Annotated in this window: 57 protein-coding genes, 1 riboswitch and 1 other annotated feature (2 of these 59 cut by a window edge); of the genes, 34 read left to right on the top strand and 23 right to left on the bottom strand. The window is 45.0% G+C overall.

Features of this window, described 5'->3' with window-relative positions; genetic code table 11:
- The 7 genes in view from ACF8OV_RS06985 to ACF8OV_RS06955 are tightly spaced (at most 11 nt apart) and all read left to right on the top strand, a layout consistent with a single transcriptional unit that may run on beyond the window.
- On the top strand, positions 1-322 hold the final stretch of the coding sequence (locus tag ACF8OV_RS06985; protein ID WP_020840375.1) for an SDR family oxidoreductase. It extends 404 nt beyond the left edge of the window; 322 of the gene's 726 nt are visible here — the last part of the coding sequence; the start codon falls outside the window, past its left edge; its stop codon occupies positions 320-322.
- 11 nt (positions 323-333) lie between these two features.
- Positions 334-1,626: an NAD(P)/FAD-dependent oxidoreductase gene (locus ACF8OV_RS06980; RefSeq protein ID WP_025791991.1), complete on the top strand. Its 1,293-nt coding sequence runs from the start codon at positions 334-336 to the stop codon at positions 1,624-1,626.
- Between the two features lies 1 nt (position 1,627).
- Positions 1,628-2,446 (top strand): DUF1365 domain-containing protein, encoded by an 819-nt coding sequence (locus tag ACF8OV_RS06975; RefSeq protein WP_180761222.1) that lies wholly within the window; start codon positions 1,628-1,630, stop codon positions 2,444-2,446.
- A complete protein-coding gene (locus tag ACF8OV_RS06970) occupies positions 2,440-3,696 on the top strand; it encodes a cyclopropane-fatty-acyl-phospholipid synthase family protein (RefSeq protein WP_203502828.1) in 1,257 nt (418 codons plus the stop codon). The genes ACF8OV_RS06975 and ACF8OV_RS06970 overlap by 7 nt, the downstream gene beginning before the upstream one ends.
- Positions 3,697-3,701: 5 nt before the next feature.
- Positions 3,702-4,214 (top strand): DUF2878 domain-containing protein, encoded by a 513-nt coding sequence (locus ACF8OV_RS06965; protein ID WP_101946043.1) that lies wholly within the window; start codon positions 3,702-3,704, stop codon positions 4,212-4,214.
- The gene (locus tag ACF8OV_RS06960; RefSeq protein WP_392404338.1) at positions 4,174-4,767 is read left to right on the top strand and encodes a chalcone isomerase family protein; all 594 of its coding nucleotides are present in this window, start codon (positions 4,174-4,176) and stop codon (positions 4,765-4,767) included. Before ACF8OV_RS06965 ends, ACF8OV_RS06960 begins: the two co-directional genes overlap by 41 nt.
- Positions 4,764-5,303, top strand: a complete 540-nt coding sequence (locus ACF8OV_RS06955; RefSeq protein ID WP_203502826.1) for a DUF3833 domain-containing protein — start codon at positions 4,764-4,766, stop codon at positions 5,301-5,303. Before ACF8OV_RS06960 ends, ACF8OV_RS06955 begins: the two co-directional genes overlap by 4 nt.
- A 127-nt stretch (positions 5,304-5,430) precedes the next feature.
- On the opposite strand, the gene purB is transcribed toward ACF8OV_RS06955, so the two are convergent.
- From purB to mnmA, 3 genes are all read right to left on the bottom strand, one after another.
- Positions 5,431-6,801 (bottom strand): adenylosuccinate lyase, encoded by a 1,371-nt coding sequence (gene purB / locus ACF8OV_RS06950; RefSeq protein ID WP_005460028.1) that lies wholly within the window; start codon positions 6,799-6,801, stop codon positions 5,431-5,433.
- A 141-nt stretch (positions 6,802-6,942) separates the two neighbouring features.
- A complete protein-coding gene (gene hflD / locus ACF8OV_RS06945) occupies positions 6,943-7,560 on the bottom strand; it encodes a high frequency lysogenization protein HflD (RefSeq protein ID WP_005459996.1) in 618 nt (205 codons plus the stop codon).
- 10 nt (positions 7,561-7,570) lie between these two features.
- Entirely contained in the window at positions 7,571-8,695 is a 1,125-nt protein-coding gene (gene mnmA, locus ACF8OV_RS06940; protein ID WP_005459992.1) for a tRNA 2-thiouridine(34) synthase MnmA, read from the bottom strand.
- 189 nt (positions 8,696-8,884) lie between these two features.
- On the opposite strand from mnmA, the gene ACF8OV_RS06935 reads away from it, so the two are divergent.
- Together ACF8OV_RS06935 and ACF8OV_RS06930 are read left to right on the top strand one after the other, a co-directional pair.
- Positions 8,885-9,154 carry a hypothetical protein gene (locus tag ACF8OV_RS06935; protein WP_005459999.1) on the top strand — a complete coding sequence of 90 codons (270 nt, stop codon included), beginning with the start codon at positions 8,885-8,887 and terminating at the stop codon, positions 9,152-9,154.
- 117 nt (positions 9,155-9,271) lie between these two features.
- Entirely contained in the window at positions 9,272-10,576 is a 1,305-nt protein-coding gene (locus tag ACF8OV_RS06930; protein WP_005459989.1) for an inosine/guanosine kinase, read from the top strand.
- A gap of 125 nt (positions 10,577-10,701) precedes the next feature.
- Here ACF8OV_RS06930 and ACF8OV_RS06925 read toward each other — a convergent pair whose 3' ends face one another.
- The gene (locus tag ACF8OV_RS06925; RefSeq protein WP_005460020.1) at positions 10,702-11,109 is read right to left on the bottom strand and encodes a DNA-binding protein H-NS; all 408 of its coding nucleotides are present in this window, start codon (positions 11,107-11,109) and stop codon (positions 10,702-10,704) included.
- A gap of 597 nt (positions 11,110-11,706) precedes the next feature.
- Positions 11,707-11,887: riboswitch (Lysine riboswitch) on the top strand.
- Between the two features lie 113 nt (positions 11,888-12,000).
- Between ACF8OV_RS06925 and tet(35) the strand changes: the two genes are divergently transcribed.
- Positions 12,001-13,602 (top strand): tetracycline efflux Na+/H+ antiporter family transporter Tet(35), encoded by a 1,602-nt coding sequence (gene tet(35), locus ACF8OV_RS06920; protein ID WP_005495724.1) that lies wholly within the window; start codon positions 12,001-12,003, stop codon positions 13,600-13,602.
- Positions 13,603-13,707: 105 nt separating this feature from the next.
- Here tet(35) and ACF8OV_RS06915 read toward each other — a convergent pair whose 3' ends face one another.
- Together ACF8OV_RS06915 and ACF8OV_RS06910 are read right to left on the bottom strand one after the other, a co-directional pair.
- Complete coding sequence (locus ACF8OV_RS06915; protein WP_203502824.1) at positions 13,708-16,080, bottom strand: hypothetical protein; 2,373 nt, start codon at positions 16,078-16,080, stop codon at positions 13,708-13,710.
- Between the two features lie 176 nt (positions 16,081-16,256).
- Positions 16,257-17,210, bottom strand: a complete 954-nt coding sequence (locus tag ACF8OV_RS06910; protein ID WP_021449282.1) for a sigma-54-dependent Fis family transcriptional regulator — start codon at positions 17,208-17,210, stop codon at positions 16,257-16,259.
- 364 nt (positions 17,211-17,574) lie between these two features.
- Positions 17,575-17,712, top strand: a sequence feature (His leader region).
- Between the two features lie 54 nt (positions 17,713-17,766).
- Between ACF8OV_RS06910 and hisG the strand changes: the two genes are divergently transcribed.
- The 8 genes from hisG (at position 17,767) to hisIE (ending at position 24,937) form a co-directional block, all read left to right on the top strand.
- On the top strand, positions 17,767-18,663 hold the full coding sequence (hisG, locus tag ACF8OV_RS06905) for an ATP phosphoribosyltransferase (protein ID WP_005480403.1): 897 nt from the start codon (positions 17,767-17,769) through the stop codon (positions 18,661-18,663).
- Positions 18,664-18,668: 5 nt separating this feature from the next.
- Complete coding sequence (gene hisD / locus ACF8OV_RS06900) at positions 18,669-19,964, top strand: histidinol dehydrogenase (protein WP_203502822.1); 1,296 nt, start codon at positions 18,669-18,671, stop codon at positions 19,962-19,964.
- A 15-nt stretch (positions 19,965-19,979) separates the two neighbouring features.
- Positions 19,980-21,020: a histidinol-phosphate transaminase gene (gene hisC, locus ACF8OV_RS06895; RefSeq protein WP_005480420.1), complete on the top strand. Its 1,041-nt coding sequence runs from the start codon at positions 19,980-19,982 to the stop codon at positions 21,018-21,020.
- Between the two features lie 65 nt (positions 21,021-21,085).
- Positions 21,086-22,159 (top strand): bifunctional histidinol-phosphatase/imidazoleglycerol-phosphate dehydratase HisB, encoded by a 1,074-nt coding sequence (gene hisB, locus ACF8OV_RS06890; protein ID WP_005460048.1) that lies wholly within the window; start codon positions 21,086-21,088, stop codon positions 22,157-22,159.
- Between the two features lie 26 nt (positions 22,160-22,185).
- Positions 22,186-22,800: an imidazole glycerol phosphate synthase subunit HisH gene (hisH, locus tag ACF8OV_RS06885; RefSeq protein WP_203502820.1), complete on the top strand. Its 615-nt coding sequence runs from the start codon at positions 22,186-22,188 to the stop codon at positions 22,798-22,800.
- 12 nt (positions 22,801-22,812) lie between these two features.
- Positions 22,813-23,550 carry a 1-(5-phosphoribosyl)-5-[(5-phosphoribosylamino)methylideneamino]imidazole-4-carboxamide isomerase gene (hisA, locus tag ACF8OV_RS06880; protein ID WP_005495717.1) on the top strand — a complete coding sequence of 246 codons (738 nt, stop codon included), beginning with the start codon at positions 22,813-22,815 and terminating at the stop codon, positions 23,548-23,550.
- Positions 23,532-24,305 (top strand): imidazole glycerol phosphate synthase subunit HisF, encoded by a 774-nt coding sequence (gene hisF, locus ACF8OV_RS06875; protein ID WP_020840389.1) that lies wholly within the window; start codon positions 23,532-23,534, stop codon positions 24,303-24,305. Before hisA ends, hisF begins: the two co-directional genes overlap by 19 nt.
- A complete protein-coding gene (gene hisIE, locus ACF8OV_RS06870; protein ID WP_203502819.1) occupies positions 24,302-24,937 on the top strand; it encodes a bifunctional phosphoribosyl-AMP cyclohydrolase/phosphoribosyl-ATP diphosphatase HisIE in 636 nt (211 codons plus the stop codon). Before hisF ends, hisIE begins: the two co-directional genes overlap by 4 nt.
- A 67-nt stretch (positions 24,938-25,004) precedes the next feature.
- On the opposite strand, the gene ACF8OV_RS06865 is transcribed toward hisIE, so the two are convergent.
- The 4 genes from ACF8OV_RS06865 to ACF8OV_RS06850 form a co-directional block, all read right to left on the bottom strand.
- Positions 25,005-25,508, bottom strand: coding sequence for a YchJ family protein (locus ACF8OV_RS06865; protein ID WP_015296531.1), 504 nt, complete (start codon positions 25,506-25,508; stop codon positions 25,005-25,007).
- A gap of 73 nt (positions 25,509-25,581) precedes the next feature.
- Positions 25,582-26,796, bottom strand: a complete 1,215-nt coding sequence (locus tag ACF8OV_RS06860) for an EAL and HDOD domain-containing protein (RefSeq protein ID WP_005459985.1) — start codon at positions 26,794-26,796, stop codon at positions 25,582-25,584.
- Positions 26,797-26,904: 108 nt separating this feature from the next.
- Positions 26,905-27,633 (bottom strand): UDP-2,3-diacylglucosamine diphosphatase, encoded by a 729-nt coding sequence (lpxH, locus tag ACF8OV_RS06855; RefSeq protein ID WP_025623064.1) that lies wholly within the window; start codon positions 27,631-27,633, stop codon positions 26,905-26,907.
- A 60-nt stretch (positions 27,634-27,693) separates the two neighbouring features.
- Positions 27,694-28,188 carry a peptidylprolyl isomerase gene (locus tag ACF8OV_RS06850; RefSeq protein ID WP_005487618.1) on the bottom strand — a complete coding sequence of 165 codons (495 nt, stop codon included), beginning with the start codon at positions 28,186-28,188 and terminating at the stop codon, positions 27,694-27,696.
- A gap of 203 nt (positions 28,189-28,391) precedes the next feature.
- Here ACF8OV_RS06850 and cysS point away from each other — a divergent pair, with 203 nt between their 5' ends.
- Positions 28,392-29,774, top strand: coding sequence for a cysteine--tRNA ligase (cysS, locus tag ACF8OV_RS06845; RefSeq protein ID WP_005478905.1), 1,383 nt, complete (start codon positions 28,392-28,394; stop codon positions 29,772-29,774).
- A gap of 82 nt (positions 29,775-29,856) precedes the next feature.
- Positions 29,857-30,435: a thymidine kinase gene (locus ACF8OV_RS06840; RefSeq protein WP_005450744.1), complete on the top strand. Its 579-nt coding sequence runs from the start codon at positions 29,857-29,859 to the stop codon at positions 30,433-30,435.
- A 72-nt stretch (positions 30,436-30,507) separates the two neighbouring features.
- Here ACF8OV_RS06840 and ACF8OV_RS06835 read toward each other — a convergent pair whose 3' ends face one another.
- From ACF8OV_RS06835 to ACF8OV_RS06825, 3 genes are read right to left on the bottom strand one after another with little or no spacing between them, the layout of a single operon-like run.
- Complete coding sequence (locus tag ACF8OV_RS06835; protein WP_025623063.1) at positions 30,508-31,146, bottom strand: YdcF family protein; 639 nt, start codon at positions 31,144-31,146, stop codon at positions 30,508-30,510.
- Positions 31,143-31,970 (bottom strand): NAD(P)H-binding protein, encoded by an 828-nt coding sequence (locus tag ACF8OV_RS06830; RefSeq protein ID WP_017448338.1) that lies wholly within the window; start codon positions 31,968-31,970, stop codon positions 31,143-31,145. Before ACF8OV_RS06830 ends, ACF8OV_RS06835 begins: the two co-directional genes overlap by 4 nt.
- 8 nt (positions 31,971-31,978) lie before the next feature.
- Positions 31,979-32,863 carry a LysR family transcriptional regulator gene (locus ACF8OV_RS06825; protein ID WP_025623061.1) on the bottom strand — a complete coding sequence of 295 codons (885 nt, stop codon included), beginning with the start codon at positions 32,861-32,863 and terminating at the stop codon, positions 31,979-31,981.
- Positions 32,864-32,951: 88 nt separating this feature from the next.
- Here ACF8OV_RS06825 and ACF8OV_RS06820 point away from each other — a divergent pair, with 88 nt between their 5' ends.
- Positions 32,952-33,374: a PACE efflux transporter gene (locus ACF8OV_RS06820; protein ID WP_025623059.1), complete on the top strand. Its 423-nt coding sequence runs from the start codon at positions 32,952-32,954 to the stop codon at positions 33,372-33,374.
- A gap of 84 nt (positions 33,375-33,458) precedes the next feature.
- On the opposite strand, the gene ACF8OV_RS06815 is transcribed toward ACF8OV_RS06820, so the two are convergent.
- Positions 33,459-33,695: a TIGR02647 family protein gene (locus ACF8OV_RS06815; protein WP_005462432.1), complete on the bottom strand. Its 237-nt coding sequence runs from the start codon at positions 33,693-33,695 to the stop codon at positions 33,459-33,461.
- Positions 33,696-33,994: 299 nt separating this feature from the next.
- Between ACF8OV_RS06815 and focA the strand changes: the two genes are divergently transcribed.
- Complete coding sequence (gene focA / locus ACF8OV_RS06810; protein WP_005462425.1) at positions 33,995-34,855, top strand: formate transporter FocA; 861 nt, start codon at positions 33,995-33,997, stop codon at positions 34,853-34,855.
- 72 nt (positions 34,856-34,927) lie between these two features.
- Here focA and ACF8OV_RS06805 read toward each other — a convergent pair whose 3' ends face one another.
- Positions 34,928-35,065, bottom strand: a complete 138-nt coding sequence (locus ACF8OV_RS06805; protein WP_080255859.1) for a hypothetical protein — start codon at positions 35,063-35,065, stop codon at positions 34,928-34,930.
- Positions 35,066-35,302: 237 nt separating this feature from the next.
- On the bottom strand, positions 35,303-36,115 hold the full coding sequence (locus tag ACF8OV_RS06800; protein WP_025509919.1) for an ABC transporter permease: 813 nt from the start codon (positions 36,113-36,115) through the stop codon (positions 35,303-35,305).
- Between the two features lie 461 nt (positions 36,116-36,576).
- Between ACF8OV_RS06800 and torE the strand changes: the two genes are divergently transcribed.
- From torE to ACF8OV_RS06780, 4 genes are all read left to right on the top strand, one after another.
- The gene (gene torE / locus ACF8OV_RS06795; RefSeq protein ID WP_005450728.1) at positions 36,577-36,756 is read left to right on the top strand and encodes a trimethylamine N-oxide reductase system protein TorE; all 180 of its coding nucleotides are present in this window, start codon (positions 36,577-36,579) and stop codon (positions 36,754-36,756) included.
- A gap of 50 nt (positions 36,757-36,806) precedes the next feature.
- Positions 36,807-37,991 carry a pentaheme c-type cytochrome TorC gene (gene torC / locus ACF8OV_RS06790; RefSeq protein WP_005462368.1) on the top strand — a complete coding sequence of 395 codons (1,185 nt, stop codon included), beginning with the start codon at positions 36,807-36,809 and terminating at the stop codon, positions 37,989-37,991.
- Between the two features lie 24 nt (positions 37,992-38,015).
- Positions 38,016-40,478 (top strand): trimethylamine-N-oxide reductase TorA, encoded by a 2,463-nt coding sequence (gene torA / locus ACF8OV_RS06785; RefSeq protein WP_005462326.1) that lies wholly within the window; start codon positions 38,016-38,018, stop codon positions 40,476-40,478.
- A gap of 244 nt (positions 40,479-40,722) precedes the next feature.
- Positions 40,723-42,462, top strand: a complete 1,740-nt coding sequence (locus ACF8OV_RS06780; protein WP_203502817.1) for a glycoside hydrolase family 36 protein — start codon at positions 40,723-40,725, stop codon at positions 42,460-42,462.
- A gap of 86 nt (positions 42,463-42,548) precedes the next feature.
- Here ACF8OV_RS06780 and ACF8OV_RS06775 read toward each other — a convergent pair whose 3' ends face one another.
- Positions 42,549-43,763, bottom strand: coding sequence for a putative manganese transporter (locus ACF8OV_RS06775; RefSeq protein ID WP_029835857.1), 1,215 nt, complete (start codon positions 43,761-43,763; stop codon positions 42,549-42,551).
- Positions 43,764-43,957: 194 nt separating this feature from the next.
- Here ACF8OV_RS06775 and ACF8OV_RS06770 point away from each other — a divergent pair, with 194 nt between their 5' ends.
- Together ACF8OV_RS06770 and ACF8OV_RS06765 are read left to right on the top strand one after the other, a co-directional pair.
- Positions 43,958-44,863, top strand: a complete 906-nt coding sequence (locus ACF8OV_RS06770; protein WP_005462364.1) for a manganese-dependent inorganic pyrophosphatase — start codon at positions 43,958-43,960, stop codon at positions 44,861-44,863.
- A 75-nt stretch (positions 44,864-44,938) separates the two neighbouring features.
- Complete coding sequence (locus ACF8OV_RS06765; protein ID WP_005478908.1) at positions 44,939-45,328, top strand: DUF2750 domain-containing protein; 390 nt, start codon at positions 44,939-44,941, stop codon at positions 45,326-45,328.
- 75 nt (positions 45,329-45,403) lie between these two features.
- Here ACF8OV_RS06765 and ACF8OV_RS06760 read toward each other — a convergent pair whose 3' ends face one another.
- The 6 genes from ACF8OV_RS06760 to pspF form a co-directional block, all read right to left on the bottom strand.
- Positions 45,404-46,186: an ATP-binding cassette domain-containing protein gene (locus ACF8OV_RS06760; RefSeq protein ID WP_005462331.1), complete on the bottom strand. Its 783-nt coding sequence runs from the start codon at positions 46,184-46,186 to the stop codon at positions 45,404-45,406.
- Positions 46,183-47,178, bottom strand: a complete 996-nt coding sequence (locus tag ACF8OV_RS06755) for an oligopeptide/dipeptide ABC transporter ATP-binding protein (protein WP_005462378.1) — start codon at positions 47,176-47,178, stop codon at positions 46,183-46,185. The genes ACF8OV_RS06760 and ACF8OV_RS06755 overlap by 4 nt, the downstream gene beginning before the upstream one ends.
- Positions 47,178-48,065 carry an ABC transporter permease subunit gene (locus tag ACF8OV_RS06750; RefSeq protein WP_005462338.1) on the bottom strand — a complete coding sequence of 296 codons (888 nt, stop codon included), beginning with the start codon at positions 48,063-48,065 and terminating at the stop codon, positions 47,178-47,180. The genes ACF8OV_RS06755 and ACF8OV_RS06750 overlap by 1 nt, the downstream gene beginning before the upstream one ends.
- Complete coding sequence (locus ACF8OV_RS06745) at positions 48,052-49,014, bottom strand: ABC transporter permease subunit (protein WP_005478933.1); 963 nt, start codon at positions 49,012-49,014, stop codon at positions 48,052-48,054. The genes ACF8OV_RS06750 and ACF8OV_RS06745 overlap by 14 nt, the downstream gene beginning before the upstream one ends.
- Entirely contained in the window at positions 49,014-50,633 is a 1,620-nt protein-coding gene (gene sapA / locus ACF8OV_RS06740) for an ABC transporter substrate-binding protein SapA (RefSeq protein ID WP_005462340.1), read from the bottom strand. The genes ACF8OV_RS06745 and sapA overlap by 1 nt, the downstream gene beginning before the upstream one ends.
- Positions 50,634-50,859: 226 nt before the next feature.
- Positions 50,860-51,870 (bottom strand): phage shock protein operon transcriptional activator, encoded by a 1,011-nt coding sequence (pspF, locus tag ACF8OV_RS06735; RefSeq protein ID WP_005495684.1) that lies wholly within the window; start codon positions 51,868-51,870, stop codon positions 50,860-50,862.
- A gap of 232 nt (positions 51,871-52,102) precedes the next feature.
- Here pspF and pspA point away from each other — a divergent pair, with 232 nt between their 5' ends.
- From pspA to vmeI, 6 genes are all read left to right on the top strand, one after another.
- Entirely contained in the window at positions 52,103-52,774 is a 672-nt protein-coding gene (gene pspA / locus ACF8OV_RS06730; RefSeq protein ID WP_005462360.1) for a phage shock protein PspA, read from the top strand.
- Positions 52,775-52,788: 14 nt separating this feature from the next.
- Complete coding sequence (gene pspB / locus ACF8OV_RS06725; RefSeq protein WP_015296543.1) at positions 52,789-53,022, top strand: envelope stress response membrane protein PspB; 234 nt, start codon at positions 52,789-52,791, stop codon at positions 53,020-53,022.
- Positions 53,015-53,404 (top strand): envelope stress response membrane protein PspC, encoded by a 390-nt coding sequence (gene pspC, locus ACF8OV_RS06720; protein ID WP_025498752.1) that lies wholly within the window; start codon positions 53,015-53,017, stop codon positions 53,402-53,404. Before pspB ends, pspC begins: the two co-directional genes overlap by 8 nt.
- Positions 53,405-53,565: 161 nt before the next feature.
- Positions 53,566-54,597 carry an efflux RND transporter periplasmic adaptor subunit VmeG gene (vmeG, locus tag ACF8OV_RS06715; protein WP_005462329.1) on the top strand — a complete coding sequence of 344 codons (1,032 nt, stop codon included), beginning with the start codon at positions 53,566-53,568 and terminating at the stop codon, positions 54,595-54,597.
- Between the two features lies 1 nt (position 54,598).
- Positions 54,599-55,684 (top strand): efflux RND transporter periplasmic adaptor subunit VmeH, encoded by a 1,086-nt coding sequence (gene vmeH / locus ACF8OV_RS06710; protein WP_065870529.1) that lies wholly within the window; start codon positions 54,599-54,601, stop codon positions 55,682-55,684.
- Positions 55,681-56,978 carry the 5' end (the start) of an efflux RND transporter permease subunit VmeI gene (gene vmeI / locus ACF8OV_RS06705; protein WP_140313091.1) on the top strand. Its footprint extends 1,804 nt past the window's final position, so 1,298 of the gene's 3,102 nt are visible here — the first part of the coding sequence; the start codon lies at positions 55,681-55,683; the stop codon falls past the right edge of the window. Before vmeH ends, vmeI begins: the two co-directional genes overlap by 4 nt.

Raw genomic sequence — 56,978 nt, 5'->3', positions numbered from 1 at the left:
GCTGCCAAGAGCGGAAGCGTACGGCGCGTCAAAAGCGGCAGTGAGCTACTTTGCGCGCACGCTCGCTGTGGATCTTAAGAAGAAAGGCATCAAAGTGATTACTGTGTTTCCTGGGTTTGTTGAAACGCCCCTAACGGATAAAAACACCTTTGAGATGCCTATGATCATTTCAACCAAGCAAGCGTCTCAATTATTGAGAAAGCAGCTAGCGGCGAATAAAAGCCACATTTATTTTCCGGCGAGATTTACAGGCATTCTCCGCTTTATCTCGTTGCTTCCATACAGTTGGCAAGCAAGGCTGACGGCTAAACTCGTATCTTAAAAGGAAGAAGCATGAAAATCGCTATTGTAGGCACTGGAATTTCTGGACTGACATGTGGGTACTATCTGCACCAACAACACGATATCACTTTGTTCGAAGCCAACGATTATATTGGTGGCCATACGGCGACGGTTGATGTACGTGTCGGGAATGAGGATTATGCGATTGATACAGGGTTCATTGTATACAACGACCGTACATATCCAAATTTTATCAAAATGATGAATGAAATTGGCGTGGAAGGTATTCCGACGCAAATGAGTTTCAGCGTGAGAAACGATGGCAATGGTTTGGAATATAATGGCCACACATTAACAACATTGTTCGCACAAAAGCGAAATTGGCTTAATCCAAAATTCTATCGCTTTATTCTTGAGATTTTACGCTTCAATAAACTAGCAAAAGCGTCTGCTACTGAGCAAATATCGAGTTCTCAAACGCTGGGTGCATTTTTGGATGAGCACCAGTTTAGTGATTTCTTTTCTGACAACTATATTCTGCCAATGGGCGCGGCGATTTGGTCATCTTCCCTCGCTGATATGCGTGCATTTCCATTGATGTTCTTCTTACGTTTTTTCCTCAATCACGGTTTGTTAGACGTGATGAATCGTCCGCAATGGTATGTTATCAAGGGTGGTTCACGTGCTTATATTCCACCTTTAACACAAGGGTTTGCAGATAAGATTCGACTGAATAGTCCGGTTGAAAAAGTCGTTCGCAGTGAACAAGGCGTAGCGATTTATGCAAATGGACAGTGTGAGTGGTTTGATGAAGTCATTTTTGCTTGTCATAGCGACCAAGCTTTAGCGATGCTCAGTGATGCCTCGTCATGTGAAAACGACATTTTGTCTAATATGGCTTACCAAGCAAATGATGTGGTTCTTCACACTGACACGAGTGTATTACCGAAACGAAAATCTGCATGGGCATCGTGGAACTATTTGCTGGAAGGAGGCGAAGAGGAGCAGCAACGATTGCCGTCCCTAACGTACAACATGAATATTTTGCAGCATATCGACTCTTCACACACATTCTGCGTCACCTTAAACCGTACTGAAGATATCGACGAGAACAAGATTCTGCGTCAGTTCACCTACCATCACCCTGTCTTTACGATGGAGTCTATCGCTGCCCAGCAACGCAAAGAAGAAATACAAGGAACTCAACATACGTGGTTTTGTGGCGCTTATTGGTACAACGGATTCCATGAAGATGGCGTGCGCAGTGCTTTGGATGTTGTGAAAGGAATTGCCGCTAAACATAACGAGAAAAACGACACTCTTTATGAACAAGGTGCTGCGTAATATGAGTATCCCTTCTCACAGTCAGTTATTTATAGGCAATGTAAGGCATCGTCGTTTTACACCCGTTAAGCATGAGCTGAATTACTCAATGTTTATGCCAGCGATTGATTTGGATGAAATTGGTGTACTTGAGAAAAAAGTTTGGGGCTTTGGGACTCGCTGGTGGCATTGGGCTCGATTCAAACGCGATGATTACCTCGGTGAAGGGAGTTTGAAAAAAGCGGTGCAAGATAAAGTCGCAGAACTTACGGGCGTACGTTGCAGCGGCAAAGTACTGGCTGTCTGTCATTTGCGTTATCTCGGGCTCTATTTTAGTCCAGTGAATTTTTACTACCTGTATGACCAAAAAGGTGAATGGCAATATCTTCTCGCTGAAGTCAGCAATACACCTTGGAATGAGCGCCATTATTACGCGATAGCGGCTGACCCAAAGGATGAAGATTTTGGTTGGGAGCAAGACAAAGCATTCCACGTGTCACCGTTCAACCCGATAGACCAATCGTACCGCTGGAAAATAAAACCGCTTACAGACAAGTTAAATATCCATCTTGAATGCCATAAAGGTGAAAAACACTTCGACGCCACAATGGCAATGAAAGCACAGCCATTTTCCAGCGGTTCTTTATTGAAGTGCTTGATCGGAACACCAATTCAAACAGTAAAAGTGATGGTTGGAATCTACTGGCATGCGTTGAAGTTATGGATTAAAGGTGCGCCGTTTTATTCCCACCCTAAATATTTGGCGTCCAATGAACGTAAAGCCTCTAGCGACAAATCAGATAAGAAAAATAATAAGCACAAGGAGAATTCTGCATGTTAAATACGACTTCTATAACATTGCCGCGCAAACTGACGACGACTCAGAAAGCGGCTCGCGGAGTTATTTTTCAATGTCTGCAAAAGATGGAAATGGGTTGCTTAACCATTATCGAATCGTTTCATACCGAGACAAAGGAGCGCAGTGAACGTTTTACTGCGCCAAATGGAGAATACAGTGGCCAACCTGTCGTTGCGACCATTGAGGTTAAGCACCCAGGTTTTTACTCCAGAATATTACAAGGCGGTAGCATCGCTGCCGGTGAGGCGTACATGGATGGCTGGTGGGACAGTCCAGATTTAACGGCATTGATGAAGCTGATGGCGCTAAATATGCGGGCCCTTGATAAGCTTGAGGAGCAGGGTAGTTGGCTTACCAAGTTGCTTTACAAGTTTAGCCATTGGACGAATCGAAACTCGCAAGAAAACTCTCGGAAGAACATCCATGCTCATTACGATTTAGGCAATGATTTGTATGAAGCTTTTTTAGATACCAACATGCTGTACTCATCAGCGCTTTACCGCACAAGTGCCGACTCCTTAGAGCAAGCTCAAATCAATAAAATGGAACGCTTGTGCCAGCAGTTGGATCTTCAATCTACCGACCATGTGATTGAGATTGGCACAGGGTGGGGGGCGATGGCGATATACATGGCTGAGCAATACGGTTGCCGAGTGACAACAACGACCATTTCGGAAGAGCAGCATGAATATGCTCGACAGCAAATCGTACAACGAGGTTTAGCCGATCGAATTACTTTACTTAAAGAAGACTATCGTAACCTTACTGGGACGTACGATAAATTGGTTTCTATCGAGATGATTGAAGCCGTGGGGAAACAGTTCTTAGCTTCCTACATCAAAAAATGCGAGTCATTATTAAAGCCTAGCGGCCTGATGGCTATCCAAGCGATTACGATTGCGGACCAGCGCTACGACTATTACAGCAACAATGTCGATTTTATTCAGAAATACATTTTCCCTGGTGGTTTCTTGCCGTCGGTGACGTCTTTGACACAAGCGACCACTAAGCACAGTGATTTGGTAGTTCGTGATTTGTTTGACATAGGCCTAGACTACGCAAAAACACTGAATGAGTGGCATCGCCGTTTTAACCGCGCAGAGGATGCTGTGCGAGGGTTTGGGTACGATGACCGGTTTGTCCGCATGTGGCGTTATTACCTTAGTTATTGTGAAGGCGGTTTTATTGCTCGTACGATCAGCGCCGTTCACATGACTTTCCAGCGCCCATAAGAATTATGAGAGTGTTGATTGCGTCCACTTGGTTTCAACTGTGCTGGTTTATTGCTGTGCTTGGTACGTTTGAGTGGCAATGGTTGATGATGATACTGGCGTTGGCGACTTTGGTGTATACCATTCTGACGGCGTTTCACTCGGTGAAAGCGATCGCCTTTGTCACCATTTTCGGGCTAGTTCTCGATACGCTAAATCAAAACTTCTCGCTTTTGGTTTTCCCTACCCCTTGGCTCCCTGTGTGGTTGATTGGTCTATGGGTATTGTTTGCATGGTATGCCTACCAACTGAAAGTGCTTTTGCACCGCTTCGCCAAAATCTGCGTATCAATATTAGGTGGGCTTGGAGGAATGCTCAGCTACTTCGCTGGCTACAAGCTTCAAGCGGTAGAGTTTGGATTCGATACAAGTATTACGTTACTGGCCTTGTTTGTGGAATGGTTGGTGTTAATGCTGGTGATTCTCAAGGTGTATAACAATGGCAAACTTAAAGAGAAAACTCGTAAGGGGTATGGGTAGCGGTATCTTGTTTGTTTTTGTAGTGGGCGCAATACCGTCGCAGGCACAAGATATAGGAAGCACTGACAGACTGAATGTAGAAAACTGGCAGGAATGGGAAACAGTAGGCGAAGCGCAGCTAACTTGGTTTGTGTTTGATATTTATCGATCTCGCCTAAAAGCACCCAATGGACAATACCTTGTTTCTACGGATGTTTCTCCGCATCCATTTGCTTTAGAGATCAACTATCAACGAGACATAAGCAAGCAGCAGTTGCTTGAGGTGACGGAGGAACAGTGGCAAAAACTGGGCTTCCCTAAGTCGAGCCGCCAACAATGGATTACCCAATTGAGCTTTATCTTCCCAAGTATCAAAAATGGCGATGAACTTACCTACGTCACTGATGGAGATAAGGGACAGATAATCTATCGCCAAGCAGGAACTAAAACGCAAAAAATGGTTGGCGAAATAACGGACGAACGTATGAATGATGCATTCCTGTCCATTTGGTTGTCACCAAAAACGGAATTTCCAAAGCTGCGTAAACAACTTATAGGACAAGTCAGACCGTGAACATCTTTAAAACATTATTGCGATACTTTGCTGTGTGCGTTGCTATTACGTTGAATGCTTGCTCGGCGGATATAGACAATTACCAAGCATCTACGCCGCCATTTAATTTATTTGAATATTTTGATGGCAATGTGAAGGCATGGGGAATGGTGCAAGATTATTCCGAGAAACAAACACGCCGCTTTGAGGTTGATATTGTCGGTACGATAACGGGTGATGAATTGGTTCTTGTTGAGGACTTTGTTTTTGACGATGGTGAAACCGACCAGCGTGTTTGGACTATTTCTCGTGCAGAGGATGGCAGGTATACAGGCAAAGCAGATGACATTATGGGTTTCGCAAACGGAAAAGAGCAGGGTAACGCTCTGCAATGGCAATATGACTTTGAGTTAAAAATGGACGACTCGACAGTGACTGTTGCCTTTGATGATTGGCTTTACCGACAAGATGACAAACACGTATTCAACCTGACCAAAATTAAAAAGTTTGGCGTGGAGGTGGGGACAATAACCTTGTTCTTTCAAAAACAACCCTAAATCCGCGATGCTCAACACGTATTGGGCGAAAATACTCTATTGGAATGCCTCGGTTGGTAAGCTTCCAAACAAAAAAGGTTGACGCTTTCACGTCAACCTTTTTAGTTTTTCGCTCATTATTGAGAGATTATAGCTTGTCAGTTAGCTCGATTGCTTGACCGATATAGTTCGCTGGCGTCATCTCTTTTAGACGTGCTTTTTCGTGTTCAGGAAGCTCAAGGCCGTCAATGAAGTTACGCATTGCTTCACCGTCTACGCGCTTGCCGCGAGTTAGCTCTTTCAACTTCTCGTATGGCTTCTCGATACCGTAGCGACGCATGACTGTCTGTACTGGCTCTGCTAGAACTTCCCAGTTTTTGTCTAGTTCAGCAAGAAGCGCGTCACGGTTCACTTCCAGTTTGCTGATGCCTTTTAGCGTAGAAGTGTAGGCGATGATTGCGTAGCCAACACCAACACCTAGGTTACGTAGAACCGTTGAGTCAGTTAGGTCACGTTGCCAACGAGAGATAGGCAGTTTCTGTGCTAGGTGACCGAACACGGCGTTCGCAAGACCTAGGTTACCTTCAGAGTTTTCAAAGTCGATTGGGTTAACTTTGTGTGGCATTGTCGAAGAACCGATCTCGCCAGCAATGGTTTTTTGCTTGAAGTGGCCTAGTGCAATGTAACCCCAAACGTCACGGTCGAAATCGATCAGAATAGTGTTGAAACGTGCCACAGCATCGAACAGCTCAGCGATGTAATCGTGTGGTTCGATTTGTGTTGTGTAAGGGTTCCAAGTTACGCCTAGAGATTCAGTGATGAACTCTTCAGAGAACTTGTGCCAATCTAGTTCCGGGTAAGCAGATAGGTGCGCGTTGTAGTTACCTACCGCGCCGTTGATTTTCGCTAGGATTTCAACGTTTTCGATTTGCTTGTATTGACGCTCCATGCGGTACGCCACGTTTGCCATTTCTTTACCCATTGTTGATGGAGAAGCTGGCTGACCGTGTGTACGAGATAGAAGAGGGATGTCGCGGTACTCAACAGCAAGTGCTTTGATAGCGTCAATAAGGTTGCGGATTTCTGGAAGAATCACGGTTTCACGCGCTTCTTTTAGCATTAGAGCGTGTGAGGTGTTGTTGATGTCTTCAGAAGTACATGCAAAGTGGAAGAACTCGTTTACTGCGTGCAGTTCAGGAACGTCTGCGACTTTCTCTTTTAGGAAGTACTCAACCGCTTTTACGTCGTGGTTAGTTGTGCGCTCGATCTCTTTGATACGTAGTGCGTCTGCTTCAGAGAAGTTTGCAGCAAGGTCGTCTAGGAATTGGTTTGCTTCTGCGCTAAACGCTGGCACTTCTGCAATTTCAGCAGTAGCAGCAAGCTTTTGTAGCCAGCGGATTTCAACGATAGTACGGTATTTTAAAAGACCGTATTCACTGAAGATTTCGCGTAACGCAATTGTCTTGCTTCCGTAGCGGCCGTCTACTGGTGAAACAGCAGTCAATGCTGACAGTTCCATGATGTTCTCCTGAATTGGGTTTCTAAATTTCGTGAGCTTTATACCAATAACTGTGGCAATTGTCACGAATATTGCGCAAACGTTTGCGCGAGATTTGTTTTAGTCAAAAAAATTAGCTCGCGATGAACGCGAGCTATGGAATTACATTCTGGCTAACAGGATTTGAGCCTGTTCAACCATCTTCTTGCGTCCGAAGATTAAGTGGCGACGTTTGCCACCCACTTGACGCCAGAGTACTGCGCTACGGATGCCTGATAACAACAAAGCGCGAACTTTGTGTTGGTTGGCGGTTTGCTGCAATACCGATGGGGTGCCAGTTACTTGAATACGAGGGCCGATTGGGCTAACTACATCAAGATAAATGCTTGCTAGGTTGCTGATCATTTGATCTTCTAGCAATTCAAAGTGTTCTGTTTGGCGTTTCGCCATTTGGATGCGATCACCAAGCTGAGACATGGCATCAGTGCGTGCGGTTAGTTTACGCTCTAATGCCATTAGGCTAATGATGTATCGGGTGATTTCACTGCCAGATGGGGTGCTATCAATCCCTTTCACCAAACACTCAAGGCCAAGTTTTAGGTCGGCTTCGCGACCGAATACGCCAATAGTATTGGCTGGGTTTGTGTTCAAAATGGCGTTCATGGATGTTTCAAAAGCATCTTGATCACAATGTCCGTTTCTCGCAACTTGTTGAACCAAAGCAACAGCTTGGCAAATACCAGCGAAAGCGATAGTACGGTCATAAAGTGTATTCGCCACGTAACAACTCCTAAGCTTGAGAATATTTAATGCGTTGCTCGATGATACCACCACCTAAGCAAACGTCATCTTTGTAGAACACGGCGGATTGACCTGGAGTCACGGCAATTTGTGGCTCATCAAAGATCACTTTAATGTTCTCGTCGTCGATAGGAATGATTGTACAAGGAATATCTTGCTGACGGTAACGAGTTTTCACTGTGCACTTCATAACATCGCGAATTGGTTCACGATCTACCCAGTGAAGTTGTGATGCAAGTAGACCTTCTGATTTTAGCATCGGGTGGTCTTTACCTTGAACGGCGATAAGCACGTTGCGGTCGAGATCTTTCTCACCTACGAACCATGGGTCTTCGTTACCGCCGCCGCCTTTACGACCACCGATATGAAGGCCTTTACGTTGGCCTAGTGTGTGGTACATCAAGCCTTGGTGCTGACCGATAACTTCGCCTTCTGGCGTTTCGATGTTGCCTGGTTGAGCAGGAAGGTAACGGCCTAGGAACTCAGTAAATTTACGTTCACCGATGAAACAGATGCCTGTTGAATCTTTCTTCTTCGCTGTGATTAGACCTTGTTCTTCCGCGATACGGCGAACTTCTGGTTTTTCCAAATCACCCACAGGGAATAGGCTACGAGCAACTTGTTCGTGGCTTAGTGTGTACAAGAAGTAGCTTTGGTCTTTGTTGCTATCTAGGCCACGCAGCATTTGTGGCTTTTCGCCGTTTTCAGGGAAAGAACGACGCACATAATGACCCATGGCAATGTAGTCTGCCTCAAGCACTTCATCAGCGAATTCAAGGAATGCTTTGAACTTGATTTCTTTGTTACAAAGGATGTCTGGGTTTGGAGTACGGCCTGCTTTGTATTCTGCAAGGAAGTATTCGAATACGTTATCCCAGTATTCTGCTGCAAAGTTGATGGTGTGAAGGTGGATGCCTAGCTTGTCACATACTGCTTGAGCATCGGCTAAATCTTCTGCTGCTGTGCAATATTCTTCGTTGTCATCTTCTTCCCAGTTCTTCATGAACAGGCCTTCTACTTGGTAGCCTTGTTGCTTTAGAAGATACGCAGAAACAGATGAATCAACGCCGCCGGACATACCGACGATGACTTTCTTTTGGCTGTTATCAGACATTACTAAACACCACTAAAATAAACGGGACGCAGATTCTAACAGAATCCACAGACCGGTGACAGATCCGAGATCGAAATCACAATTCGTTTTTGCTGCCTTTTTCCGCAACAGCATCACTAAATAGTAATTTCATAAGTATAGAAAGGATATATATGGCATAGTTGGCAAAAATCCAAGAGGACAATATAAATGAGTGACGAAAACCAATTTATGCAAGAAGCTGAGTTGATTGAAATTGTTGAGAATCAGCTTGAAGATGGGAACCCTATCAAAGTTAAAGAAACATTGATGCGTTTGATGATGACTGGTACACCAAGAGAAGAAGCGGTAGCTATGATGGCATGTGCTATGTCGATTGAAATCTTTGATGTAATGAAAAACGAAGGGGAGTTCAATTTAAAGCGTTACACTGAACACCTAAATCAGCTGCCTGATTTGAGCTTCATGGAAGGCGAATAAGTAACCCGGAAGAAAAAAGCACCCAGCAAACGTTTGCTATAATTGCTTTTATTGCCGCTTTATTATTAGCGGTATAGAATCCGTTCTCCTTTTCATCCCCTTACTCAGACTAACAATATGAAATTTCCTGGACAACGCAAATCGAAGCACTATTTTCCTGTTCATGCTCGTGATCCTTTGGTGAGCCAAGCACAAGAAAGCAAGAAGATGACGCGCACTCACATCATCGGTATTGACCAAACTTTGGTGGATATCGAGGCAAAAGTAACGTCAGATGTGATTGAAAAGTACGGTTTGAGTAAAGGTCACTCGCTGGTTATTGATGATGTAAAAGCAGAAGAGCTATACCAGCAACTAAAAGAAGAGAATCTGATCACTAACGAATACGCTGGTGGTACGATTGGCAATACACTTCATAACTACTCGGTTCTTGCAGACGATCGTTCTACGCTGCTTGGTGTGATGAGCCAGGATATCAAAATCGGCAGCTACGGCTATCGTTACCTTTGTAATACATCGAGCCGCATGGATCTGAATTACCTGCAAGGTGTTGATGGTGCTATCGGTCGTTGTTTTGCTTTGATCACTGAAGACGGTGAACGTACTTTTGCGATCAGCGAAGGTCAAATGAACCAGCTTCATCCAGACAGCATTCCTGAGAAAATTTTCAAAAATGCTTCTGCACTAGTACTGACATCTTACTTAGTTCGTTGTAAAGAAGGCGATCCAATGCCTGAAGCAACAATGAAAGCCATTGAGTTTGCGAAGAAGAACGACGTTCCTGTTGTATTAACGCTAGGTACTAAGTTTGTTATTCAAGACGATCCTAAATACTGGCAAGACTTTATTCGTGAACACGTTTCTGTTGTCGCAATGAACGAAGACGAAGCAGAAGCGCTAACAGGCGAAACTGATCCGCTAGCCGCTTCTGATAAGACGCTAGAGTGGGCTGATATGGTGTTATGTACCGCAGGTCCTGTTGGTCTGTTTATGGCGGGTTACACTGAAGACAGTGCGAAGCGTGAAACCACGTTGCCATTACTTCCTGGCTCGATTGCTGAATTTAATCGTTACGAGTTCAGCCGTCCGGCTAAAAAAGATGCTTGTCAGAATCCAATTCGAGTTTATTCGCATATTTCTCCTTACATGGGTGGTCCAGAGAAAATTAAGAACACAAACGGTGCGGGTGATGCTGCGTTGTCTGCTGTTCTTCATGACATGGCGGCGAATAAATACCATAAAGAAAATGTGCCTAACTCTAGCAAGCACAGCAATGAGTATTTAACTTACTCATCTTTTTCTCAGGTTTGTAAATATGCGAACCGTGCGAGCTACGAAGTTCTCGTGCAACATTCTCCTCGTCTGTCTCGTGGCTTACCAGAGCGAGAAGACAGTTTGGAAGAAGCATACTGGGAACGTTAATTCATATCGAATTAACCACTTTATAACTAATGTTAAAATGGCGTGTTTGAAAAAATACGCCATTTTTTATTTGCGCAAGACAAATAAAAAAGGCTCCCAACGGGAGCCTTTTTAAACAAGAACGATTAGATTAGGAAATCGTCTAGTGATTTACCTGCGTCAAGTTGCTCTTGAATTGCAGAAGGTGTACGACCTTGGCCTGTCCAAGTTTTTTCTTGGCCATTTGTGTCGATGTACTTGTACTTAGCTGGGCGAGGAGCGCGCTTAGATTTTGCTTTAGTCTTAGTTTCGCCAGATAGTGCGCTAATTAGTGCTTCAACGTCGATACCGTCTTGAGCAATTTTTTCTGCAATCTCTGCTAGCTTAGCTTCTTGTTGTGCTAGTGCTTCACGCTCTGCTTCTTCAGCTTCACGACGCTCTTCAACAACAGTAGTTAGTTTATCTAGAGCTTCTTCCAATTGTTCTAGAGTCAGCTCACGAGAAAATGCACGAAGGCTACGGATATTTAGAAGTGTTTTAGTCAGCTCTGACATAACGATTCCTATTAATAGGTTAACGTGTTTGGCATTTTTAATCGTTACGATTAAATAATACCAATCTACAAATAAAGATAAGTCCTTATATTTAACTTTATCTTTTCCTTATGTGCAAATGCTAAATCATGATTTTGTTTAAATTGAGCTATTTTTTGACTGAAAACTAATATTAATTAACTCGAAATAAATCTTAATAGATAGTGAATTCAAGTTTTACGTGATTATTCTAATCAAGCGAGTTATTGAATGGTGTTTTTTATAAAAGGCACGCTTTGTATTTGCGCAACAGAAAACGAAAGCTGTAATGTGTACGGTATTTGTTATTCATATTTCTTTAAATTATCGATATTAGATAATCCATGATATTTTTATGGTAGTAATAAAGTTTCATAAACAACCAAATTAACGTGATTTCAGTTGCACAATACTCAATTCGTTTGTTCGACGTTTATAAATTGGGTTGGCGATTATTTATTAGTTTAATTTAGTTTGATGTGTTGCATTGGTTCTCATCATAAGTACAATGGCTGCTACCTGATGCAATATTGCAGATAATTTGTTGTTAATTTGTACAATTAACGGTTAATTGTTTGTTGTTGCCGTAGAGGCGCAGTCTCGAAGAGTAGCTATTATTGGGGTGATGCCAATGAATAATAGTGGAAGGCGAAGATTGCCGAAGTAAGTCGTATATCAAAACGCCTTGCTGGGGTTGTATCTGAAAGGAACAACACTGCCATAGTATATTTACATTAAACTATGGAGCGCTACTGTAGGGTTGGGTGGAGTGTTCGCTTCCCTGTCGCTAAGTTCAACATGAGCACGTTTCTTATAAAGAAGGCGTGACTTGTCTGCAGTAGATCTCTAGCCAAACTTTGGTTTTTGAAGATCATGAATTTAATAGATTTTTCTCATTCTCCTGTTTCATTATTGCCTCCTATTGTTGCTCTGACATTGGCGATTCTGACTCGACGTGTATTAGTTTCTCTTGGTGTAGGTATCGCGCTTGGTGCGGTTCTACTTAACAGCTGGTCAATTGGTGGTACTGCAAGCTATGTAGGTACTCAAGTGTCTTCTGTCTTCATTGAAGATGGTGGAATTAACACTTGGAACATGAGCATTGTTGGTTTCCTAATTCTATTAGGCATGACAACGGCTCTATTGACACTTTCTGGCGGTACTCGCGCATTCGCTGAATGGGCACAGTCTCGTGTGAAAAGTAAACGCGGCTCTAAACTTCTTGCAGCCTTTTTAGGCGTATTCATTTTTGTCGACGATTACTTTAATAGTCTTGCTGTAGGTGCGATTTCACGCCCAGTAACGGATCGCTTCTATGTATCTCGTGCGAAACTGGCTTACATCCTAGATTCAACCGCTGCACCTATGTGTGTCATCATGCCAGCTTCTAGTTGGGGTGCTTACATCATTACTATCATCGGCGGTATTTTAGTATCACATGGTATTACTGAGTATTCAGCGCTTGGGGCGTATGTGCGTCTTATACCAATGAACTTCTACGCTGTATTTGCGCTGTTAATGGTGTTTGCAGTAGCGTGGTTTGGTCTAGATATCGGTAAGATGCGCGAGCATGAAATTGCAGCGTCTCAAGGTCGTGGTTTTGACAAAGACAAAGAGAACGACACTCAAGAAGCGCATGAGCTTAACGAAGAGTTGGACATTCGTGAGAGTGAAAAAGGTAAAGTCTCTGACTTAATCCTACCGATTGTTACGCTTATCATCGCGACAATTGCTTCGATGATGTACACCGGTGGTCAAGCGTTGGCTGCTGACGGTAAAGAGTTTGCATTGTTAGGTGCATTCGAGAATACCGATGTGGGTACGTCTCTGATTTACGGTAGCTTGCTTGGTTTGGCCGTTGCTCTGTTTACTGTTCTAAAACAAGGACTACCACTGACTGAGATTACTCGCACACTGTGGATTGGTGCTAAATCGATGTTTGGTGCGATTCTTATCCTTGTGTTTGCGTGGACAATCGGCTCTGTTATCGGTGACATGAAGACGGGTTCGTACCTATCGACTATGGCTCAAGGTAACATTAATCCGCATTGGTTACCTGTAATCCTGTTCTTGTTGTCGGGTCTAATGGCGTTCTCAACCGGTACTTCATGGGGTACATTCGGTATCATGTTACCAATCGCTGGTGATATGGCGGGTGCAACTGACATCGCACTAATGCTTCCTATGCTAAGTGCAGTTTTGGCCGGTGCAGTATTCGGTGACCACTGTTCACCAATTTCGGACACGACTATTTTGTCTTCGACAGGTGCGCGTTGTAATCACATCGACCACGTATCGACTCAGTTGCCTTATGCGCTGTCTGTTGCGTTGGTTTCTTGTGTCGGCTTTATTGCACTTGGTATGACAACGTCAATCGCGTTCTCTTTCATTGCAGCATCGATTACATTTGTTATCGTCTGTGCTGTTCTATCATGGTTGTCGAAATCGAAAATAGCATCATGTCAGAGTGCTTAATGGCAATATGATTTGTTGAAAAGAGGAAGCTCCGCTAGTAACTAGCGGAGCTTTTTTTTAACGCGATTTAGGTGAGGGGGGCAATCGCGTTTTTGGGGATAACCTTTAAGATTCTGGCTGTGTGAAGTCAGGTGTTGGACAGTCTTCATACGACGATGGCAGAATTGGAACATCATCGTTGTTATTCAAACCATCCAAAACCGTCTTGATCTGATCAATTTGATTGATGTCTGAACCTTCCCAAGCACTGACCGCGTTACTAATGATATCTCCAATAGACATCCACTGATCGCCAAACCAAATAACGGTAGTTTGGGTTAAACCTTCAGAGGTTGGACGATGTCGAGTGTTAAAGATAAATGCGAGTAGTTGCTGAGCTAGCTGCTCTTTATGCTCGTTAAGGTCCGCGTTGCCATTGCTATCGACCAAGAATTGTGACACTTCGGATTGCCAAGTCCCGGCCATCCAAGTAGCAGAATCGCCGCTAAATGCTGCTTCAACTGGCTCTCCACCAGTAAATTTACCGTCAAATGGCTCGTCACCAGCTCCAAAGTAGCTACTTGGAGAGGCGTAAGGGGCTAATCCATTCACATATACTCTGTCGGCTTCAGTTAGTTCACTTAAGCCATTTTTGTTGTGCCAGTAACCTTTGGTGTCAAAGTCTGCAGTGATTTCACAAATGTTATTGAAGTGCACTTCATTACCATCAAGTGAGTCACTGCGGTTGTGTACTTCACCGATAATGAGAGGGACGCCATTTTCCATTTTCATGACAGATTTTACGTCGAACGAAATGGTGTGATCACTGGTATTGTTCCATGCAGCAGAAAGGCTTTCGCTCACTTCATAAGGCGCGGGATCTTCACCGCGAACATTTGGAACGAGAACGAAGAATGTGGCACAGCCATCCTCTCCTGTCATCCGCTGTACGTAACCATTGGCATCAACTTCCGCTAAATTCTCGCCTTCTGGAAGAACACCGGCATCAAGAAGAAGTTGTTCTATCACTAAGAATTCACCATTTTCTGGATACTCAGGGTTGAATGGTTTAGGAACGGGTACACTGTCAGGTATGTAAAGGTTGACCGGCCAATTCGGAATCAAGCTTTCGCCTTCATCATGAATACCGTTACCGTTCATATCGAACGACTTACACACTTTAAGATTGGCAATACCGATAGAACCAAAACGGATGGTTAACACGGGATCATCATCATAGGTTGGTTGAGCCCAAGCACTAGGCATGAAACCAACGTCATTCTCCTCATTACCGCTGGCTTCATCTGTGTCCTCACCAGCAGAACGTTTGATGGTTTCGTCGAAGTTGGTTTGACATGCTAGAGCGTTTGCAAAGCCTATATGCAGATCGCCATCTTCGAATGTCGGTGCAAAGTCTCTTAAATCTGCGAAGGTTGTGAAGTGAGTGAATGGGGTGTTCATTGCGGTAAAGCCAACTTTTTTCGCCCACCACATGAATTGGTCTAAGCTCCATTGATGGTCTTCAACCCCAAAAACACTAAACGTGATTGGCTCGTCAGGAGAATCATTGGAAAGTTTAGTATTACGCATACCGCCCATCTCCATCGCTAAGTCACGAATACCAAACTCCCAATTAGGAATAACTTCATCGATGATAGGATCATATTGACAGTTCAGGTTTCTGTCGTGGAACGCACGAAAAGCAATATCAAAGTTTGGCGGTTCTGGCTCTGCAGTCTTCGCTTTGAAGTTATCTGTTTTCGAGAATCGAGGGATAAATCCAAAGAACCCGGCACAGTTTTCACCAGTTTCTTCGCCATACAGGTCAGTACCTTCACAAGCGGCTTCTACGCTCGCTGCTGTGGATACCCAAGCTTTGTAAACCCCACCGGAGTTAGGTGTGTTGGCAAATGGAAATAGCTGTATGGTTTCTCCATCAGGCAGAGAAGTTGGGTCGACATCTAAATACTCACTTCCCAATTGATGTCGACATTCTATGTCTATCGATTGGGTGACCATTTTGCCGCGAACTTTAACTTCTTGAGTGATGGTGACGACGTCATTCATATATGTCACACCACCTTCACCGTCGAAATAGAAAAGACGACAGGCTAATGGTTCTGCGTAAAACTCTTCGGCGTTTCTAGCGTTCTTGCCTTTGATTTTTACATCTTGATAGCAGGTACCACCGTTGGTGTCTGCGCTATCTAAAGTACTTGATAACAAACATTTACCTGATGGATCGGTAACTTGAAAATAATACAAACCAGCAGGCAGTGCTGCGGCTGTCCTTGGTGCGTTAGGCCCAGGGCCTCCATCTAAAAATACTTCTTGTTTAGACTCGTAGCGGACATTTTCATTGACGATATCACCAGCAGGTGTCGTCGTGAATATTGCGCCATCTAATCTAGCGAAAGCTGGTACAGCAAACATGATAGCTAACGAAGATATCGCAAGAGTTGTTGTCCTTAATTTGGATAAAAACCTGTTGATATTCATTTTTTGCTCCTGTGTCATCATGAGTGACGACATAGGATACAAAGGCAAAGAGTATGCCTATTTTAACTTATTGATTTATAAGAGCCTTACATGACGTGTTTTATATGAAAAAGCTAAGTAAATGATATGCCGTGATTTCGTTGTTACACTGTGTTGCGTTACACATGTACACATTGTCAGATGTTGATATTGTACTTCTTAATCAGCCGATAAAGTGTTGTTCTAGAAATACCTAGATGGCGTGCGGCTGCGCTCATATTGTGTTTATTTTCTTCGATGGCCTGTAACAAATAGTCGAGGTCAATTTGATCAACAGAAGGGAGTAATTGCCTTTCACTGTTCTCAAGCCCTAAATCAGCAACGAGTAGGGTATTGTCTTCACACATGACAATTGCTCGCTGAATCACATTACGCAGCTCACGTACATTTCCAGGCCAACGATGTTTAAGCAGTTTTGCTTTCACTTCTTCGGACATGTTGTGTACTTGACCATGAGATAAATCGGTTAAAAAGTGCTCAGACAGCATCAAAATGTCTTTGCCTCTTTTTCGAAGTGGAGGAATGGTCAGCGGTAATATATTGAGTCGATAAAATAGATCCTCCCTAAATTCTCCTTGTACGACTTCGCTTTTTAAATCCACGTGGCTGGCGGCAATCACACGACAATCAACATCGATAAATTTATCCGCACCTACTTTGTGTATTTGTTTGCTTTCTAAAAAGTGAAGGAGATGTATTTGAAGATCCGAAGGCATATCTCCAATCTCATCGAGAAATAAAGTACCTTTGTGTGCTTTTTGAATAAAACCAATCCGGTCAGAAATGGCACCTGTAAATGCACCTTTTTCGTGGCCAAAAAGTTCGGAAGCAATCAAGCCACTTGGAATCGCACCGCAGTTAACCTCTACAAAGGGTGATGAGCGTCGACTAGATAACTGATGGATCAGTCGAGCACATAACCCTTTACCCACACCAGTTTCACCTTGTATGAGTACTTCCGCGTCACATTGCGCGTACTTTTTAATGGCATTTCGAAGCTCGTGGATACAAGCGCTATTCCCAATCAGAGGATATAGCTCCGCCTCGCTGAATTGCACCGTTGGTTTGGTACTACCTTTTCGCAGTTTCATCATTAATCACTATTTTTGCCCCACTGAAATAATAGTTTTGAATTAGCTGTCTCAATCGTGAGTGAATGTCTCTTTATTGAGAAGTTTGTTAATTACTGTGGGTGGTAAAGTCTAAATGTTTGTTTCGGGGAAAATTTATACTAGGGACTTTTTTTGCTAGGAAAATCGTTGTATAGCAACTTCATTTCTTGCACTCTATCGCAATGAAACTAAAAATAAACACTTAAAAAACATAGACTTGAAAAAATAGTTAAGAAAAGTTCAATTTCGGTATTGAAAAATTAAGAATCCTTGGTTAGTGTGGTTACTAACGAAGCAACTAACTAAAGTCTTAAATAAGTATGCGTAATTTTGTAATGAACATTCATCACCATCATCACCCAGCCTAGTCTTTCGGGAGATGTACGCATACCCGGGAGGCAGGAAACTCCCGGAGGTGAAAATCAAAGTAAGAACAGATTTTAAACCCTCGGGAGACGCCAATCTCTCGAGGGTTTTTTAGTTTTACTGGTTTAAAAATTACTTAGATATCAAAATCTTGCACAGGGATAAAGCAATGCAAACACAACGCTTAAGAATCGCAATTCAGAAAAAAGGTCGTCTTAGCAAAGAGAGCCAAGCTCTACTAAAGCAATGCGGCGTGAAATTTAACGTAATGGGTGAGCGTCTTGTTGTTCACTCAGAGAACATGCCAATTGACTTGCTTTTGGTTCGTGACGACGACATCCCTGGCTTGATCATGGATGGCGTGGTTGACCTTGGTTTCATCGGAGAAAACGAACTAGAAGAAGTTCGTCTTGATCGCAAAGCTTTGGGTGAGCCATGTGAGTTTGTTCAACTTCGTCGACTGGATTTTGGTGGCTGCCGTTTGTCCATTGCCATCGATAAAGATGAAGAATACAACGGTCCACAAGATCTCGCAGGCAAACGCATCGCAACGACTTACCCTCAACTTCTTAAAGCGTACATGGATGAAGCCGGCGTGCCATTCTCAACTTGTATGCTCACTGGTTCTGTGGAAGTTGCGCCACGAGCGGGCTTAGCGGATGCGATTGCAGATTTGGTTTCTACAGGTGCAACATTAGAAGCAAACGGCCTGAAAGAAGCCGAAGTCATCTTCAGATCCAAAGCGACGCTTATCCAACGCATTGGTGAGTTCGACGCAGACAAAGCAGAGTTGATCAATAAGTTGCTAACTCGTATGCAAGGCGTTCAACAGGCAAAAGAATCAAAATACATCATGCTGCACGCACCAGCTGGAAAGTTGGAGCAAATTAAAGCATTACTGCCGGGCGCAGAAGATCCAACCGTTTTACCACTATCAGCAGACAAACAGAAAGTTGCCGTTCATTTGGTGAGTACAGAGAATTTGTTCTGGGAAACCATGGAACAGCTAAAAGAACTGGGTGCGAGCTCAATTCTAGTGCTACCAATTGAAAAAATGATGGAGTAACGGCAATGAGAACTGTTGTATGGCAATCACTGAGTGAAGAGCAACAAGATGCAATTTTAGAGCGTCCTGCCATTGCGGAAGGCGCGAATATTACCGCTGCAGTTGCGGATGTGATCGCAAAGGTGCGTACTCAAGGTGACGCAGCGCTATTAGAACTTACAGAGAAGTTTGACCGTGTAAAACCGGAATCAATCCGAGTTCCATCCAAAGAAATTGATGCGGCTTCAGAGCGTCTTTCTGCGGAAATGAAACAAGCACTAGAGCAGGCTTACAGCAACATTGCTAAATTTCATAAAGCACAAAAGCCACAACCAATTAAAGTGGAGACACAACCTGGTGTGATGTGTGAGCAAGTGACACGTCCCATTCAAAAAGTAGGGTTGTATATTCCTGGTGGTAGCGCGCCATTGCCATCGACAGTATTGATGCTGGGCGTGCCTGCAAAAATCGCTGGTTGTCGTAAAGTGGTGCTTTGTTCTCCTCCACCGATTGCAGATGAAATTTTGTACGTTGCCAAGTTGTGCGGCATTGATGAAGTTTACAATGTCGGTGGTGGACAGGCGGTCGCTGCTATGGCTTACGGTACGAAAAGCGTCTCCAAAGTGGATAAAATTTTTGGCCCGGGTAACGCCTATGTGACGGAAGCAAAACGTCAAGTAAGCAATGACTTCCGTGGTGCTGCGATTGACATGCCGGCTGGCCCTTCTGAAGTTCTTGTGATTGCAGACGAAACCGCAGATCCAGATTTCATCGCAGCAGACTTGTTAAGCCAAGCTGAGCACGGCCCTGATTCACAGGTAGTTCTTGTGACACCATCACCAATTGTCGCGGATCAAGTAACGGATGCCGTTCAGCGTCAACTAAAAGCCTTGTCTCGAGCAGACATCGCGCAGAAGGCGTTGGCTTCGAGTCTGATTATTATTTCTGAGTCAATCACACAAGCGGTTTCTATCTCTAACTACTACGGCCCTGAGCACTTAATTGTGCAAACGAAGAACCCGCGTGAGCTACTTCCACTACTAGATAATGCGGGCTCTATCTTTCTTGGCGATTGGTCTCCTGAATCTGCAGGTGATTATGCGTCGGGAACTAACCACGTGCTTCCAACTTACGGGTATACTCGTACTTACTCAAGCCTTGGCCTTGCCGACTTTTCTAAACGAATGACCGTGCAAGAGTTATCGGCTGAAGGTTTACAGAATCTCGCTCCGACTGTGGTTACGATGGCGGAGGCGGAAGGTCTCGACGCTCACAAACGTGCAGTCACCATCCGAGTAGAAAAGCTGACCAAAAATAGATAATAAGAGAGTAAAGAGATGGAAAAGCTAGCACGCAAACAAGTTCAAGAATTAACCCCGTATTTATCTGCTCGCCGAATTGGCGGCACGGGTGACGTTTGGCTCAACGCCAATGAATCTCCATTTAATAATGAGTACAAAACGGATTTTGCTCGCCTAAACCGCTACAGCGAATGCCAGCCAAAAGCGCTTATTTCTGCTTACGCTGCCTACGCGGGTGTAAAGCCAGAACAGACGCTTACTTCTCGTGGCGCTGACGAAGGTATCGAGCTGTTAGTTCGCGCTTTCTGTGAGCCAGGACAAGACGCGATTTTGTACTGCCCTCCGACTTACGGTATGTACGCAATCAGTGCTGAAACCATTGGTGTTGAACGTAAGACTGTACCGCTAACATCGGATTGGCAGCTTGACCTTGCTGGCATCGAATCCAATCTCGATAACGTCAAGCTGGTTTTTGTTTGTTCGCCAAACAACCCAACCGGTAACCTCGTTAAGCGTGAAGATATTGTCTCTCTGCTTGAGATGACAAAAGACCGAGCAATCGTGGTCATGGACGAAGCGTACATCGATTTTTGCCCTGAGGCGTCAACGGTGGATTTGTTAGCTCAGTATCCAAATCTTGCGATTCTACGTACGTTATCAAAAGCGTTTGCGCTTGCAGGCTTACGTTGTGGTTTCACGCTTGCAAACGAGGAGCTAATCAACGTCCTACTTAAAGTCATCGCGCCGTACCCAGTACCAGTGCCTGTTGCTGAAATTGCGGTTCAAGCCTTGTCAGAAGCAGGTTTGGCTCGAGCGAAATTCCAAGTCCTCGACCTTAATGCAAACCGCGCTTATCTGCAGGTTGGTTTGTCGATGATTCCAGGATTGCAAGTGTTCGAAGGGTGGGGCAATTATCTATTGGTTAAATTCCCAGATGGTGATGCGCTGTTTAAAGCGGCGTGGGATACCGGAATCATTCTACGTAACTCACCAATTGAAAACTGCGTGCGTATCAGCGTTGGTAACCGCGACGAGTGTGAAAAGACACTGGGTTTCATTAGAAACTACTATTCATAAATAGAATTCTCAACGTTCTCGGTTTATGCCGAGAACGAAACAAGATTAGTAATAAGGAAGTTCGAGTGAGCAAGCAACAAAAAATCCTATTTATCGACCGAGATGGCACGCTGATTGTTGAGCCACCGATTGATTTCCAAGTTGATCGCTTGGATAAGTTAAAACTAGAACCGTTCGTTATCCCAAGCCTGTTGTCGTTGCAGGATGCGGGATACCGTCTAGTGATGGTGACAAACCAAGATGGTCTGGGCACAGACAGCTACCCTCAAGAAGACTTCGATGCGCCACACAACATGATGATGGAGATCTTCGAGTCTCAAGGTGTGAAGTTCGATGATGTGCTGATTTGTCCGCATTTTGAAGAAGACAACTGCTCTTGCCGTAAGCCTAAATTAGGCATGGTGAAAGAGTATCTTCAAGGCGGTAAAGTGGATTTCCAAAATTCTGTCGTGATTGGTGACCGTCAGACGGATCTGCAATTGGCGGAAAACATGGCGATTCGCGGCATTCAATACAATCCAGAAACCATGGGTTGGAAGCAGATCTTGAAAGATCTAACGGTAAAAGCACGGGTTGCCGAAGTGATTCGTACTACTAAAGAAACCGACATTAAAGTTGCCGTTAATCTGGATGAGCAAGGTGGCAATGATATCTCAACAGGTCTTGGTTTCTTTGACCACATGCTGGATCAAATTGCCACTCACGGTGGTTTCCAAATGGTGTGCAAAGTCGACGGTGATTTACACATTGATGATCACCACACGATTGAAGATACCGCATTAGCCCTTGGTCAGGCATTAAAAGAGGCGTTGGGCGATAAGCGCGGCATTGGTCGCTTTGGTTTCAGCCTGCCGATGGATGAGTGCTTGGCGCAATGTGCGTTGGATTTGTCTGGTCGTCCTTACCTGAAATTTGACGCGAAATTCAGCCGTGATCAAGTTGGAGACTTGTCGACAGAGATGGTGGTTCACTTCTTCCGTTCTTTAACTGACACACTAGCGTGTACGCTGCACCTTTCTTCTGCTGGCGATAATGATCACCACATCATTGAGAGTCTATTCAAAGCGTTTGGTCGAACGTTACGCCAAGCAATCAAGGTGGAAGGTACGGAGCTGCCAAGCAGCAAAGGCGTCCTTTAAGGCTCACGTGAGCAAGGAGAAAAACAGTGACAGAACAAAAAGTTGTCATTATCGATACGGGCTGTGCCAACGTTTCTTCGGTGAAGTTTGCCATTGAACGCTTAGGTTATGGCGTAACGATTTCAAAAGATCCTCAAGTGGTGTTGTCAGCAGACAAGTTGTTCCTACCTGGTGTGGGTACAGCCAGCGAAGCGATGAAAAACCTTGAAGAGCGTGATCTTATCAATCTCGTTAAGCAAGTTGAAAAGCCATTGCTCGGTATCTGTTTAGGTATGCAGTTATTGGGTAAGTTTTCTCAAGAGAAAGGCCAAAAAGCAGATGAATTGGTTGAGTGTCTTGGGCTTTGTGATGGCGAAGTGGAGCTGCTACAAACTGGCGATTTGCCACTGCCACACATGGGGTGGAATACTGTTTCTGCAAAAGCAGGCAATCCGTTGTTCAAAGACATTGAAGAGAGTGAGTACTTCTATTTTGTGCACAGCTTTGCGATGCCAGTTGGAGACTACACCATTGCCGAATGTGATTACGGAAATCCATTCACTGCTGCGGTTCAAAGTGGTAACTATTATGGTGTGCAATTCCACCCAGAGCGTTCTTCAAAAGCGGGCGCGAAGCTTATTCAAAACTTCTTAGAATTATAAAAGGGATTTAGTGTGATTATTCCAGCTCTTGATTTAATTGAAGGACAGGTAGTTCGCCTATATCAAGGTGATTACGGGCAAGTAACCGAATATAAAGTCGACCCAGCAGAGCAGTTCAACTTGTATCACCAAGCAGGGGCTAACTGGCTGCACTTGGTGGATCTGACGGGCGCGAAAGATACATCTGCGCGCCAACTTGATTTGATTGCAAAGCTATTAGCAAGCACGCCTGCGAACATCCAAATCGGTGGCGGTGTGCGTACCGAACAAGACGTTGTGGACTTATTAGAAGCGGGTGCACAGCGCGTTGTGGTTGGTTCAACCGCAGTAAAACAGCCTGAGTTAGTAAAAGGTTGGATGGAAAAATACGGCGCAGAGAAAATCGTTCTCGCGTTGGACATCAACATCGACCAAGACGGCACACGTAAAGTGGCGATCTCTGGTTGGCAAGAAGATTCAGGCGTGACTATTGAAGCTCTGATCAATGATTACTTAACGGTAGGTCTACAGCACGTGCTGTGTACTGACATTTCTCGTGACGGTACGTTAGAAGGCTCAAACGTAGAGCTTTACGTCGACCTATGTAAACAGTACCCACAAGTGCAGTTCCAATCTTCAGGTGGTATCGGCTCATTAGCGGATATCGAAGCGCTAAAAGGCAGCGGTGTGGCAGGCGTGATTGTTGGTCGCGCGTTGTTAGATGGTAAGTTCACAGCAGAGGAGGCATTTGCATGCTGGCAAAGCGAATAATTCCATGTCTTGATGTTCGTGATGGACAAGTGGTGAAGGGCGTTCAGTTTCGCAACCACGAGATCATCGGTGACATTGTTCCTCTCGCTAAACGCTACGCTGAAGAAGGCGCTGATGAGCTGGTGTTTTACGACATCACTGCATCAAGCGATGGTCGTGTAGTTGATAAAAGTTGGGTGGCTCGTGTCGCGGAAGTGATCGACATTCCTTTTTGTGTGGCTGGTGGTATTAAATCCGCAGAGGATGCTGCACGTATTCTGGAGTTTGGTGCAGACAAAGTCTCTATCAACTCGCCAGCGTTGGCTAACCCGCAACTTATTACTGATTTAGCAGATAAATTTGGCGTTCAGTGTATCGTAGTTGGTATCGATTCCTACTATGACAAAGATACTGGTAAATATCAGGTTTACCAGTTTACTGGCGACGAAGAACGTACAAAGGCGACGAAGTGGGAAACGCGCGATTGGGTACAAGAAGTGCAAAAGCGCGGCGCTGGTGAAATCGTGCTCAACATGATGAACCAAGACGGCGTGCGTAACGGTTACGATATTGAACAGCTCAATATGGTACGCGAAGTGTGTAAAGTTCCTCTGATCGCTTCCGGTGGTGCAGGTGCCATGGAGCATTTTGCAGAAGCATACCAAAAAGCAAACGTGGATGGTGCTCTTGCCGCTTCGGTATTCCACAAACAAGTCATCAATATTGGTGAACTAAAGCAGTATTTGAAACAACAAGGCATTGAGGTACGACTATGAGTTTTAAAGCCGTCGAAGTCAGTTCGCTGTCGGAGCGAATCAATTGGGAAAAGGTGGATGGCTTGGTACCTGCCATCGTACAAGACTTCCAATCGAGCCAAGTTCTTATGATGGGTTACATGAACCAAGACGCGCTAGCAAAAACGGGTGAAACGGGTCAGGTGACATTTTTCTCACGCACTAAAGAGCGTTTATGGACTAAAGGTGAAACGTCTGGCAATGTTCTTCAACTCGTGAATATCTCTCTAGATTGTGACAATGATACTTTGCTGGTTCGAGTGAATCCTATTGGACCAACTTGCCACACAGGCACAACAACGTGTTGGGACGGCGATGCACAAGAGGAATCACAAATGGTGTGGCTTCATCAACTTGAGCAGCTACTGGCTGCCCGCAAGAGTGCCGATCCAGACTCCTCTTATACCGCCAGTCTTTATGCCCGTGGTACCAAGCGTATTTCGCAGAAAGTGGGCGAAGAAGGCGTTGAAGTCGCGCTTGCGGCGACGTCGGGCGATAAGGCTGAGTTAGTGTGTGAATCTGCAGATTTGATCTATCACTTGTTGGTGCTTTTACAAGACCAAGGTTTATCAATGAACGATGTGGTGAATAAGCTTAAAGAGCGTCACAAGTAGTTCAAGTTAAAGAAATAAAACAAAGGCTTCCATTTGGAAGCCTTTGTTTTTTCTTGATAGTGCGATTTTATCCACAGCACTTTTTAAATTTCTTACCGCTGCCACAAATACATGGATCGTTACGGCCTACTTTTAAGCTGCTGATGGATTGATTAAGTCGCGGATCTTGCTCGGATTCTTCTTCAGGGAAGGTGCCGTCAATGTAATACCACAGCCCATCTTCTTTCACGAAGCGTGAACGCTCGCTCAGGCAGTAGCGTTGGCCGTCTTCATTGAAATAGGCGTTGAACTCAACAAAGCCTTCATTTTCATGGCTGCCAGCTTCTGCTTTGACGACTTCCAGTTTGCACCAATCGCTGTCGATCGATTGTGCGATACCTTCACGTTGTTCTTCTGCGTTACAACTTGGGTGATATGTTTTCACAACGTAGTCAACGAGGCCTAGCACATGAGCGCTATAGCGAGAGCGCATTAACTGTTCTGGTGTTTTGACGTCAGCGTGATTATTGTGCGCAATTTCACAACACTGTTGGTAGGTACGGTTAGCGCCGCAAGGACAAGAAGAAGCCATAAGATGAAATCTCGTTAGGTAAAGCGATGAAACAAATAATCCCAATAGAGTGGGAGAGAAGCATTATAGCGAGTTAAGGTGTTTGAGAAAGCAGTTCTTGAGCCCACTCTGTCGATTCATTGAATGCATCAGCTAGCTGAGTTTCCGTTAACTTCAATACAGAGCAGTATCTTTCAGCCAGTTCCCAATCTGCTTGTTCGTAAGCAATACACATAGAAAGGAGATACCCAAGCACACCTTTTCGACTTGTCAGTGCAAGCTTGATGTCTTCATCGACGGGAATGTCTTCAATCACATCCGACAGAGGTTGATCGAGAAGCGAGCCTAATAATGAGAACATACCAGTCAGAAAGGCTTGTCCAGGATCGTACTTGGTTTTCATTTGGCTAAGCAAAATTTCACACATACGAGCGCGTTGAATAGCAAGCGAGTAGAGTGAATCGGGCTTGTCCTCTTGCACAGAAGCGATTGCAACCAGTGAAATAAAGCGTCGTAAACGTTCTTCGCCCAGATAAATCAGCGCCTGTCTAAACGATTTGATCTTGGTTGTGAGCGTGTAACCCGAGTTGACGTAAGTGAGCAACTTATAGGAAAGCGTCACATCAATAGAGAACAGACGCTCCACTTCATTGAAGTCGATGGGCTTATCAGCAATCTCTTTACACAACTGGATGACGGTTAAAAACGCCGGGTTGAGGCGCTTCTTTTGGATCATTTCTGGTTTACTAAAGAAGTAACCTTGGAAGTAGTTAAAACCAGCGTCAAGCGCTTGTTCAAACTCTTCATAGGTTTCGACTTTTTCAGCCAAAAAATCGATATTAAACTGGCTCAATGCTTGGATGAAAATTGCCGCTTTTTCAATTGGTACTAAACGAATATCAAATTTGATCATCGATACGTACGGAAGAAAGCGTTTCCAAGCCTTAGTTGGTACAAAGTCGTCCAGTGCAATTCGGTAGCCGCATTCGTGCAGATGTTTTATTGCATCGAGAAGCTCTTGCGTAGGCTCACAATCTTCGAGCACTTCAATAACCAGAGAATCTTTCGGAAACAGTGTCGGAACAAGGTTGACCAAGCTTTGGTGGGGAAAGTTAACAAAACCGAGTTTGTTACCTAACGTGTTGTAATGCGTCGACAAAAAATGATCAGATAGCAGTCGACTAGTAGCAAGCTCAGGTTCTACTTCAGGGAAGGTATTTTTGGGGCCGTCTCGAAAGAGAAGTTCGTAACCTATGGTTCGCTTTTCTCTGTCTAGAATCGGTTGGCGAGCTACGTAAGAATACTTCAATTAGGTACTTCGTTCTGTTTAACTTAGTAATATGATAATAGCGATTTTTTACAAAATATCTACGCTTTGAATGCGAATCTTCTACATGTTCGACATGCTTAGCGTAAATTATGTGTTGAAAGGCCGGTTTTGCAGTTCAAAACCATCAGAATTCACTTGTAAAACTGAGCCTTGCGTATACCAGTCCCCTAAGACGATGCGCGTGTTTTTAGCACCATTTGCGTCAAAAAAATGTGTATTTGGGCGATGAGTGTGGCCATGAATCATCAAGTTGACGCAATTCTGAGACATCACTTTTTCAACTTCGCTTTGATTCACGTCCATGATATCTAAAGACTTCATCTTTTTATCGTCGCGAATGTCTGATTGAACTTTAGAGACAATTTTTTTCTTTAAACACCATGGGATGCGTTTAAAGATCCATTGTAACCAAGGCTGATGCACAGTTTTACGAAATTTCTGATATTCCACGTCATCAGTACACAGGGTATCGCCGTGTAAAATCACCGCTTTTGTGCCATATAAGTCGATGGTGCAAACGTCATCAAGCAAAGTGATGCCCGTCTCTTTACAAAAGCGTTCGCCCAACAAGAAGTCACGATTGCCTTGAATAAAGAAAACCGGGACACCTTGGTCGGTGAGCGTTTTGAACTCGGTACGAATTTGGTTTGCAAACGGTGTTTTGTCATCATCACCGACCCAAAACTCGAAAAGATCGCCTAATACATAAAGAGCTTCGGCATTTTTGGCTTCCGTACGCATGAATGTAATGAAACATTCTGTGATGTCAGGACGTGACGGCGTAAGGTGCAAGTCTGATATAAATAATGTCGTCATAGAAATAAGGGGAGGCGAAGCCTCCCCAATTACTTATCTCTTGGGAATAATTCGCAAGAATTACTCTGCGATTGTAGTACCAGTGATTACCACGTCTTCTAGTGGTACGTCTTGGTGCATGCCGTAAGAACCAGTGCTAACGCCCTTGATCTTGTTTACAACGTCCATACCTTCTACAACTTCACCGAATACACAGTAACCCCAACCATCTAGGCTTTCGCTACGGAAATCTAGGAAAGTGTTGTTGTTTACGTTGATGAAGAACTGAGAGCTTGCAGAATGTGGTTCCATCGTACGAGCCATAGCAATTGTGCCTACTTTGTTGCTTAGGCCGTTGTTTGCTTCGTTCTTGATAGGTGCACGTGTTGATTTTTCACGTAGACCTGATTCCATGCCGCCACCTTGGATCATGAAACCGTCAATAACACGGTGGAAAAGAGTGTTGTCGTAAAAGCCGTCGCGGCAGTACTGAAGGAAGTTTGCGCTTGTCTCTGGCGCTTTCTCTTCGTTTAGTTGAATCTTGATGTCACCAAAATTAGTGTGAAGGGTGATCATGCTACTTTCCTTTACTGTGTTGTGTTGAGCCCGAGATTCTAGCCTAAGTTATAACGCATTAAAAACTCGAGAAGAGTAAATTCTTCGTTTTGTGCTTGAAGTTTAGCCGATTATCGTTTTATCGGTTAATTGCTATTACCTAATAAGGTCGGACTTGATATACTCGACGTTCTTGTATTCATTCACAATCATAGATAGAGATCATGTTAAAGATATATAACACACTCACAAGACAGAAAGAGGAATTCAAACCAATTACAGCCGGTAAAGTTGGCATGTATGTCTGTGGGGTAACCATCTACGATCTCTGTCACATCGGCCACGGCCGCACCTTCGTTTCTTTTGACGTAGTATCACGTTACCTGCGCTACCTTGGTTACGACCTAACGTTTGTTCGCAATATCACAGATATTGATGACAAAATCATCAAGCGTGCAGCAGAAAACGGCGAATCTTGTGAATCACTTACAGAACGTTTGATTGGCGACATGCACGCAGACTTTGACGCGTTGAACATGAAGCGTCCTGACGTTGAGCCGCGCGCAACTCAATTTATCGCAGAAATCATCGAATTGGTTGAAAAGCTTATCGAACGTGGTTTCGCATACGTTGCAGACAATGGCGACGTCATGTTTGAAGTGGGTAAGTTTGACGAGTACGGCAAGCTTTCTAAGCAAGATCTTGATCAGCTTCAAGCTGGTGCTCGCGTTGATATCGAAACAGCAAAACGCAGCCCACTAGACTTCGTTCTTTGGAAAATGTCTAAACCAGGCGAGCCAACATGGGAATCTCCATGGGGTCCAGGTCGTCCAGGTTGGCACATTGAATGTTCAGCAATGAACTCTACGATCCTAGGCGATCATTTCGATATTCACGGCGGTGGCTCTGATCTACAGTTCCCACACCACGAAAACGAAATCGCACAATCTTGCTGTGCTCACGACACTAAGTACGTAAATACTTGGATGCACAGTGGCATGGTGATGGTAGATCGCGAAAAGATGTCTAAATCTTTAGGCAACTTCTTCACTATTCGTGACGTTCTTGGTCACTACGATGCTGAAACCGTGCGTTACTTCCTAATGTCTGGTCACTACCGTAGCCAATTGAACTACAGTGAAGATAACCTAAACCAAGCACGCGCTTCTCTTGAGCGTCTATATACTTCTCTGCGTGGTCTGGATTTAAATGCAGCACCAGCGGGTGGTGAGGAGTATGTATCTCGCTTTACTGCTGCGATGAACGACGACTTCAACACACCAGAAGCATACTCAGTTCTGTTTGATATGGCGCGCGAAGTTAACCGCCTTAAGACAGAAAGCGTAGAGAAAGCGAGTGAACTTGGTGCGCTAATGCGCGAACTAGCAGACGTGATTGGTATTCTTTATCAAGATCCTGAAGCGTTCCTAAAAGGTAATGCTGGCAACGATGATGAAGTCGCTGAAATTGAAGCGCTAATCAAGCTGCGTAACGACTCGCGTGCTTCGAAAGATTGGGCAAACGCCGACATGGCACGTGATAAGCTGACGGAAATGGGCATTGTCCTTGAGGATGGCCCAGAAGGCACAACGTGGCGTCGTAAGTAATTGAATCTTTTAAAAGGGCTGATGATTCAGCCCTTTTATTTTCCAATTTCATCAATAAAATTTTAACTTTAGGTAATGCTCTGTGGCTCAGATGTATTTCTATTACTCAGCAATGAATGCGGGTAAATCGACAACTCTTCTTCAATCTTCATTTAACTACCAAGAACGCGGTATGACGCCAGTGATTTTCACTGCGGCGTTGGACGACCGCTATGGTGTAGGCAAAGTAAGTTCTCGTATTGGTTTACAATCGGACGCGCATTTGTTCCGTCCAGATACGAACCTATATCAAGAGATTGCAGCCCTGCATGAAGTCGAAAAACGTCACTGTATTCTTATTGACGAGTGTCAGTTCCTATCGAAAGAGCAGGTTTACCAACTTACAGAGGTAGTGGATAAGCTGCATATTCCAGTACTTTGCTATGGTCTTCGTACCGATTTTCTTGGCGAACTTTTTGAAGGCAGTAAGTACCTACTCTCTTGGGCTGATAAGCTGGTTGAGTTGAAGACGATTTGCCACTGTGGCCGAAAAGCAAACATGGTTATCCGCACCGACGAACACGGAGTCGCAATCAAAGAAGGTGACCAAGTGGCAATTGGTGGCAACGACCGTTATGTCTCGGTTTGCCGTCAGCACTACAAAGAAGCCCTAGGTAAATAAACCTATCCATTCAGCTTCAAAGCAATACAGAAAAGCCACCGAATTCGGTGGCTTTTTAATTGTTCATTTCGCTCAGACGAGATCAAAACCGAATCGCTCTAACAAGACTTGATAAGATGAATCCACTTGATTTGGAATGTCTTGCTTAGTTTGAAATCCTTTTTCGGGATAGCTTTTGACGCGGGAAAAATCTTCCATCAGCGCTTCTAACACCATCATTAGCGGCATGTCTTCGTTGATGTATTCGAAGAATGGATGAGCGGTAGAACTGACTTGCACTTGCGAGTAGGGCGATTGCCATTGCTTCTCAAACGTAGCGATGGCGCGGCGTTCCATAAATGGCTTTTGCACTAAAATAATCGATTCGCATTGGATGCCTTTCTCTTTTAATAACTGCTCGGTGAAACGGACGTTTTCTCCACTATTGGTTGAACGTGTTTCTACTATGATGGCATCGCTTGGTACGCCAGCTAAACGCGCGATGTCTGCAAATGTTTCGGCTTCACTTTTTTCAAACAACCCATCCGTAAAACGGCCTTCACCACCGGAGAACACAATCAATGGTGCGAGTTTTTGGTGGTAAAGCGCAGCGGCGTGCTCAGCAACTCGCACGTCGTTACTGCACATAACAAACAAGCAGTCGGCAGGCTTTAAATCCTGTTTTAGCTGCATGTAATCCCAAAGCGTTTCTATATGTTGATATAACTTCATAGTGCATCCAGCGTTGAATTGAATCGGAATTGATACCCAAGTGAAACCAGTTTGTCCGCTAAAATGCGTTTATCGGCATCTTCTGTAACGGGAGGTAGCGAAATCTCTGCGCCACTTTTGGTGATTGCTGCTTGGTAAAACTCAGCTTTGCTCACGGTGTGAGGCGTTGTGACATTAATGATCTGATTACTCAGGTGATCCAATGCAAATTGTGCCACAGCGACTGCGTCACTTTGATGAAGCATGTTGGCTGGGGCTTTACGGCTGACTTGTTTTAGGCGCATGGCAAAGCGAGCGGGGTGTCTGTCTGGGCCAATCAAACCACTGCAACGTAAGATGGCGTAGTTTATGCCAGAGTCGATAACGGATTGCTCCGCTTCGAGCATGATTTTCGCATTGTCAGAAAAGTGAGGGTGGGTTTGCGCGAGAGCGAGCGATGCGGATTCTTCTTTCATCTCCGTTGGTAAATTAGGGTAGACCGTTGTAGAGCTGATCATGACGAGCTTTTCAATCGCATTCTGTTTTGCCGCTTTAACTAACGTTGACCATTGCTGCGCATACTCTCGACCAGACCCTCTACGAAACCCAGGTGGAAACGCACCAACAATACGCTCGATATGATTCGACTGAATTATTTCATCCAGTTTTTGCGCTGCGTTTTCATCGTTGAGATCAAGCAGGGCGGCGTTAGCAATAGTGGATGGCCGTTCATCTAACCGAGCTTGGCTACGACGCGTAATAACTACATCATGTCCCTCGACTAACAAGGCTTGCGCTAGTGGAGTACCAAGCCAACCTGCACCTACAATCAATGTGTTTGCCATTATTTATCCTACTTAACTGTTTGCTCAAAGAGAGTAATGAGCTCTGCTTTGGCTTGTTGATGGAGGGGATCAGAATGCCATTTTTGATGCTGAATCAGGTCAACATTGACTTGCCAAGCCAGCTTTGTGAAATCATCCCCAACTTTTTTTAACGTGTTTGGTGAGTCTGCGACTAAGTGCTCCGGCAGGAAGCACCATCCAAACCCTTTGTTCGCTAATTCCAACAAAATGTAGTAGTTATCAGCGTACCAGATATCTGGGCTCAATGCTTGGTTGAGGTTACCTGGTTCTGCACTCTTTGAGCGTATCACCAGTTGGCGATATTGTTTGAGTTGATCGATATGGGTAATTCTCTGAGCCGCTAATGGGTGATCGGAAGATACATACACATCGAATGCGATATTACCAAGATTGGTGAAATCGATATGCCTAGGCATTTGCAGGTCGCTCAGAATAATTCCGGTGGTCGCACGTTCAGATTTCACCAGTTCAATAATGTCTGGGCTAGATGCCGTTAAACATTCGACTTGTAGTTGCGGAAATTGTTGCTCTAGGTTTTTAAGCACATCCGGTAATCGAGTCAGCGGAATCCCTTCATCAATCGCGAGAACAAGCTCGCTCGCCTGCGCAGAAAAGAGCTGAGTTGCTTTATTGTTTAATCGGTCGAGTTGACTGATCGCCGCTTGCGCGTAAGGCATCAGTGCATGGCCGTTCTCGGTCAGTTTGGGATAACGGCCGGATCGATCAAACAGATCGACACCACAGTCGAGTTCCATGTTCATAATGTGTTGGCTTATCACGGATTGGGCTCGACCTAACTTTCTCGCTGCTGCGGAAAATGAGCCGGATTCGGATGTGGCAACAAACGCCTGCAATTGTTCGATAGTAAACATATCGTTTTTACCGATGGTATCTAACTTTTTATTATCTCAATCATAGATAAAATTTCAGTCATTGAGTAGAACAAATGGGTAGATAATCATGACTCGTAACGAACGAATTTTCCACGCAGTACTTTTTGAATTGATGGCGTTAGCGATCATTGTGCCTACAGCTGCGTTGATCACAGGCAAAGGTTCAAGTGATTTGGCGTTAGTAGGGATCGGTTTGAGTTTGTACACCGTAGTTTGGAACTACATTTACAACTTGTACTTCGATAAGTGGTTTGGCAGCAACCGAGCAGACAGAAGTTTAGCAATGCGCCTTGGTCACACCATTGGGTTTGAAGGTGGGTTGATCTTTATTTCTATACCTGTGATCGCATGGTTCTTGGAGATTACGTTCTTTCAAGCATTGATGCTCGAAGCGGGATTTCTAGTCTTCTTCTTGTTTTACGCCACAGGCTTTAACTGGTTGTACGATAAAGTTCAACCGTTTGGGAAAATGAGAAAGTTACTGGTGTAGCCGAGTGAGATTCCCCAGATGCGATTGGCGTAACTAGAAAAAAGCCACCGTATTTCGGTGGCTTTATTGGTCAGTGGGCGGTAGTTATTCTGCAGAAAGTACGCGTAAGATTTTGTCTGCGTGTTCTGCAACTTCAATGCCTTCGTCGGTTAGATAACCACCATCAGGTTGCGTACACAATTGCTTTTGGTAAAGACGCGCAACTGCTGCTTGCATCTCTTCTGAGGCATCTGAATGGACTTTAATGCCTGTCGCTGCACTGCTTAAATCGAATTGAAGAAGAAGGTTCAGTTCGGCGATGTGTTCAGCTGAATATTTCATAGATAATTCCTTTGCGCTTTTTTATCCAAGCTAGTCTTAAAACCAGTGTTGAGCAACACAAAACAACAAGAAGTGTTAACTGCATTGCTATCAGACTGATATAACGTGGAATTTTTGTTCGAACGCTGAGTATCTTGTTTAATATCAATGATAGTTAAGACAACAAACTATAGTTGAGTTTTATCGATTTCCGTCTCACCAACAACATTTTTAGTAAACATGAAAAATAGCCCTTGAAAAAGTCAGGAAATGGAGCGATTATCCGCGCCTCTTTAATTGTTTCTAAATGTTACACTTCCATGAACTTCAATCAGTTTGACTCTTTATTGCCACCTCAGGCTGCTGAACGTGCCGCCGAAGTAGGTGTAGGCAAAGCAACGAAAGCTCCAATCAAATCTTTTCTGCTCGCCATTTCTGCGGGGCTTCATATTGGTATTGCTTTCATTTTCTATACCACAGTAACGACAGGTGCGGGTGATCTGCCTTGGGGCATCACACGACTCATTGGCGGCCTAGCATTTAGCCTTGGTTTGATTTTGGTGGTGGTTACTGGTGGCGAGCTATTTACCAGTTCGGTTCTGACTCTGGTTGCGCGTGCGAGTGGCAAAATTTCATGGAAAACGCTGGTTAAAAACTGGTTTGTGGTTTATTTCGGCAATATGGTTGGCGCTATTTTGCTGGTGGCGTGTATGTTGGTGACAAAGCAATACATGTTTGATCACGGCCAAGTTGGTTTGAATGCCATGGCCATTTCACAACATAAATTGCACCATGGTTTTTTTGCGGCGGTTGCTCTTGGCATCATGTGTAACGTGTTAGTTTGTATTGCGGTTTGGATGACATTCAGTGGCCGTACATTAACAGACAAAATCGCGGTAATGATTTTGCCAGTAGCGATGTTCGTCTCCGCTGGTTTTGAGCACTGTATTGCGAACATGTTCCAAGTTCCAATGGCTATTGGTATCAAATACTTTGCGCCAGAAGCCTTCTGGCAAATGACAGGTGCTGATATCGCAAATTATGCGGACTTGAACATGATGGGCTTTATCGTTAACAACCTTATCCCAGTCACGATCGGTAACATCATCGGCGGTGGTGTATTCGTCGGTATGTGGTACTGGATGATCTATCTACGTGATGAAGACAAGCATCTGCGATAGAGACCAAAGAAAGAGAAAGGCGAGCTAGGTAGCTCGCCTTTTTTGTGCATTGTAGTTGGCTTAAAGTGCTTTCTAAATCAGCTCTTCATTGACTCCAAACTCGTTTGGCAACCAGTGAGATGTGATCTCTTGTGGCTCTTGCACAAGCCATTCAACCGGCAAGTCAGACAGTAACTCATCGTGTTTTTCCGCCATGATCAATACGTCCATGATATCTGCTCCATTTTGTCTCTAAGCACAATGTAGAAGCCGAAGATGTCATTGAGTTGACTAAAATGTGACCATTGCATGTTGATAAGACAGGAGACTCAGAAATGTGGCTATGTTTCTGGTTGCGTATATCTTTTGGTGGCTTATCCACATTTTCTGTGGATAACCTGTATCAAAGATCGTGAGTATCTCTGAAGATCCAGAAAATTTCATAAAATTAGGGGGTTATGTGGCCAATTACTGACCTCGCTTCATTCCATCAACTGGGCGTACTTTGACCGTAACACGGCCTTCTTTTGTTTGTACAAAGCTCAATGTCATTTCAAGTGTGATGGCAACAGAGACGCTCATCATGACAAAAATAGCTAGCATGATGACCAGTTGATATTTAATGGCAACCAATGGGCTTGCGCCCCCTAGGATTTGCCCCGTCATCATACCAGGAAGTGTGACAAGGCCCATCGTGGTCATTGAGGCTAGCGTTGGCGCTAACGATTTTCTCAGAGCCTCCTGAACGAAAGGAAAGGAAGCGTATTTAGGGGCGGCACCCAGTGAGATGGCAGCTTCGTACTCAGATTTACGCTCTTCAAAAGCAGAGAATAAGTTTTGTAGCGCGATGATATTACTGCTCAGACTATTGCCTAACAGCATGCCTGCCAATGGGATCATATATTGTGCATTGTAAAGCGGAGTAGGACGCACCAAGCCAGCGGTGATCGCAATTAGTAGTGGAAACAAGCCACATACAAGCCCAGTTAGAAGTGGCAGCATGAGCGGCTTTTTCGGTAAACGTGCTTTCCCTGCAATGGAGCTTGATCCTACGACGAGCATAATCGCAAGCCAAAGTAAGTTGATGATCAAACTGTTTAATTGAAAGAGATATTCAAGATAAACCCCGATCAGAACGAGCTGTAAAGTCATACGCACAACGCTGACTGATGCATCTTTCGCGATGCCTAATCTATAGCGTGCATTGATCGCAAGTGGCACTAACAGAATCAAACTGAAAGCCGCTAATTTTGCCCAACTAATGTCCACCACACTGTTCATAATCACTCCTTGACATTGCCGCTTAGAATTGTAACCAACCCCATTCTCTATATGAATCTCAATGGGTAATTTTTGCTTTTTTCATGGTGGAAATTGCGAGAGGTTTTATAAAATGTTTTTTATCATTTTGTTTACAAGTCATTATCTTTCTCAGGAATTTGAGTAATTTTTCGGCACGAATTTTACCGCTCAAATGTAATTTATGTTTTGTAAATGTTGTAAGTTTAACAAGGTTTTAAAAGACTTATTTTTTCATATCTGTTCATGTTTTTTAATAAATAATATCAATCCCACACAACTCCGGATGAGCTCAAAAAAGTGTTGAATTACAAGGCTTGAAGGGAGTTATTTGATTGAACCTTACTATTAGTATGGTCTAACATTTTCAATTAGAGATTGTAAAAACTTAAGCTTGGTTACACGGGCTTTTCAATAACACTAGATACAAAATAGGCAAATGTATGAGTGATGTTAATAAAATTGAGAGTGGCGAAAAACGCTCACTGGAGTGGAAGTCTTTCCTCTTCATTGCAGTTGTTCTCTTCCCAATTCTGAGTGTGGCTTTCGTAGGCGGCTACGGATTTATCGTTTGGGCACTACAAGTGTTCTTCTTTGGTCCTCCAGGCGCACACGGCATGTAAGCCAGTGAGCTCACAACCACACTTTTGAAAAGATTTTAAGAGAGCAAATAATGAAATCATTAATCATTAAACTGTGGCGTACGATGACGCGCCCGGCAGTTCATATCAGCCTTGGCGTGCTGACTATGGGCGGTTTCATCGCTGGTGTTATTTTCTGGGGTGGCTTTAACACCGCGCTAGAAGCAACCAACACTGAAGAATTCTGTATTAGCTGTCACACCATGCGTGACAACGTATACGTTGAGCTGCAAGACACGGTTCACTGGAAAAACCACTCTGGTGTTCGTGCTACTTGTCCTGACTGTCACGTTCCTCACAACTGGACTGACAAAATCGCTCGTAAAATGCAGGCTTCTAAAGAAGTATTTGCGCAAGTTTTTGGCAACTACTCTGAACCTGGCGTTTTCGAAGAGCGTCGTATCGAACTTGCTAAACACGAATGGGATCGTTTCTCTGCAAACAAATCTCTAGAGTGTAAAAACTGTCACAACTACGAGTCTATGGACTTCGAGCAAATGTCTCCAACCGCTCGTATCCAGATGAAGCAAGCGGCAGAAAAAGATCAAAGCTGTGTTGACTGTCACAAAGGTATCGCGCACAACTTACCAGCAGGTATGGATAGCATCGGCGGCATCGTGGGTGATCTAGAGCAAATGACATCAGGTACTGACTACGCAGTAGGTCAAGAGCTCGTAAGTATTCGTCACCTTCCAATTTACTTTGACGCGCAAGGTGCGAAAGAAGCGGGTCTTCTAAACCCAGCATCAACAGTAAAAGTTCTGGAAGATAAAGGTGACTTCATCGAAATCGAAATTGACGGCTGGCGTAAAGCGAAAGGCTTTGGTCGCGTAATTCAAGAAGATTTCGGTAAGAACATTGCAACCGCGTCTCTACTTAAAGAAGCGTCTACAGACAGCAACATCGTTACGACTGGTGAAAAACGAGTGGACGAGCTGACTGGCCTTCCTTGGGAGAAAGTGGCAGCGAAAGTATGGATCAAGAAAGAGTCTATGCTGAACGACATCAACCCTGTATGGGAAAAATCGAAAGAAGCATACAAAACAAACTGTTCTGTATGTCATACACAACCAGCTGAAGCGCACTTCGATGCGAACACCTGGCCAGGTATGTTCGACGGCATGCTTGCGTTCGTTAACCTAGATACAGACAGTGAAGCACTGATCTTGAAATATCTACAGAAGCACTCTTCAGATTATGCTGAAGGCCACCACTAATAAGCGCGGATTGGAGTAATTTAAATGGCTATTACACGAAGAAGTTTTCTTAAAGGTGTAGCAACCACAAGTGCAGCGTCAGTTATCGGTCCAAGCTTATTGGCGTCAGCTTCTGCAAACGCAGCTGAGTCGACTGGTACTTGGAAAGTAACAGGCTCACACTGGGGCGCGTTCCGCGCCCACATCTACGCGGGTAAAGTTCAAGAGATCAAACCGCTAGAACTAGACAAAAACCCAACAGAAATGTTGAACGGCATCAAGGGTATTATCTACAGCCCTTCACGTGTTCGTTACCCAATGGTTCGTCTAGATTGGTTGAAGAAACACAAATACAGCGCGGATACTCGTGGTAACAACCGTTTCATCCGTGTGACTTGGGATGAAGCTCTAGACTTGTTCTACCGTGAGCTAGAACGTGTTCAAAAAGAATACGGTCCTTGGGCTCTGCATGCTGGTCAAACTGGTTGGAACCAAACAGGTTCATTCAACAACTGTACCGCGCACATGCAACGTGCAGTAGGTATGCACGGTAACTTCATCACTAAAGTAGGCGACTACTCGACTGGTGCAGGTCAAACCATCATGCCTTACGTACTTGGCTCAACTGAAGTTTACGCACAAGGTACGTCTTGGTCTGAAATCCTTGAGAACTCAGACAACATCATTCTGTGGGCAAACGACCCAGTGAAAAACCTACAAGTAGGTTGGAACTGTGAAACTCACGAATCATTCAAGTACCTTGCAGAGCTAAAAGAAAAAGTAGCGAAAGGCGAGATCAACGTTCTGTCTGTTGACCCAGTTAAGAACAAAACGCAACGCTACCTAGAGAACGATCACCTGTACATCAATCCGATGACAGACGTAGCGTTCATGCTGGCTGTGGCTCATGTTCTGTACAACGAAAACCTCTACGACAAGAAGTTCATTGATACTTACTGTCTAGGCTTTGAAGAGTTCATCCAATACGTTCAAGGTAAGACAAAAGACAAAGTAGAGAAGACACCAGAATGGGCAGCGGCTATCTGTGGCGTGAAAGCGGACAAGATTCGTGAATTCGCACGCATGCTAGTAAGCGGCCGTACACAGATCCTGATGGGTTGGTGTATCCAGCGTCAAGAGCACGGTGAGCAGCCATACTGGGCGGCGGCTGTGGTTGCAGCAATGGTTGGTCAAATCGGTCTACCTGGCGGTGGTATCTCTTACGGTCACCACTACTCAAGTATCGGTGTGCCTTCTACTGGTTTCGCTGGCCCTGGTGGTTTCCCTCGTAACCTTGACCAAGGTATGAAGCCGAAGTGGGACAACAACGACTTTAACGGTTACAGCCGTACTATCCCAGTTGCACGTTGGATCGACTGTCTGCTTGAGCCAGGCAAAGAGATCAACTACAACGGCGGTAAAGTGAAACTCCCAGACTTCAAGATGATGGTTATCTCTGGTTGTAACCCATGGCACCACCATCAAGATCGTAACCGCATGAAGAAAGCGTTCCGTAAACTTCAAACGGTTGTAACGATCGAGTTTGCTTGGACTGCAACATGTCGTTTCTCTGACATCGTTCTACCTGCGTGTACGCAATGGGAACGTAATGACATCGACGTGTACGGTTCATACTCGAACAAAGGTCTGATCGCGATGCATCGTCTCGTCGATCCATTGTTCCAATCTAAGCCTGACTTCCAAATCATGAGTGAACTAACTCAGCGTTTTGGTCGCCGCGAAGAATACACTCGTGGTATGAGCGAGATGGAGTGGATCGAAAGCCTATACAACGATTGTAAGAAAGCGAACGAAGGTAAGTTCGAAATGCCAGAATTCAATGAGTTCTGGGAGAAGAGCGTACTAGACTTCGGTGAAGGTAAACCTTGGGTTCGTCACGCGGACTTCCGTAAAGACCCTGAGCTTAACCCTCTAGGTACACCGTCTGGCTTCATCGAGATTACATCACGTAAGATCGGCCGTTACGGTTACGAACACTGTCAAGAGCACCCAATGTGGTTCGAAAAATCAGAGCGTTCACACGGTGGCCCTGGTTCAGACAAATACCCATTCTGGTTGCAGTCTTGTCACCCAGACAAGCGTCTGCACTCTCAAATGTGTGAGTCTGAAGAGTTCCGCGCGACATACGCGGTGCAAGGTCGTGAGCCTGTTTACATCAACCCAATCGATGCAAAAGCAAAAGGCATCAAAGACGGTGACTTGGTACGCGTATTCAACGGTCGCGGTCAGCTACTAGCTGGTGCTGTTCTAACTGACAGTTACCCACGTGGCGTTATCCGTATCGAAGAAGGCGCATGGTACGGCCCTCTAAACGAGAAAGAAGGCGCAATCTGTACTTACGGTGACCCTAATACGCTAACGCAGGACATCGGCTCTTCTGAGCTTGCTCAAGCGACTTCTGCGAACACATGTATCGTAGACTTCGAGAAGTTCACAGGCAAAGTACCGCCAGTGACTTCATTCGGTGGTCCAATCGAAGTTGCTTAATTAGTGCAATTTGCATAAATCGAAATACCAGCCTTCGGGCTGGTATTTTTTTAACCAAAATTTCAGTGAGCGTTATCTCAATAACCGTTTTTGAGCGTCAGAGTGCATGGATTCGTGACGAAAATAACGAATTGCTCGCATCATTCACAGGATAATGAAGTCATATTCAAAATGCTTCACGCGCAACCAAGCATCGTGGGGTCAATTGGACACAAAACAATAATAATCAGTGAGTAGATGCAATATGGCTCAGACCATTCAGTTAGCCAACCATTCCGAAATGACGATCATCGATAACGATCTGCACGTGGATGTGATTGGTAATCAGGCCCATTTCTCTTTCTCTGGGCTTCACAATAAGACCTTTACTGACCGTGAAGTGTTGTTCGAAATGCCGTTTCTATACGAGCACGAAGCCAACGTGATTGGTGATGGTTTTCAAATGTTGGCGCAAACGTCAGGAACGATCACGCATCCTATTGAAATAGGTCGCTGCCCCGACAACATTCCCCCATACCGTGTGTACTCGCAACATGCACCTAAGCGTTACTACAACTATCTAGTGATTGAGGATTCTGCTGGTTACACCTTGTTTGGCTTCACGACGTGCCGTCGATTTGCTGGTTACTTTGATATACAACAGCGAAATGGGCAGTGGATACTGACCGCAGCAATTGATGGTGAACACACGCAAGTGGCGGATTGGGAACACAATCAACTTGAGTCCATTACGATTTTAACTGGCAACTCGCTATCCGATCTGTATCAAGAGTTCAGCGAGATGATTGCCGTGCATCATCCTATTCGCAACGGTGTTACGCAGGATGCACCGATAGGCTGGTGTTCTTGGTATGCGTACTATGCCGATGTGACCGAGCAAAATGTTTTAGAAAATGTTGATTGCATGCAAGACAAGCTCGAAGACCTAGAATGGGTACTTCTGGATGATGGCTATCAAGCGTTCATGGGGGATTGGCTTACGCCGTCGGATAAATTCTCTGGCGGTGTGAAGGAGCTGATTCAAAACATTCGCGCAAAAGGCAAAAAGCCGGCGATTTGGATGGCTCCTTTCATAGCGCAGCCAGAATCTGAGGTCTTTAAGCAACATCCTGAATGGTTTGTTCGTCATCCTGACGGTCAGCTCCTTAAAGCTGAAGATGTTACCTACGGCGGCTGGCGTTGCACGCCTTGGTATATTCTCGATACGTCTAATCCCGAAGTGCAAGATCATCTAACGCACGTTGTGTCAGTGATGAGGTTAGAGTGGGGCGTAGAGCTGTTTAAGCTCGATGCAAACTACTGGGGAACACTAAAAGGAAAACGTAGTCAGTCTGGTATTACGGGTGTTGAAGCGTATCGATTAGGGATGGAGGCGATCGCCAGAGGCGCAGGAGACGCGTGGTTGCTTGGCTGCAACGCGCCAATGTGGCCATCTTTGGGGCTGGTGGATGCGATGCGTGTGTCTGATGACGTCGAGCGCCATAGCCACCGTTTTGAACAGATCGCTAAAGAGACGTTTTTCCGTAGTTGGCAGCACCGTAAGTTGTGGCAAATTGACCCAGACTGCGCGACGTTTACTTCTCTTGCTAATCAAGCTGCATCACGTGAAGACTACGAGTTTCACCGTACCGTATTATTGGCGTCTGGCGGCTTGCTTTTGTCTGGCGACTCTCTCCCGGAAATCACGCCATTTTCGAGTAAAACCTTGGCGAAGCTGATGTTGCGACAACGACGCAGCCAAGAATCTGCTAAGTTCACGGCGTTAAGTTTGAGCCATGCTTTTTTGAAACTGACGGACAAGAATGATCTACATTGTTTGTTCAATTACGCGAATCACAATGCGACTGAATTTACTCTCACAGCGGATCAGCCCGTTGATTGGTATGACTACTGGACCGGAGAAAAGCTCAACCAAGATCCTTGTCAGTTGCTTCTAGTGAGTGTCGATAGAGGTCTGAATGCCAAAGCAATAGTGACCGCGTAAAGATCATTGAAAACAACGTATTAAACGAAAAGAGCCACTTGGGCTCTTTTCTTGTTTTTACGCGTTCTTTGTTGAGAGCGGAATTACTAAAACTCAAACAGAAAGTAATAACCATAGCCCACAATGAACGCAGGGATAGAAGAATAGATCGTTGCCATCAATGCCGCTTTGGGAGCCATGGCAATCGCGGGGAACAGTGCATCTCCATCGTTAGAAATCGCATTCGCAATCTGCGCGGATAATGGTGCGGCACCAGTAATGTACAAACTGGTGACGAGAATCTGTGGGCCGCAGCCTGGTAGCATACCGATGGCTAAGCCAGCCAATGGCATCCAGATGCCCCAATTTGAGAAGGTAGCAGCCAAATCAACGCCTGAAAAATAGGTCGTTAATTCAAACGCAAGAAACGCCACGATAACCCACGCGCTGACAAAGTTGGTGTCTTGAGCTGCTTTTTGAATCGGGTGTGAATCAACGATTTTTTCATCTTCTGACACCGTCGATTGATAATCTCCCAACTCTTTTGTCATTGCCCACAACGACATGGAGACCACCGCAAATATCGCTCCTAACCATTCAATGCTACTTGGACTCAAATTCAGTAGCTGATTGATATCCACTTGGAATGAGGTCAGTACGGCAACGATGCTCGCAGGGACTATCAACCACTTCCAGAATGCGCCTTGAAGATTAATCGCACGTTGCTCTAAAGGCGTGTATCGCTCGCTTTGATGCTGACAACAATGGTGGTGGGCGCTCGCTTGCTTTGGCTCGGGGCGTAGAAAATCATCAGGATGAAATGCGTTGACGATCAAACCCGAAACCGTACCTACCACAATGCCAAGTGCGACGACGCCAACGCCGACGGACGGTTTTGCCGCGAGTAACAAGAATGCCGCATCGCCCATGGTTGATGTCAGTACGGCTACGATTGCGCCAAATCCTACTCGTCCACTAATAAATTGAGTCGTAACAACAATAGCGCCGCCACAGCCCGGAAGCGCACCGAGTAGGGCTGCAAAAAACACCTGATGATGACGAGAGCGATGATAGAGCTGAGTGATGCGATTCGTCTTCGACATAAAGTTGGAGAGGTAATGATAAATCGCCAAGGTTGCTGCGACATAACAAGATACTGCCCAGAAAGAATCGGAAAGCGTGGTCACTGTGATCTCTCGGGTGTTTTCATTCGCTAATAAGACAAGCATGATAATGGGGATAAGCAGTCGCTTATAAGCTAACTGGAACTGAGTTGGCTGAAATAGCTGCTGTGCGGAGTGCAAAAATCGGGTCGCGTTCATCGTTAACTCAAATGCAAATGGTAATAATTATCATTATATGTAAGTGAGATTTATTCGCAATAGGGTTGTGAACTTTTCTTCGTGTCAAACTCCCTCAAATCAGGTAAAGTATCGGCCTTTGTGAGCAAACAGCTTCCACGGCACATCGTGCCATTGTTAGGAAGCGTATCAAATTGACTTGGATAGGAAGAAACATGATTCTAGTTGTAGGTCATAAGAACCCAGACAGTGACAGTATTTGTAGTGCACTAGTTGCAACAGAACTTCTAAAGGCGCGTGGCGTTGAAGCAATGCCAATTCGTCAGGGCGAAATCAACCGTGAAACTCAGCACATTCTTGAAGTAGCTGGCGCAGAAGTTCCAGAACTTCGCACTTCAGTAGCGGGTGAAACCGTTTGGCTAGTAGACTACTCAGATCTAGCGCAAGCACCAGACGACATCGCTGAAGCTGAAATTGCGGGTATCGTTGACCACCACCGTCTAGGTGACGTGATGACAGTGAACCCAATGGAAGCATGGATCTGGCCTGTTGGCTGTACTAACACAGTACTATTCAACATGTTCAAGATTGAAGGTCACGAGATCAAACCTCAAATCGCTAAGCTAATGATGTCAGCAATCCTATCTGACACAGTAGGCTTCGCTTCTCCAACTTGTACACAAAAAGACAAAGATGCTGTTGCTGAGCTAGCTGCAATCGCTGACGTACAAGATGTGGATGCATTCACGAAAGATCTTCTAATTGCTAAGACAAACATCGAAGGTCTATCTGCGGCTCAACTCGTTGAAAAGGACCTTAAAGGTTACCCATTCAACGGTCGTGACGTAGTGGTTGGTCAGGTTGAACTTGCAACTCTTGAGCAAGTTGACGGTATGATCGAAGCACTAGAAGCAGACCTAGAATCTCGTTGTGAGAAAGATAACCTAGCGTTCGCTGCTGTTATGCTAACAGACATCACAACTGCTCAAACTCGTCTTCTATACAAAGGTGAGTGGGCTGAGAAACTTGTTAAGCACGAGAAAGACGGCATGCTAATGATGGAAAATACACTAAGCCGTAAGAAGCAAGGTTGGCCTTGGCTTCAAACTGAGCTAGCGTAATTTCACTATTACCAGCATATACTGTAAATGCCCGCTTAGCTGCGGGCATTTTTCTATGGGAAACAGGAGACTGATATGTCTGAGCAACTCACCCAAGAACAAATTGATACGATTAATCGCTACAACGAAGAGCAGCGCCTAAAGTATTGTGTCAAAGAGATTGTCGCGAATCGTAAAGTTTGGATTCTTAAAGACGAGCACGGCTGTGTCATGTTAAACACAGAAGACGATGATTGCGTTCCTGTGTGGCCAAATGAAGAATTTGCCAAGCAGTGGGCAACGGGTGACTGGGAAGAGTGTGAACCAGAAGCGATCTCTCTTAACAAATGGCATAGCCGTTGGACTACTGGCCTAGAAGATGATGAGCTATCGGTTGTTGTATTCCCGAACCAAAACGAAGAAGGCGTGGTGTTGTTTCCTGATGAGTTTGATTTCGAACTGCGCAAACAAGCAAGCCGTCGTTAATCTGCCTTTACTCGCTTCACCCAATAGAAAAAGCCTGCATGAAAGCAGGCTTTTTGTTTTTCGTGAGCTGTCTGTTTAGTGGCTTGGCGCTTTGTAGAAATGGCTTTCTACCAAGCGCTGGGTAATCGCATGTTCTGGATTAGTAAGGACTTGGTTTGTCTCTCCAAACTCAACCACTTCGCCTTCGTGCATTACCATCACTTTGTCGGTGATGTGTTTTACGATACCGATATGCTGAGACACGTACACAAACGACAAGCCCATCTCTTCTTGCAGCTCCAAGAACAAGTTGATGATCTGTGAGCGCATCGCCATATCCAAACCGTTTAGCGCTTCATCCGCCACAATGATTGATGGCTGAAGGATGAGTGCACGAGCCAAACAGACACGCTGTTTTTGACCAGCAGCAAGCATTTGAGGATAGAAGTAGGCGTGCTCCGGCAGAAGCCCCACGCGAAGCAACGTCTCTTTCACACGTTTCATTCGTGCATCTGGCGGCATGTTGGTGTTTCGTTTCAACGGACCTTCCAAGATTCGTCCAATTTGAATCCGAGGGTTCAATGACGTGTTTGGGTCTTGGAAAATCATGCGAATCAACTTACATCGCGTTGCGTAATCTTTGTGTTCTAAACGCTCACCATTGACTCGGATCTCACCAGAGCTCGGTTCAACAACGCCTGCGAGCATACGTGCAAGTGTTGATTTACCGGAGCCATTCTGGCCAATAAAGCCAATAGTTTGCCCCGGTTCTAGCGTAAAGCTCACGGGTTTAACCGCTTCATTAACTTGACGTCTGAACAGTCGAGAACGCGTGACAAACTGCTTCGATAAGTTATCGACTTCGAGTAACGCACTCATGACTTCTTCTCCGTGTTCAATGGAAAGTGACAGTTAAACTTATGGTTTTTAATGCGTCGCGTGTGTGGAATTTCAACACACTGTTTTTGCGCGTACGGACAACGTGGCCCTAATCGACAACCAATTGGCAGGTGCTGCAAAGGAGGGATAGACCCAGGTAGCGATTGCAGTTTCTGCTTGTGCGGTACCCAATCATTAAAATCTGGCATCGCTTTTAGCAGCGCGTCAGTGTAAGGGTGTTTAGGTGCTTCGATGATTTTGTCGGTGTCGGCAGATTCAACCGACTGACCACAGTACATGACGGTAATTCGGCTTGCCCATTGTGTGATGGTAGCCAAGTCGTGACCGATCAGCAAAATCGTAGTGTTGTTGAGCTGGTTCATTCGGCTCAACAAACGCAGAATCTGCGATTGAGTGATGGGGTCCAAGTCGTTAGTTGGTTCGTCAGCAATCAACAATTTAGGTTTGGTTGCGATGGCCATGGCGATCATGACTTTTTGACATTCACCATCTGTTAGCTCGTACGGGTAGCTGCCCATCAAGCGTTTGTGATCTTTGATACCAACTTTGTGCAGTAGCGCAATGGCCTGTTTTTTACGCCATTTGAATCGCTCCCACCACTTGCCTTCAAAGGCGCGAGAGGGGATAGACTCAATCAATTGACGTCCTACTTCTTCGGAAGGGTCCAAACAGGTTGAGGGTTCTTGGAAGATCATCGCGATATCGCGGGCAATGACGCGTCGACGCTCTTTCGGCGTAAGCTGTAAAAGGTCGATGTTACCCAAGCGCATTCGGTCCGCGGTGATTCGCCAGTTGTCCTTACAAACCCCCACGATCGCTTTTGCAACTAAGCTTTTACCTGAGCCAGACTCGCCCACCAAGCCTCGGATTTCACCTTCGTTGAGCGTTAGGCTCATTCGGTCGACGGCTTTCACCATCCCTTGTGGTGTTTCGATCTCGATAGTCAGATGTCGAATATCTAATAACGGCATTATTCGATCCCCGCATTCAGCGCTTGGCGTACACCTTCACCTACTAAGTTTAAGATAATTACGGTGAACATGATGGTCAGACCCGGAAGCGTCACGGTCCATGGTGCGATGTAAATCAGCTCGACGGAATCACCCAAAATGGCACCCCATTCGGTACTCGGTGCTTGAGCACCCAAGCCAAGAAATCCAAGAGCTGTAATATCCAAAATGGCTGCCGACAGAGCGAGAGTAATCTCTGCTGCAATGACGGTTAAAATGTTTGGAAGAATCGAGCTCCACAGTAAGTAGAAGTCATTTGCGCCATCTAGGCGGGCTGCCATGATGTAATCTTTTTCTACCTCAGTATGCACGGCAATATACACCGAGCGAATAAAACGTGGGATCAGGGCTAAACAAATCGCCAGCAAGATATTAAATTCACCAAAGCCAAGGAATGCCACAAAAATGATCGCGAGCAATAGCGATGGAATCGACATAACGGTGTCGAGAAGGTGGTTCAAAGTACTGGAAAGCAGACCTTTCGTCATCCCCGCCAACACTCCGATAAAGCAACCTACGATGGTCGCAATCGCAGTAATGCCAACTGCTGCGCCAAAAGTCAGTTGAGAGCCCATGATCAAGCGCGACAGAATATCACGACCTAAGTCATCGGTTCCTAAAAAGTAATCGACGGTGCCCGCTGGTGCCCATGAAGGGGGAACGAGTAACTCACCAGATTGTGCTTGTGGATCAAACGGGGCAAGCCACGGAGCTAAAATGGTGATCAATACAATCAAGCCTAAACACCACAAGCCAAACATCGCTAACCCGTTAGCGCGGTAACTACGCCAAAATCGCTCAAACTGAGTTGGAATGCGTTCTTCCTGATAAACGTTATTTGTTAGCATACCATTCCTTTCTCACCAGAGGGTTGATCATGGCGCCAATCAAGTCCGAAAGGATATTGGCAGTTAATACGAGTGTCGCAAGCACCATTACTCCTGCTTGGATTGAGGCGTAATCTTGATTGGCAAGCGCATCCAGCAACCAGCGACCAATGCCCGGCCAGTTAAAGATCGACTCGGTGATGATCGCTAAAGTGATCATGCTAGATAGCTGAACCCCAACTTTTGGAATGATGGGCGGAATGGCGTTACGCATTACGTGCTGAGTGACGATCTCACGATTCGATAAACCTTTGATTCGGGCTGCGCGAATGTAGTTTTGGCTCATAACTTCTGCAACAGAAGCACGCATCAAACCAACAACTTGAGTCGTAGGTGCTAACGCCAGAACCAAACACGGCAGAACCATGTGCTCAATGACACTTTGCAGTGCGTGAGCTCGGTATTCACCTTTCGCCATAAAGGCGTCAATAATGGCAAACCCAGTCACATGGTCGATTTCGTACAGCAAGTCGTAGCGTCCAGCAACAGGGAAGATATGGTATTCTAACGAGAAGACCATGATCAGCAGTAGTGCCACCCAGAAAATCGGAGCAGAGTAACCCGACATCGAAAGAAACGAGATACCAGTGTCTAGCCACTTACCCTGTTTCATCCCTGCAATCGTACCAAGCGGGATACCGATTAAGAGCGAAACCAGGAAGGCGAAAAAGCACAATTCTAATGTGGCAGGAAAAACAACGGCGAGTTCGTCGTAAATCGCATTGCCGTTTTTGCTCAAACCAAAATCGAGCTGAGAAAGGTTAATTAAGTAGCTTTGCCAGCCAGACCAGAACTCAACATTTGCCCAATGTGAAAGCGGGTCAAGGCGCAGCAGAGAAAAGCCCACCAAAGTGAGAATCATCAAAGTGATGAAAAAGAGGTTAAATCGTCGAACGGTGTACCAAAACATCAGTGGATTCTCTCAACTCTATCAAACGGTTGGGCATTGAAAGGGCTCGATTTGAAGCCAGTTAATGACTTGTCGTGCACACGGAATTGAACCCCATGTGCCAACGGAATAACTGGAAACTCTTCATTCAAAATATTTTGCGCCTGACGATACAGGTTTAGGCGGTAACGTTGCTCTTGCGTCTCTAGCGCGAGATCCAGCAAAAAGTCGAAATCATCGTTACACCACATCGAAACGTTAAGGCCCACTCGGTCTGATTCGCACGATAGTAAAGGACGGAAGAAGTTATCCGGATCGCCAGTATCGCCAATCCAGCCAGTAAGGAGCAAGTCGATATCGTTGATGTTTTCAAGATCCACTCGCTCGAAACGGTCGTCGGTGAGCAGAGTCAGCTTGATGCCGATATCGGCGAAGTTCGCCTGAATGAGCTCAGCAGTTTTGCGTGGACTTGGGTTGAATGCTCTTGGCTCTAGCGGCACCCACATCGACAGTTTTAGACCATCTTCGTATCCCGCTTCACGAAGTAGAGCGAGAGCGTAATTTCGGTCATAACGAATTTTCGCACTGTCTTTTTGATACGCCCAAGAGTTCGGCGGCAGCAATGTATAAGCTAGGGTTCCTGTACCGTAATAAACCGAATCCAAGATATTTTGACGATTGATCGCAAGGTTCAAAGCTTGGCGGACTCTTGGGTCGCGAAGTGCTGGAGTCTCGGTATTAATCGCAATAAAGGAAACGTTATTTGCTGGTGTTGCCGTCAACTCAAGGTTTTCATCTTCTTGAATGATTGGGATCTGGCTAGAGATAGGTGAAGACAAAACATCGCATTCATTGCGCAGCAACTTAGCTAACGTGCCAGTACCACGGTGTGAAATGTCGAACACTACCTGTTCCATTTTCGCTGGCGAGTTCCAGTAGTTCGGGTGACGTTCCAAGCGAATCAAATCGTTTACTTGATACTCTTTGAGCTGGTAAGGCCCTGAACCAATAGGGAGTTGGTCGATTTGCTCTTTGTTGTCTTTTGCCGCCAATTGTTGACCGTATTCTGCTGACAGTATTACCGCATGGCTGGTGGCGATGTTTGCCAAGAATGAAAAGTTTGGTTGCGCGAGTTTAAACGTCACTGTGTAATCATCGACAGCAATCACATCTTGCAATAGATTTTGAAAATCTAAACCAGCAAACCATGGATAAAAACCACCACCAACTTGATGAAAAGGATGGTCTACATCAATGATTCGCTTAAAGCTGAATACCACGTCTTTTGAATTTAACGGGCGAGTCGGAGAGAACCACGGTGTCGTTTGGAACTGAACGCCATGTTTGAGCTTGAATGTGTACTCAGTACCTTCCTTGTTCACAGACCAACTTTCCGCAATGCTTGCAATAGGTTGGTGTGTTTTAGGATCAAGCGTGAGTAATGTGTCGTACAACTGAGGGCTTAACGCCTCGGCTGTAATACCACTGTCTATAAGCTGAGGGTTAAATGTTGTTGGTTTACCTTGCCCACAAAACACAAAACCTGCTTGGCGAATATCGTTGTGATCGATTTCTTCACCACAGGCAGTCAGTAAGCTAATACCAATAAGGCTCAGCGATAATCTTATAAAAGCATTCATAATATGAAATGTTCATTGGATTTTGCTTGTTTCATTTGATCTTACTCGTCCAGAGCTCACAAGCGAAAATGATCTCGCTAATTTAACACCTTTGTGAACTCGCTCCAAACACAAAATCTTTTGCTGGTAGGGTGTTAGATCAAAATACGATGTCTATTTAACACTGTAGCCCGAATTTTGCAGACATGAGTTGCGTTATCTATGGCTAGTGGTGTTTTTGGTTTTGTTAACTTTGTCCGACTAAACCGTACTTTCTAACCATGCCTCGTAGCTGGTGATAGCTTAATCCCAGCAATTCGGCAGCTTGTCGTTGGTTGAATTTTGCTTCCTCCAAGGCTCGATTGAGAAGATTGATATCTTGCTCCTCTTGCCACTGTTTGTAATCGAGAGGAAAGTGGATCGAAGTCGTTTGAGACGAGGCTTCTTCTTGAGGATCTTCGTTTGCCGCAGTATGACCAAGCGCATTGTTCCAACCAGTGGCAAAAGGGTTAAAAATCAGCTCATCAATCGGTTCTGCATTTAGTCCGTGTTGATAGATAGCGCGCTCAATTACGTTTTTTAGCTCACGCACATTACCTGGCCACGAGTAATCGAGTAGGGCTTGTTGCGCTTGATGAGTGAAACCAACGAAGTATTCGAGTTGCAACTCTCGACACATTTTCATTGCGTAGTGTTCGGCAAGCGACAGGATATCTTCTTTGCGTTCTCGCAATGGTGGCAACATGATAACGTCAAAGGCTAGACGATCGAGTAAGTCGGCGCGGAAATCACCTTGCTCAGCCAGTCGTGGCAAATCTGCATTGGTAGCACACACTAAGCGTACATCCGCATTAAGAGCGGTATGGCCACCGACGCGTTCGTATTCACCGTATTCAATCACTCGCAGCAGCTTCTCTTGCACAAGTAACGGCGCAGTTGCCAACTCATCCAAGAACAAGGTGCCACCTTCCGCACGTTCAAAACGGCCTTTATGTTTGCCTTTTGAACCAGTGAACGAGCCGGATTCATGGCCGAACAACTCGGAGTCAATCAAACCTTCGCTTAAGGTCGCACAGTTGAGAGAAAGAAGTGGCTTATCCCAACGTTTTGATAAGTAATGCAAACGTTGAGCGATCAGTTCTTTACCGGTACCTCGCTCACCAATAATGAGAACGGGACGTTCAATTGGGGCGAGTTGTGATACTTTATCCAATACAGCGAGAAAAGCGGGAGATTCACCAATAAGGTTTTGCTTCATAAAATCCTTCTTATTTTTGCTACCTAGCCTAATTTAAGCGCAGAGTTGGTGAATTTTACCAACTGTTGGTGAAAAACATCATAGCATAACGGTGTATAACAACAAGATTACTGATAACTTGTTGATTTTAATAGATTATAAAAGTTGGCATGGTACTTGTTATATATTCAGGGAGACACAAGGTGAATCACCACCTTGTCGAGTTTTAATAGGAAAAAAGAGGAGTTCCGTTATGGGTATTTTTTCTCGTTTTGCAGATATCGTTAACTCAAACATCAGTGCATTGCTAGACAAGGCGGAAGATCCTGAAAAAATGATCCGTCTTATCATTCAAGAAATGGAAGACACACTTGTAGAAGTGCGTACTAACTCGGCTAAAGCGATTGCAGACAAAAAAGAGCTGGCTCGTAAAGTTGAGATGCTAGAAGAGCAAATTGGCGAATGGGGTCAAAAAGCGAGCCTAGCGTTGGTTAAAGAGCGCGAAGATTTGGCGCGTGCAGCCCTAATTGAAAAGCAAAAACTTGAGCAAGTCGTAAAAGGTTTGCACACAGAGCAAACGCTGGTGGAAGAAACGATCAACAAGTTGACTGGTGAAATCGGTAAGCTTGAGAACAAAATTGCAGAAACACGTGCAAAGCAACAAGCACTAGCGATTCGTAATCAAACAGCGTCTAACCGTCGCGATGTTCAAAAGCATCTGCATACTAGCCGCACAAATGAAGCAATGGCGAAGTTCGATCAATATTCTCGTAAAATTGACGAAATGGAAGCGGAAGCCGATCTGTACGCTCAAACTGGGAATGCAAAATCGCTAGAGCAAGAGTTTGCAGAGCTTCAGGCTCAAGACGAAATTGAAAAAGAGTTGGCAAAACTGAAAGAGCAGATGTCATCGCAAGATAAATAAGAGAGGAGCCATTTATGTCGGCATTTTTATTAGTAGGACCAGTGATTGTCTTTTTAATCTTTGTCGCTCCACTATGGCTCTTCTTACACTATCGCAGTAAACGCAAAACGGATAGTGCACTGTCGAGCCAAGACTTAGAGCGCCTTCAGGTACTGTCTGAAAAAGCGGAAGCGATGCAGTCTCGAGTTGATACATTGGAGCGCATCTTAGATGCTGAGTCACCAACATGGAGACGTAAGTATGAATAATCGAGAACTGTATCGTGATCCAGTAAATGGCAAAATCTCCGGTGTTTGTGCCGGATTTGCCAACTACTTTGGTGCAGAAGTTTGGTTGATTCGTATTGTAGTGATTTCTGCTGCCCTATTAGGTGGTACATTCTTAGTGGTGTTAGCGTATATCGCGATGGCATTTATGCTCGAAAAGCAACCCGTGAGATATTCTGAAAACATAAGAGAGCAGCAAGAGCATACGCTTAAAAGTAAGCCTTGGCAGAAAGGACAAAGTCCGGATCAACTGCTCTGTGTTTTGGAAAGAGATTTTGACCGTCTTGATGGTAAAATTCGTAACATGGAAGCGTATGTGACGTCCGATACATTTAGGGTGAACCGAGAGTTCAGCAAACTCTAAACTTGATGCATCTATCAATGATTTAAATAAAGCAGGCGACAAGCCTGCTTTTTTATCACAAATTACTAATTTTTAAGCATAATTAATCTTTTGTGCTCTGGAAGTTAATTCATAATTCATCTACTTTAAATGTAATCACTTACTTTTTATGGATGAATGTGATGAGAAAACTGCTCATTCCGATAGCCGTCACGGCTGCATTGTCGGGTTGTGGTAAAGAACTTCCACCAGTTCCTGAGCCAGAATCTCGCCCCGCAAAACTTTTTACTGTTTCTGTTGGCAACGCACAATTTGAACGCCATTTCCCCGCCACCACAGAAGCCGGTGACAGAGCTGTACTCGCATTTCGTGTCCCAGGGTTGCTTCAATCTATCGAAGTTAATGAAGGGCAAGTCGTTAAAAAAGGCGATGTGCTAGCAGTTCTTAACCCAGATGAATATTCCTTATTGGAAAAGCAAGCAAGAGCGAATTTTGCGTTAGCTGATGTTCAGTACAAGCGCTATAAAAAGCTGCGGAAAGACCAAGTGGTCTCTGAACAAGATTTTGATGAAGCGAAAGCTAATCATAACTCCGCTAAAGCGCAATGGGATCAAGCCAAAGCGAACTTGCGCTACACCCAACTCGTTGCTCCTTACGATGGCACCATTTCTTATCTTCCTGCCGAAAATCATGAATACGTTGCCGCCAAAGAAGGGGTAATGAACATTCAAACCAATCAGGTAATGAAGGTGATTTTTCAACTGCCTGACTATTTGCTCAACCGTTATACGCAAGGCGTGAATGTTTCAGCAAAAATGATATTCGACGCGTTTCCCGAACGCTCTTTCGATCTGACTTTCCAAGAAATTGACACCGAAGCCGACCCAAAAACGGGCAGCTATAAAGTGACGATGGTGATGGAAAGACCGCCAGAGCTAGGCATTCTTCCAGGTATGTCAGGCAATGCGTATCTCGTGTCACAAAACTCCGGAGCGACCAAAATTCCAGATTCTGCGCTCTTTGAAGAAAATGGAAAAACTTACGTTTGGCGCGTTGATGACCAAGGTGTGGTTGCGAAAGCAGACATTACGATGAATGACAACGGACAGATCTTGCAAGGGTTAGCGGATGGCGATCAAATCATTATCTCAGGCATTAATGTCATTGAGCCGGGAATCAAAGTCCGGGCTTGGGTGAAGGAGCGAGGGTTGTAGTATGAAAGGAATCATAACCTTAACCGCTATTTTCGCGGCGCTTACTTTGGCTGGCTGTGGTGAAAAAGGACCAGAAAGAACCGTCGAAACCCCCAAAGTAAGAGTGGTTTCGCTAGAAGGTAATCGAGTTGATGACAATCTGTATTTTCCTGCTGTTGCGAACGCTGCGGACCGCTCTCATTTGAGTTTCCGTGTGGCGGGTGAAGTGAGTCGCGTCATGGTGCGAGAAGGGGATAAAGTGCAAAAAGGCGCTGTTATCGCCACCCTAGACCCAACGGATTATCAACTGGATGTCGATAATGCCACGGCGAGATTTTCTGTGGTCGACAGTCAATATCGCCGCTCTCGGCCTTTGGTGGATAAAGGTTTGTTGGCGAAGTCGCAGTTTGATGAAATTGCTGCGCAGCGCCAAATCGCGTTGGCGGAGTTGGAACTCGCTAAGTTGCGTTTATCGTTCACCACATTAAAAGCGCCGGTTGATGGCATCATTTCTCGGGTCAATATTGATCAATTTGAGAATGTTAAAGTTGGGCAACATATCGTCAATATCCACAGTCTGGATCGCGTAGAAGTTCTGATTCAATTGCCAGATCGCTTGTACGTCAAACAGCCTCCTACAGAAGAAAGATTAACGGCAATTAATGCGGTGGTTCGTGTTCCTAGTGGCAACGAGTACAAGGCGACGGTTAAAGAGTTCACCACTGAGCCTGACCCAACCACAGGAACGTTTACCGTGACGCTTTCTTTACCGATGCCAAAAGAGGAATACATCCTTGATGGCATGGCCGTTGAAGTGACCTCGAAAGATGAAAAAGTGGGTTTAGAGCTGAACGTTGGGATCAATGTGCCGATTGAGGCAATTTTCAATGCTGATGGAGACGAGCTTGGACGTGAGAACAAGTTTGTTTGGGTGCTGAATGACGACGGTACCATTTCACGAAAACAAATCCGAACCGGCAAAGCCTCCAAAACCTCGATTCAAGTGCTTGATGGATTAGCGCTTAACGACAAAGTGGTGGTTGCTGGCGTTTCGCGACTCAGAGATGGAATGAAAGTGGAAGTGGTTAAGCAGGAGGCTGGTTTATGAGCGAGCAAAACAAAGTGCCTCTAAGTGATGATGACGTAACGGGCATTGCGGCTTATTTCATTCGAAATCGCGTGATTAGCTGGATGGTGTCTTTGATCTTCTTGATTGGTGGTATTGCTGCCTTCTTCGGGTTGGGACGTTTAGAAGATCCGGCCTTTACCATCAAAGATGCGATGGTAGTGACGTCATACCCAGGTGCGACGCCGCAACAGGTGGAAGAAGAAGTGACGTACCCGCTGGAAAAAGCCATCCAGCAACTGACTTACGTTGACGAAGTGAACTCCATTTCCAACCGTGGTTTATCTCAGATCACCGTGACGATGAAAAACAACTATGGTCCCGATGATTTACCACAAATTTGGGATGAATTGCGTCGAAAAGTGAATGACTTAAAAGTCACCTTACCTCCAGGTGTTAATGAGCCTCAGGTTATTGATGACTTCGGTGATGTGTACGGCATCTTGTTGGCAGTGACAGGGGATGGCTACAGCTATAAAGAGTTGCTGGATTATGTCGACTACTTACGCCGTGAACTTGAACTGGTCGATGGCGTCAGCAAGGTTTCTGTCTCTGGTCAGCAGCAAGAGCAAGTCTTTATTGAAGTTTCGATGAAGAAGCTCAGCAGTATTGGTTTGTCGCCAAATACGGTTTTTAACTTGCTGTCCACGCAAAATATTGTGTCTGATGCTGGCGCTATTCGTATTGGTGATGAGTACATTCGAATTCAACCTACGGGTGAGTTCCAAAGCGTTGATGAGTTAGGGGATCTGTTGATCACCGAATCTGGTGCGCAAGGGCTTATCTTCCTCAAAGACGTAGCAGAAATTAAACGTGGCTATGTTGAAGTGCCGAGTAACATCATCAACTTTAACGGCAGCTTAGCGCTGAACGTCGGTGTGTCGTTTGCTCAAGGTGTCAACGTGGTTGAAGTCGGTAAGGCCTTTGATCGTCGCCTTGCCGAGTTGAAGTATCAACAACCGGTTGGTGTCGAAATCTCGGAGATTTACAGTCAACCGAAAGAGGTAGATAAGTCGGTCAGCGGCTTTGTGATCAGTTTGGCGCAGGCAGTTGGCATCGTAATTATCGTATTGCTGTTCTTTATGGGGCTGCGCTCGGGTCTATTGATAGGCCTGATCTTGCTACTCACGGTTTTAGGTACGTTCATCTTCATGAAATATCTCGCGATTGACTTGCAGCGCATCTCTCTGGGTGCATTGGTTATCGCACTCGGTATGTTGGTGGATAATGCCATCGTGGTGGTGGAAGGGATATTAATCGGCACTCAAAAAGGGCG

This window comes from Vibrio sp. GLN_1 (assembly GCF_043106015.1).
Taxonomy (GTDB): domain Bacteria; phylum Pseudomonadota; class Gammaproteobacteria; order Enterobacterales; family Vibrionaceae; genus Vibrio; species Vibrio parahaemolyticus.
Note: the sequence above shows the minus strand (reverse complement) of the source record. Positions and strands in the feature narration are given on the sequence as shown.

Coding starts and splice junctions, on each gene's coding strand:
- ACF8OV_RS06930 (WP_005459989.1), top strand. CDS start 9,272: ATGAAATTTCCTGGACAACGCAAATCGAAGCACTATTTTCCTGTTCAT.
- ACF8OV_RS06960 (WP_392404338.1), top strand. CDS start 4,174: ATGGCAAACTTAAAGAGAAAACTCGTAAGGGGTATGGGTAGCGGTATC.
- ACF8OV_RS06770 (WP_005462364.1), top strand. CDS start 43,958: ATGATTCTAGTTGTAGGTCATAAGAACCCAGACAGTGACAGTATTTGT.
- ACF8OV_RS06970 (WP_203502828.1), top strand. CDS start 2,440: ATGTTAAATACGACTTCTATAACATTGCCGCGCAAACTGACGACGACT.
- hisG (WP_005480403.1), top strand. CDS start 17,767: ATGCAAACACAACGCTTAAGAATCGCAATTCAGAAAAAAGGTCGTCTT.
- ACF8OV_RS06830 (WP_017448338.1), bottom strand. CDS start 31,970: ATGGCAAACACATTGATTGTAGGTGCAGGTTGGCTTGGTACTCCACTA.
- focA (WP_005462425.1), top strand. CDS start 33,995: ATGAACTTCAATCAGTTTGACTCTTTATTGCCACCTCAGGCTGCTGAA.
- pspB (WP_015296543.1), top strand. CDS start 52,789: ATGTCGGCATTTTTATTAGTAGGACCAGTGATTGTCTTTTTAATCTTT.
- ACF8OV_RS06765 (WP_005478908.1), top strand. CDS start 44,939: ATGTCTGAGCAACTCACCCAAGAACAAATTGATACGATTAATCGCTAC.
- ACF8OV_RS06835 (WP_025623063.1), bottom strand. CDS start 31,146: ATGAAGTTATATCAACATATAGAAACGCTTTGGGATTACATGCAGCTA.
- ACF8OV_RS06825 (WP_025623061.1), bottom strand. CDS start 32,863: ATGTTTACTATCGAACAATTGCAGGCGTTTGTTGCCACATCCGAATCC.
- vmeG (WP_005462329.1), top strand. CDS start 53,566: ATGAGAAAACTGCTCATTCCGATAGCCGTCACGGCTGCATTGTCGGGT.
- ACF8OV_RS06755 (WP_005462378.1), bottom strand. CDS start 47,178: ATGCCGTTATTAGATATTCGACATCTGACTATCGAGATCGAAACACCA.
- ACF8OV_RS06775 (WP_029835857.1), bottom strand. CDS start 43,763: ATGAACGCGACCCGATTTTTGCACTCCGCACAGCAGCTATTTCAGCCA.
- ACF8OV_RS06750 (WP_005462338.1), bottom strand. CDS start 48,065: ATGCTAACAAATAACGTTTATCAGGAAGAACGCATTCCAACTCAGTTT.
- ACF8OV_RS06965 (WP_101946043.1), top strand. CDS start 3,702: ATGAGAGTGTTGATTGCGTCCACTTGGTTTCAACTGTGCTGGTTTATT.
- ACF8OV_RS06820 (WP_025623059.1), top strand. CDS start 32,952: ATGACTCGTAACGAACGAATTTTCCACGCAGTACTTTTTGAATTGATG.
- vmeH (WP_065870529.1), top strand. CDS start 54,599: ATGAAAGGAATCATAACCTTAACCGCTATTTTCGCGGCGCTTACTTTG.
- purB (WP_005460028.1), bottom strand. CDS start 6,801: ATGGAACTGTCAGCATTGACTGCTGTTTCACCAGTAGACGGCCGCTAC.
- hisC (WP_005480420.1), top strand. CDS start 19,980: ATGGAAAAGCTAGCACGCAAACAAGTTCAAGAATTAACCCCGTATTTA.
- hisIE (WP_203502819.1), top strand. CDS start 24,302: ATGAGTTTTAAAGCCGTCGAAGTCAGTTCGCTGTCGGAGCGAATCAAT.
- ACF8OV_RS06805 (WP_080255859.1), bottom strand. CDS start 35,065: ATGGACGTATTGATCATGGCGGAAAAACACGATGAGTTACTGTCTGAC.
- lpxH (WP_025623064.1), bottom strand. CDS start 27,633: ATGACGACATTATTTATATCAGACTTGCACCTTACGCCGTCACGTCCT.
- pspA (WP_005462360.1), top strand. CDS start 52,103: ATGGGTATTTTTTCTCGTTTTGCAGATATCGTTAACTCAAACATCAGT.
- ACF8OV_RS06760 (WP_005462331.1), bottom strand. CDS start 46,186: ATGAGTGCGTTACTCGAAGTCGATAACTTATCGAAGCAGTTTGTCACG.
- pspC (WP_025498752.1), top strand. CDS start 53,015: ATGAATAATCGAGAACTGTATCGTGATCCAGTAAATGGCAAAATCTCC.
- ACF8OV_RS06975 (WP_180761222.1), top strand. CDS start 1,628: ATGAGTATCCCTTCTCACAGTCAGTTATTTATAGGCAATGTAAGGCAT.
- torA (WP_005462326.1), top strand. CDS start 38,016: ATGGCTATTACACGAAGAAGTTTTCTTAAAGGTGTAGCAACCACAAGT.
- ACF8OV_RS06865 (WP_015296531.1), bottom strand. CDS start 25,508: ATGGCTTCTTCTTGTCCTTGCGGCGCTAACCGTACCTACCAACAGTGT.
- ACF8OV_RS06935 (WP_005459999.1), top strand. CDS start 8,885: ATGAGTGACGAAAACCAATTTATGCAAGAAGCTGAGTTGATTGAAATT.
- torE (WP_005450728.1), top strand. CDS start 36,577: ATGAGTGATGTTAATAAAATTGAGAGTGGCGAAAAACGCTCACTGGAG.
- ACF8OV_RS06980 (WP_025791991.1), top strand. CDS start 334: ATGAAAATCGCTATTGTAGGCACTGGAATTTCTGGACTGACATGTGGG.
- torC (WP_005462368.1), top strand. CDS start 36,807: ATGAAATCATTAATCATTAAACTGTGGCGTACGATGACGCGCCCGGCA.
- cysS (WP_005478905.1), top strand. CDS start 28,392: ATGTTAAAGATATATAACACACTCACAAGACAGAAAGAGGAATTCAAA.
- ACF8OV_RS06815 (WP_005462432.1), bottom strand. CDS start 33,695: ATGAAATATTCAGCTGAACACATCGCCGAACTGAACCTTCTTCTTCAA.
- mnmA (WP_005459992.1), bottom strand. CDS start 8,695: ATGTCTGATAACAGCCAAAAGAAAGTCATCGTCGGTATGTCCGGCGGC.
- ACF8OV_RS06915 (WP_203502824.1), bottom strand. CDS start 16,080: ATGAATATCAACAGGTTTTTATCCAAATTAAGGACAACAACTCTTGCG.
- ACF8OV_RS06850 (WP_005487618.1), bottom strand. CDS start 28,188: ATGATCACCCTTCACACTAATTTTGGTGACATCAAGATTCAACTAAAC.
- ACF8OV_RS06745 (WP_005478933.1), bottom strand. CDS start 49,014: ATGTTTTGGTACACCGTTCGACGATTTAACCTCTTTTTCATCACTTTG.
- sapA (WP_005462340.1), bottom strand. CDS start 50,633: ATGAATGCTTTTATAAGATTATCGCTGAGCCTTATTGGTATTAGCTTA.
- ACF8OV_RS06780 (WP_203502817.1), top strand. CDS start 40,723: ATGGCTCAGACCATTCAGTTAGCCAACCATTCCGAAATGACGATCATC.
- ACF8OV_RS06800 (WP_025509919.1), bottom strand. CDS start 36,115: ATGAACAGTGTGGTGGACATTAGTTGGGCAAAATTAGCGGCTTTCAGT.
- ACF8OV_RS06910 (WP_021449282.1), bottom strand. CDS start 17,210: ATGAAACTGCGAAAAGGTAGTACCAAACCAACGGTGCAATTCAGCGAG.
- pspF (WP_005495684.1), bottom strand. CDS start 51,870: ATGAAGCAAAACCTTATTGGTGAATCTCCCGCTTTTCTCGCTGTATTG.
- hisD (WP_203502822.1), top strand. CDS start 18,669: ATGAGAACTGTTGTATGGCAATCACTGAGTGAAGAGCAACAAGATGCA.
- ACF8OV_RS06925 (WP_005460020.1), bottom strand. CDS start 11,109: ATGTCAGAGCTGACTAAAACACTTCTAAATATCCGTAGCCTTCGTGCA.
- hisF (WP_020840389.1), top strand. CDS start 23,532: ATGCTGGCAAAGCGAATAATTCCATGTCTTGATGTTCGTGATGGACAA.